The sequence below is a fragment of the Nonomuraea sp. NPDC050404 genome, assembly GCF_040655495.1.
GTDB lineage: Bacteria > Actinomycetota > Actinomycetes > Streptosporangiales > Streptosporangiaceae > Nonomuraea.
On the sequence record NZ_JBFAKB010000016.1, the window covers coordinates 1 to 55,522 of the forward strand.

The following is a 55,522-nucleotide window of genomic DNA, read 5'->3' on the forward strand; positions in this document are numbered from 1 at the left end:
CCGGTAGACGACCGGGTTGATAGGCCGGAGGTGGAAGCACGGTAACGTGTGGAGCTGACCGGTACTAATAGGCCGAGGACTTGACCACAAAGCATTGTGCTTGGTGTGTGCTGCGCTCTGTTACTCTTCGCCGGGTCCGGAGCTGCGCCACATCAAGGTACTTCTTGCTCGCGTCCACTACGCAATTCTGAGACAACAAGCATTGCTTGTATGTTTCCCAGAGTTACGGCGGTTATGGCGGGAAGGAAACACCCGGTTACATTCCGAACCCGGAAGTTAAGCTTCTCTGCGCCGATGGTACTGCACTCGGGAGGGTGTGGGAGAGTAGGTCACCGCCGGACAATCTTTATAGAAAGGGCCCCGACGCCAACGCGTCGGGGCCCTTTTCTCGTTGTGCGGGCTTTCCGGTGCCTGCCGGCCTCGACTGCGGGTCCGGCCGGATGGTCGGCTGGCAGGGCTGTGGGTAGGTTGCATTTCCAGCCGACTGTCAGGGCCTTGGAGCATGCCGGGAACCGGGCTTGTTCACGGAGGTAGTGGCAGTTGCTCGGGGCTGAGGCTTTCCTACTCATAAAAGCAGGGCTTCGGTGCTGGACACGCGCTGCTGGGCGACAGGGCTTCGATGCTGGGGGCGCCTCGGGGCGCCTTCTTTCTGCGCGAACGAGGGCCGCCCCCAGCAGCCGGGGCGGCCCTCTCTTGCGTTCGGGGACCGGATGCGGTCAGGCGCGTCGCCACAGGGCCGGCACGCCGGGTGGTTCCCAGCCTGCCTGTGACAGGTGTCCCTGCAGACACCGATAGGCCGCGCCGCCGTATGTCACCTGGTCACCCGCCTGGTAGGTCACCCCAACCCGCCAGGTGCCGCCGCCCGGAGGCGGACTTGTCGGTGGGTCCGTGGGCCGGTCGCCCGGGACGTTGAGCACGAAGTCGAACGTGGCCTCCCTGGCCGATCCCACGGTGCGGACGGTCATGAGGAGGCGGGGGTCGAAAATGGCGTCGGTGTTGTTGCGTGGTTCGCCGGGGAAGTAGAGCTGCGTCGTCAGGACCGGCCTGCCGGGAGCCTGGGCCTTGACGTGGATGTGCCTCGTGCGGCCCGGGTAGAGGCCGGGGACGATGGTGGTGAGTTTGAAGGCGCCCTGCGCGTTGGTGTACTGGTGGCCACGGAAGTTGTAGGTGATGTTGTCGTAGGCGCCGTTCCTGTCGGCCTGCCAGAAGTCCAGCAGCACGTTGGCCAGCGGCTGGCAGGCCAGGCCGAAGACGTACCCGCTGACCGTCAGGGCGGTGCCCGTGCCGGGCAGTACCGCGCGCTGGGGTGAGTTCGGCTTGAAGTACGGGCCTTCCGTCTGCGGGGGCGTGGGGTCGTCGCCGTCGTCGCAGTAAGGGGTGGGGGTGAGCGGGCCGCCACTCGCGGCCGTGTGCCGCGCGAGGGCCGGGACCTGGCCGATCAGCAACGGTACGGGTGTCGCTATGAGTGCCGCTTTGAACAGCGTCTTCCTGCTGATGCCGGCTGGCTTTTCGTCGCGAGTGTTCTCGCCTTTCACGATGGCCTCCTCTTGAGCGGCCCGCTGGGGGGTAGGGCGGGCTGTTTTCCAAGGTGGCACCGGGGCTGTCGCGGTGAGTACCCTCTATTTTTCTATATGGTCCGCAATATGTTCGCCCCACGTACGGACCGCTGCCGGCGGTCAGTAGGGTTGAAGGGTGGATTATCGTGCGGTTGAACGCGCGATCATGGATCGTGGCGTCGAGTGGGATTTCGAGCCGACGCTCGATCGGATCGCGGCCCTTCTTGACCTGCTCGGCTCGCCGCAGCGGGCGTACCCGGTCATACACATCGCCGGCACCAACGGCAAGACCAGTACGGCGCGGTTGACCGAGGCGTTGTTGCGGGAGCGCAACCTGCGGGTGGGGCGGTTCACCAGCCCTCATCTGGTGTCGATGCGCGAGCGCATCACCGTGGACGGGGAGCCCCTGAGCGAGGAGCGGTTCGCCGAGGTCTACGAGGAGGTCATCCCCTACGTCGACCTGACCGACACCCAGGGCCGGCGCATCCAGTTCTTCGAGCTGCTGACGGCGATGGCGTTCGCCGCGTTCGCCGACACCCCGGTCGACGTCGCGGTCGTCGAGGCCGGCATGGGCGGTTCGTGGGACGCGACGAACGTGGCGGACGGCACCGTGTCGGTCATCACGCCCATCTCGCTCGACCACACCGACCGGCTCGGGCCCGACATCCCCAGCATCGCCGCCGAGAAGGCGGGCATCATCAAGCCCGGCGCGACCGCGATCTTCGCGCAGCAGGAGCTGGCCGCCGCCGAGGTGCTGATGCGGCGCGCGGCCGAGTCCGACGTGGTCGTGGCGCGTGAGGGGCTGGAGTTCGGCGTGCTGAGCCGCGAGGTGGCGATCGGCGGGCAACTCCTCACGGTGCGCGGCCTCAAGGGCGTCTACGAGGAGGTCTACCTGCCTCTGTACGGCGCTCACCAGGCGAGCAACGCCGCCTGCGCGCTGGCCGCCGTGGAGGCGCTGACCGGGGGCGAGGAGCCACTCGACGTCGAGCTCGTACGCCAGGCGTTCGCGCAGGCATCCTCACCCGGCCGCATGGAGGTGGTGCGGCGCACCCCGACGGTGGTGATCGACGCCGCGCACAACCCGGGCGGCATGCGGGCGACCCTGGAAGGACTGCACGAGGCGTTCGACTTCGCCAAGGTGATCGGCGTGGTCGGGGTCATGCGGGACAAGGACGTCGTGGCGCTGCTGGAGCTGCTGGAGCCGATCCTTGAGGAGATCGTCGTGACGCAGAACTCCTCGCCCAGGTGCATGCCCGCCGGTGAGCTGGCGGCCCTGGCCGAGCCGCTCTTCGGTGAGGAGCGCGTGCACGTCGTCGAGCGGCTCGACGACGCCATCGACCGGGCGATCGGGATGGCCGATGCCGAGGGCGAGTTCAGCGGCACGGGCGTGCTGATCACCGGGTCCGTGGTCACGGCCGGGGACGCGCGGCTGCTGCTGAAGGCGGAAGATCCGCGATGAGGTTCGAGGTCACTCCGGGAATGCGCAGGCTCGGCTCCACCGTGCTCGGCATGGAGGCCATCGTGGCCGGGCTGGTTACGCCGGTGGCGATCGGCGTCGGCGGGGTCGATCCGCCGCTGGCCGTGACGGCGGGCATCGGCCTGGCGGTGTTGTGCGTCATCGTCGCGGGCCTGCTCAAGCGGCCCTTCGGGTACATCGCGGGCAGCATCGTGCAGGTGCTGGCGATCTGTACGGGCTTCCTCGTGCCGACCATGTTCTTCCTGGGCGCGATCTTCGCGGCGTTGTGGATTACTGCGATTATGGTCGCTCGCCGTATCGAGGGCGCTACTACCCGCTAAAGTCGGCCAACATGGCCGTCCCCCCGATCCAGCGGCCGCCACATCAGGCGCGCCTCAGACATTCATGGTTGCTCGACACGTTGCTCGGGCTGCTCGTCGTGGCCGCGCTGCCCCTGGCGGTCGTCGCGATCCCCAACACGCTCTCCGTCGTCTCCGGGCTGCTGCCCGAGGACCTCGACCAGGCCGGGCTCATGCGCACGCACGGGCTCGCCCTGCCCGCGCTGATGCTGGCGGTCCCGCTCGCGGCCGCGCTCTCCCGGCGGATCCCGGCCGCTCACCTGCTGGTCGGCGGGCTGGCGCTGGTGGCGCTGTCCGACGCGGCGGGCGGATATACGGCCTCCGAGCTGGTCGTCGGCGTGGTGCGCGTGTTGCGTGGCGTTGGCTCCGGATTCGTCCTGGTCCTCACGCTGGCGGCCGTCTGGGACCGTACGCCGGTTCTGCGTGCCCTGTGGGTGGGCATGTTCAGCCTCAGCCTGCTCGCGGCGCAGGCGCTGGCGCTGTGGCCGCTCGACGAGGTGAGCAGCTGGCGGGTCACGCTGCAGCCGTACCCGCTGATCTCGGGTGTGGCGCTCGGTCTGGCCGCGGTGCACCTGGTCGCGTGGATGCTGCTGGGGCGGCCCGCCGCACCCGTCCCCGACCTGCGGGAGCGCGGGCGGCTGCTGCTGGCCGCCGTGCCCGCCGCCGCCATCGCGGTCGCGGCGATCAGCACGGCGACCGAGGGCTGGCGGGCCGGGCCGGTGATCCTGCTGGCGGTGGTGGCGGTACTGGGGCTACTCATATTGGCCTCCATCGGGGCCGGGCGGAGCCGTACGCTCGCGTACTCGATGGTGGCGGTCGGTGTGGTGCTGCTGCCGAGCGCCGCGCAGGTCACGCTGGTGGAGATGGGCGGGCTCGGCGGGCCCGGGCTGCGGGGGCTGTGGGTGCCTTACGGGGTCGCCGGGCTCCTGGCGATCGCTGCCTCGGTGGTGGTGCGGCTGTTCGCGCGGGCGGCCGGGCGGTGGCTGGCGCCCCTGGGGTTGCTGGCCATGGTGGTCGGGCTCTGCTCGGTGCGGCTGGTGGTGCCGTCGGCCGACGGGATGGTGCTGGCGGTGCCGTTCAGCCTGCTGGCGATGGGCGCGGCGGTGGCGCTGACGGCGGCGCTGCAGGAGGTGGGGATCGGCGCGGCGGCGTTCGGGCTCTCACTGGGCTGTACGGGCGTGCTGACGGGCTTCCTGCTCGGCACGGGGGTGCAGATGGCGATGCTGGACGGGGTGCGGTCGGCTCAGGAGCTCGTGGACAGCTTCGTGGGGGCGCTGCACTGGTGGGCGTTGATCGGCGGGTTCCTCGTGGTGACGGTCATCGTGCTGGCGTCGGTGATGGCGCGGCGTTCCGGTGCGGGGCGCTCGGAGAGTGAGCCCGTACCGCCGCACGTTCCCTGTGCGGGCATGCCTGTTCACGCGGACGTGCTGCTCGTGCCGGCGTCCGGCACGGAGGCCGATGAGGAGCCGGAGACCGGGGTCGTTCCGCGGATCGTGCTCCCCGTTTCCGCCAAGGGCGCATTCGACCAGGCCGAGGGCGCTTGTGAGGGGGAGGACGGTGAGCGGGGGGCCGATGGTCCTGCGCGGGTGGTGCCGCTTCAGGGGCACTCACCGGAGGATGGCGCCGCCTCGTAGGCTCCGCTCGCGGGCCACGTTGGCTCCGCGACATGGCGGTCGACCTGGGCACCGCCAATCGCGGATGTTCTCGTGAGGACTCCTCGCGGAGGCTGCCGCGGACCCCGTTGCGGCGGGCGCTTTGTGAGGCTTTGTAGGGCTTTGTGGAGTCCCACGAGTGCTTCGTTCGACGGAAACGAGGGCGCGGGTGGGGGCGGTAAGCTGAGGGCCCTGCCATGGCGACGCGTGATGCGCGTCCCAGCGGCCAGGCTGGCGCCTGACGCCGCGACCCCATTCTGTTCGAAGGAGAACATCAAGTGTCCGAGCGCACTCTTGTCCTGATCAAGCCCGACGGGGTTAAGCGCGGCCTCATCGGTGACGTGATCGCCCGTGTGGAGCGCAAGGGCCTCAAGGTCGTGGCGATGGACCTGCGCACTCTCGACGCCGACACCGCCAAGACGCACTACGCCGAGCACTCCGAGCGCCCGTTCTTCGGTGAGCTCGTCGAGTTCATCACCTCGGGGCCGCTGGTCGCGATGGTGCTTGAGGGGCCGCGTGCCGTCGAGGCCTTCCGCGCGCTGGCCGGCCTCACCGACCCGGTCAAGTCCGCCCCCGGCACGATCCGCGGCGACCACGCCCTGGAGATCTCCGAGAACGTCGTGCACGGCTCCGACTCGCCCGAGTCCGCCGCCAGGGAGATCAAGATCTTCTTCCCGGACCGGTTCTAGCCGATCCCGTTCCTCCGTGTGCCCGCGCAGCCTCCAGGCCGCGCGGGCACACGTGTTTTCGTCCCGCTGGATCGTTGGGCGAGTGGGCGAGATTTTGTCGGAGCCTTACCGTAGGGTTCCTCGCAGTTGGTTGTTGGAGCGTTCCAGCGGCCGGTCGGATGTTGTGGTGCAATCCGGGCAAAATTGCGGTTGTTGTAGGGGCTGGAGATTTTTGACGGGCGCGATGGCTCATTGAGCCCATCGGTGGGTACGTCACGTTACGATTCGAATTCGATCCGTAGTCATTCGCGCACGACATTACGGAGGGCTCCGTTCCCCATGGGCAGCAAGCTCGCGTTCCTTGGCCGCGACATGGCGGTCGACCTGGGCACCGCCAACACGCTCGTTTACGTGCGTGGCCGGGGCATCGTGCTCAACGAGCCGTCAGTCGTAGCGATCAACACGGCGATCGGCAAGATCGTGGCGGTCGGCATAGAGGCCAAACGAATGATCGGCCGCACACCTGGCAACATCATCGCGATCCGTCCGCTCAAGGACGGTGTGATCGCGGACTTCGACGTCACCGAGCGGATGTTGCGATATTTCATCCAGCGCGTCCACAGACGCAGACACTTCGCCAAGCCGCGCATCATCATCGCGGTGCCGAGCGGCATCACCAGCGTCGAGCAGCGGGCGGTGAAAGAGGCCGGCTACCAGGCGGGGGCCAGGAAGGTCTACATCGTCGAGGAGCCCATGGCCGCCGCCATCGGCGCCGGGCTGCCGGTGCACGAGCCGACGGGCAACATGGTGGTCGACATCGGCGGCGGCACCACCGAGGTGGCGATCATCTCGATGGGCGGAGTGGTCACGAGCCAGTCGATCAGGATCGGCGGAGACGAGCTCGACCAGGCGGTGATCACCTTCGCCAAGAAGGAATACTCGCTGATGCTGGGCGAGCGCACCGCCGAGGAGATCAAGATAGCCATCGGCTCGGCCTGCCCCGACGGCGAGGAGTCGCACGCGGAGGTCCGCGGGCGCGACCTGGTCAGCGGGCTGCCCAAGACCATCATCGTGTCCAGCGAGGAGATCAGGAAGGCCACCGAGGAGCCGGTCAACGCGATCGTCGACGCGGTCAAGACCACGCTCGACAAGTGCCCGCCCGAGCTGGCCGGCGACATCATGGATCGCGGCATCGCGCTCACCGGCGGCGGCGCCCTGCTCAAAGGGCTCGACGAACGGGTCAAGGCCGAGACGGGCATGCCCGTGCACCTGGTCGACAACGCCCTCGACTCGGTGGCCATCGGTTCCGGCAAGTGCGCCGAGGAGTTCGAGGCCCTCCAGCAGGTCCTGGTGCCGGAGTCGCGGCACTGATGAGAGACTCGCGCCGTGCCCGGCTGATCCTGGGAGTGCTGCTGGCGGTGGCCCTGGTCATCCTGACCGTTGACCACCGCACCGGCGACAGCTCACCCTTGCGCCCGCTGCGAGCGGCCGGATCCTACGTGTTCGGCACGGCGGAGCAGCTGAGCGGCGGGGTGGTGCGTCCCGTGGGCGCGTTCGTGCACGCGATCCTGACCGCGCCGGGCGCCATGGACCGCATCGAGGCGCTCAAGGAGGAGAACGCCAAGCTGCGGTCGGGCCTGCTGACGGGCAAACTCAACGCGGAACGTTCCAAAGAGCTCGCCGGGCTGATCGGCTTGGCCGGGTCCGGCGGATACAAGGTGGTCCCCGGCAACGTGGTCGCCAGGCGCGGCCAGCCCGGCTTCGAGGACGCCGTACAGATCGACGTCGGCACCAGTGACGGAGTGCGGCCGGAGATGACCGTGCTCAACAGCGACGGGCTGGTGGGGCGGGTGCTGCGCGCCTCCTCAACTACTTCGACGGTGGTGCTGATCAGCGACCCCGCCTCGGCCGCGGGGGCGCGGCTGGAGGCCGGCAAGGAGATCGGCGTCGTGCACGGGGTGGGGGAGAACGGGCGGCTCGTGCAGTTCCGGCTGCTCGACTCCACCGCGCCGCTGAGCAGGGGCGGGCGGATCGTGAGCTTCGGCTCGCAGCACGCCACGCCGTACGTGCCGGGGGTGCCGATCGGGGTCATCGAGCGGGTGGAGTCCACGCCGGGGGAGCTGACGCGCATCGCCTACGCCAGGCCGTACGCGGATCTGACGGCGCTCGACGTGATCGGCGTGGTGGTGGGGGCGCCCAAGCGGGATCCACGTGACGCGGTGCTGCCTCCCAAGGAGGGTTCGCGGTGATCGGGGGTGTTTCCGTGGTCCTGGCGCTGCTGGCGCAGGTGATGCTCGTCAACCGGGTGCCGCTGCCCGCCGGCGGCACGCCCGACCTGGTGCTGCTCGCCGTCATCGGAGCCTCGCTGGCCCGGGGGCCCGCGGCCGGGGCCGTGCTCGGGTTCTTCGCCGGGCTGCTGGTCGACGTCATACCGCCGTCGGCGCACCTGGTGGGCCAGTACGCGTTCGTGCTGGCGCTGGTCGGCTACGTCGCGGGACGGGGCGCGGGCGGGCCGGCCACGACCATCGTGTTGTGCGTGCTGATGGCTCCGCTGCTGGCGGCGGCCGTGGGCGGGCTGATCTCCGATCCGCGGGTGACGATGACCACGCTGACCGAGCGGGTGCCCGTCACCATCGTCTACACGCTGCTGATCTCCCCCGTCGTGATCTGGCTGACCACGCGCGGCAGACAGGCGAGGTTCGTGACATGATCAGGATGCGGGGCCGGCTGCTGGTGTTGCACGTGCTGGTGCTGACGCTGCTCGTCGTGCTGGCCGTGCGGCTGTGGCAGGTGCAGGTCGTACGCGGGCAGGAGTTCGTCACCCGGGCCACCGAGACCAGGACGCGGGCCGTGATCGTGCCGGCCGTGCGCGGGCAGATCCTCGACTCCTCGGGGCGGCCACTGGTGCGCAACAAGACCGCGCTGGTCGTCTCCGTGGACAGGACCCGGCTGTCCAGGATGAAGGACGGCGGCGTCAAGGTGCTGCGCAAGTTGTCGGAGGTGCTCGGAAAGCCGGTCGCGGACCTGCAGCAGCGCATCACGCCCTGCGGGCCCGGCGTGGGCAAGCCGTGCTGGACGGGGTCGCCGTACCAGCCGGTTCCGCTGGACGAGAAGGTGGACACCCGCGAGGCGCTGCAGATCCTGGAGCGGCAGGAGGAGTTCCCCGGGATCAGCGCGGAGATCCACGCCGTCAGGCAGTATCCGGGGGGCAGGGCCGGGGCGCAGATGCTCGGCTACCTGCAGCCGGTCACCGAGGCCGAACTGGAGAAGCGGGAAGGGCTGAAGGCCAGCTTCTCCGGGGTGGACCTGGCGGGGCGCGACGGTCTCGAATACGTCTACGACGACGCGCTGCGGGGCAAGGCCGGGCTGCGCAGGGTGCAGGTCGACCGGATGGGTAAGGCGCTGGGCCTGGAGGAGCAGATCACGCCCGTGGCCGGCGACCACCTGGTGACCAGCATCGACTCGCGCGTGCAGGCCGTGACGGAGAAGGCGCTCGGGAAGGCGATGAAGTCCGCGCCGGGGGCCGACGGCGGGGCCGCCGTGGTGCTAGACGCGCGTACGGGACGGGTGGTGGCGCTGGCCAGCGCGCCCGGCTACGACCCGGAGATCTGGGCGGGCGGGATCTCGGCGCGCGGCTACCAATGGCTGCTGTCGGACAAGTCCGGCAAGCCGCTCGTGTCGCGGGCGATCAACGGGCAGTTCGCGCCGGGGTCCACGTTCAAGGTCTCCTCGGTGTCGGCGATGTTGCGCGCGGGATACCCGCTGAACGGCTCGTACTCCTGCCCCGGCTCGTACGGGGTGGGCGGGCGGTCCTTCAACAACTTCCGCGGCATTGCGCTGGGCACGCTCAGCCTGCACACGGCGCTGGTCAAGTCCTGCGACACGATCTTCTACCGGGCCGCCTACGAGCAGTACCTCAAGGACGGCGGGCGGCATCCGAAGCGCAAGCCGAAAGAGGTGTTCGCCAACATGGCCAGGTCCTTCGGGTTCGGCAGCCCGACCGGCCTCGACCTGCCCGGCGAGTCCGCGGGCCGCATCCCCGACCGGGCCTGGAAGAAGGACCTGTGGAACCACACCAGCGCGGTCAACTGCGAGCGTTCGCGCAAGGGGTATCCGGAGGTGAAGGACCAGGCGCGCGCCACGTTCCTCAAGCGGCTGGCGCTGGAGAACTGCACCGAGGGGTTCCTGCTGCGGCCGGGTGACTCGGCCAACTTCTCCATCGGGCAGGGTGACGTGCTGGTCACGCCGATACAGCTGGCCAGGGCTTACATGGCGCTGGTGAGCGACGGCAAGCTGCGCAGCCCGCGCATCGGGTGGGCGCAGGTGCGGCCCGACGGCAAGGTGGTCAGGACGATCCCGGTGCCGGTGGTGGGCAAGCTGCCGCTCAGCGAGAAGGAGCGCCTCTACATCAAGAACGCGCTGAGCCAGGTGGCCGCCGACGGCACCGCGGCCGGGGCGTTCGCCGGGTTCCCGATGAACAAGGTGCGGGTGGGCGGCAAGACCGGGACGGCCGAAGTTTGGGGCAAGAAGGACACCTCGTGGTTCGCGTCGTTCGCGCCGACGAAGAATCCGCAGTACGTGGTGGTCGCGATGGTCTCCCAGGGCGGGATGGGCGCGCAGACGGCCGCGCCGGCCGTGCGGGAGATCTACGAGGGGATCTACGGCATCAAGCGCAAGTCGGCCGCGGTGCCCGGGGGACGGCTGACGACCCGGCTCCCGCTGTTCTCCCCTGACGGAATGGTGGCCGGAGGATGAGCAACGGTCACGGCTGCCAGGGGACGCATCGGTCTTTGGGCGCACGGCGGCTTGCGGATCTTACGGTGGCCAGGGGATGTGGGTGCGCGGGTGGGTTCGCGGGCGGGGGTTGTGGGACGGGCGGGCGTTCGGGTGTTGGGGCGGGTGGGGTGAGGTGAGCGCGCGGACGGTGGTGGTGCGGCGGCCCTCGTTCTTGCGGCGGATGGCTCGCGAGGACTCGACGGTGCGGCGGCTCGACGGGGTGATGCTGGTCGCCGTGGCCGGGCTGTGCGTGATCGGCACGCTGCTCGTGTGGTCCTCCACCAGGACCTGGGCGCCGGGCGCGACGGGGCTGGTGAAGAAGCACCTGCTCAACGAGTGCATCGGTGTGGTGCTGTGCGGACTGGTGGCCATGGTGGACCATCGGGCGATGCGGGCGTACGCGCCCTTGGTGTTCCTGCTGTCCGTGGTCGGGCTGGTGCTGGTGATCACGCCGCTGGGCGCGACGATCAACGGGTCGCACTCGTGGATCCTGCTCGGCGGTGGGTTCGCGGTGCAGCCGTCCGAGTTCGCCAAGGTAGGGCTGCTGCTGATCACCGCGATGTTGCTGGCCCAGCCTGCCGAGGGCAGTGATCGGCCGCGCGGGCTGGACGTGACGCTGGCACTGATCGCCGCGGTGGTCACGCTGGGGCTGGTGATGCTCCAACCGGACCTGGGCACGGCGCTGGTGCTGGCGGTGATCACGGCCGCCGGGCTGATCATCGCGGGGGTGCGCAAGCGGTGGATCGGGGTGCTGACGCTGGTCGCGGGGGCCGGGATCTTCGCGGTGTTCTACTTCCAGATGCTGGAGCCGTACCAGGTGGCGCGGTTCACGGCGTTCGTCGACCCGAGCGTGGATCCGCGTGGGGTGGGCTACAACAGCACGCAGTCGATGATCGCGATCGGCTCGGGGCAGCTCGTCGGGAAGGGGCTGCTCGGCGGCGGGCAGACGACCGGGCGGTTCGTGCCGGAGCAGCACACCGACTTCATCTTCACCGTGGCGGGGGAGGAGTTCGGGTTCCTCGGGTCGGTCACGGTGGTGCTGCTGCTCGGGGTGGTGCTGCTGCGCGGGCTGAAGATCGCCAGGCAGTGCGAGGACCGGTTCGGGACGCTGGTGGCGGGCATGATCGTGTGCTGGTTCGCGTTCCAGACGTTCATCAATGTGGGGATGACGATCGGCATCATGCCGATCACCGGGCTGCCGCTGCCCTTCGTGTCGTATGGCGGTACCGCCACGTTCGCGAATCTGATTGCGATTGGGCTTCTCCAGGCCATCAAGGTGCGGAGACAGTCGTTTAATTGAGGGTATGTTCCTGGCCTACTGCGATGAGTGCGAAGGGCGCTTTCTGCTGCCCGCGAATCATGTCGTCGCCGTTCACAACCTCCGGAGCGGCGTCATCGGCGTCGAGCTGACCTGCTACGAGGGCCACCACCTCCTGGTGCTGAGCGGAAATGACATTGACATCCCCGGACCTGCCACCGTCTGACCCCCGCTACGCTTGGCGGTATGACTGTCGAGTCGATTTTCCCCCGCCTGGAAGCGCTGCTGCCCAAGGTGCAGAAGCCCATCCAGTATGTCGGGGGTGAGCTCAACTCGACCGTCAAGGACTGGGACGAGGCCGATGTGCGCTGGGCGCTGATGTACCCGGACGCGTACGAGGTCGGCCTGCCCAACCAGGGCGTGGCGATCCTCTACGAGATCCTCAACGAGCTTCCCCGCACACTGGCCGAGCGCACCTACGCGGTCTGGCCCGACCTTGAGAAGCTCATGCGGGCCGAGGGCGTCCCGCAGTTCACCGTTGACGCGCACCGGCCGGTGCGCGCCTTCGACGTGCTCGGACTGTCGTTCTCCACCGAGCTCGGCTACACCAACATGCTGACCGCGCTCGACCTGGCCGGCATTCCGCTGCTGGCCGTGGACCGCGGCGACGACGACCCGATCGTGCTCGCGGGCGGCCACGCGGCCTTCAACCCCGAGCCCGTCGCCGACTTCCTCGACGCCGCCGTGCTCGGCGACGGGGAGCAGATCTCCATCGCCATCTCCGAGGTCATCAGGGAGTGGAAGGGCGAGGGCAGCCCCGGCGGCCGTGACGAGCTGCTGATGCGGCTCGCCGAGTCCGGCGGGGTCTACGTGCCCAAGTTCTACGACGTCGACTACCACCCCGACGGCCGCATCAAGCGGGTGGCGCCCAACCGGACCGACGTGCCCTGGCGGGTGCACAAGCACACCGTGATGGACCTCGACGAGTGGCCCTATCCGAAGAAGCCGCTGGTGCCGCTGGCCGAGACGGTGCACGAGCGGTTCAGCGTGGAGATCTTCCGCGGCTGCACGCGCGGGTGCCGGTTCTGCCAGGCGGGCATGATCACGCGTCCGGTGCGCGAGCGTTCCATCACCACGATCGGCGCGATGGTGGAGAACGGCGTCAAGGAGTCCGGCTTCAACGAGGTCGGCCTGCTGTCGTTGTCATCCGCCGACCACTCCGAGATCGGCGAGGTCGCCAAGGGGCTGGCCGACCGCTACGAGGGCACCAACACCTCGCTGTCGCTGCCCTCGACCAGGGTCGACGCCTTCAACATCGACCTGGCCAACGAGTTCTCCAGAAACGGCAGGCGCTCGGGCCTGACGTTCGCCCCCGAGGGTGGCTCGGAGCGCATGCGCAAGGTCATCAACAAGATGGTCACCGAGGAAGACCTGATCCGCACGGTCACCACGGCCTACTCGCAGGGGTGGCGGCAGGTCAAGCTCTACTTCATGTGCGGGCTGCCCACCGAGGAAGACGAAGACGTGCTCGGCATCGCCGACCTGGCCAAGAAGGTCATCAAGGCGGGCCGCGAGGCGACCGGTAGCCGCGACATCCGCTGTACGGTCTCCATCGGCGGCTTCGTGCCCAAGCCGCACACGCCGTTCCAGTGGGCTGCCCAGGCCGACCACGAGACCGTCGACAGGCGGCTCAAGGAGCTGCGCGACTCGCTCAGAGGCGACAAGAACTACGGGCGGGCCATCGGTATCCGCTACCACGACGGCAAGCCGTCCATCGTGGAGGGCCTGCTGTCGCGGGGCGACCGCAGGGTCGGCGCCGTGATCAGGGCCGTCTGGGAGGATGGCGGCCGCTTCGACGGGTGGAGCGAGCACTTCTCCTACGAGCGCTGGATGTCCTGCGCCGAGAAGGCGGGCGTCGACGTCGACTGGTACACCACGCGGGAGCGGGAGGAGAACGAGGTCCTTCCGTGGGATCACCTCGACGCCGGCCTCGACCGCGAATGGTTGTGGCAGGACTGGCAGGAGGCCGTCTCCGGCGCCGAGGTCGAGGACTGCCGCTGGACTCCGTGTTACGACTGTGGCGTCTGCCCGACCATGGGCACCGAAATTCAGATAGGGCCTACGGGGCGAAAACTCCTTCCTCTTACGGTGGTCTAGCGCGCTCTGTGGGCGAGCCGTGTCACGGCGTACACGTACATGCGCCTCGGCGGCTTATCCTGAGACGAAAGAACTCTTACAAGGGAAGGACGACAAGCTCTGAAACCTGTTCCCGAAGGGCCTCCGCCCGCGCCCACGGTGCAACGCCTGCGTGTGCGTTACGCTAAGCGCGGCCGCCTGCGCTTCACAAGCCACCGCGACATCCAGCGGGCCGTTGAGAGAGCGGTCCGCCGTGCCGGCATTCCCGTGGCTTTCAGCGCGGGCTTCTCGCCCCACCCGAAGATCTCCTACGCGGGCGCGGCGCCGACCGGCGTCGCCAGCGAAGCCGAATACCTCGAGATCGGTGTTACCGCGCCGTGCGACCCCGCCCAGGTCAGACAGGACCTGGACGCGTCGTTGCCGTCTGGGCTCGATGTGCTCGACGTTGTGGAGGCGGGGCCGGGAGGGCTGGCCGACCGCTTGGAGGCCTCCGCTTGGGAGGCACGGCTTTCCGGTGCCGATCGCGAGCTCGCCGAGGTGGCGGTGGAGAAGTTCCTCGCGGCAGGCACGGTGGAGGTCGAGCGCCTGACCAAGAAGGGTCTGCGCCGCTTCGACGCGCGGCAGGCCGTCCTGGGGCTGATGGTGTCCGAGGGAACAGAAAGAACCGCAGCTCAGGTGCATGGAGGACCGTGTGTCATACTGCGCATGGTTGTTCGGCACCTTACGCCTGCCGTTCGACCCGACGATGTGCTCACAGGGCTGCGCCTTGTGGCCGACTTCGCGCCGCCGGTTCCCCCCGAGGTGACCAGGCTGGCGCAGGGGCCGCTTGACGCGAGTACCGGTGCGCTTGCCGACCCGCTCGACCTGGACCGCGACACCACGCGCGGCGGCGAGGCGGGACCGGCGGGTGAGCACGTCGCCGGTTGACGCGCCCAGCATGAGCCGGGCACGACCGCTGACAGGACTTGGCGTCGGAGCTCTCTTCCCGAGAGCGCCGGCGGACAACGAGACACGAGGGCTCCTGCGCGGCGCGGCGACGCGCCCGGGAGCTGACGGGAGAGCGCCCGCATGCTCGACAACGAGCCCAACGCCGGGGCCACTGGCCCTGACGGGGAGACAATTGAACAGCCCGAGGTGACCGCGCGTCGCCGCTCCGCAAGCCGCCCCGCGGGTCCTCCGCCGGAGCTGCCCGAGGAGCCGGCTTCCGGTCCGAAGACGGTCGCGGCGGCGCAGACGGCGCCGTCGGTGGCCGAGGTGCAGCCGGTGCAGAGCACCGCTGCCCAGCGTGCCGCGGGCTCGCCCGCGGCTGACCTGCTCGCGCCCTCCGAGCCTGGTGTGGCCGCTGGGGCGCCTGCTGCCGGAGTGGCTTCCGGTGGTACGGCCGCCGGTGCGGCTTCCGGGAATGGTACGGCCTTCGAGGGCGGTACGGGGGCAAATCTGCCTTCTCAGGGTGGCACAGGTGCCGCAGGGGAGGGCGTGAGCCCGGTTGAGGCCGCTGTGGCCGAGGCCGTCACCGAGGGCGTGGCCGAGAAGCCGAAGAGGGCCACGAGGACGCGGTCCACCGCCACGACGACGCGGCGGCGTACCACGAAGAAGGCCGCCGAGGTCTCCCCGGAAGGGGAGGGAGCGCCGCCGGAGGGCGAGATGCCCGCGGGGGCCGCCATGGAGCCTGCCGGAACCGCCACTGAGTCCGCTGCGGGGCTCGCTGGGACCGTTGCAGGGGCCGCAGAATCCACTACGGATGCCGCTGGGGCCGCCTCAGAGGCTGCCGGGATCGCTGAGGCCGCCGCTGAGCCCGTTGAGGCGCCCGTGAAGCGGCGCAGGACGCGGAAGAAGGCCGAGGAGGCCGTCGCGCCGCTCGGTGAGGAGGCCGCAGCCGCGGGAACCGGTGGGGAAGCCGCGGCCGAGGCCGCGCAGGCGACTTCCGCGACCTCTGCCACCGCCACCGCGAGCGCCGGTGAGGCCGCGGAGGCCGCCGCCGGTCCGACCGCCGGCGAGACCGCTGCCGGAGCCGGTGCGGGCGCTGGTGGTGAGGCGGCTGCCGCCGGCGGCCGTCGTACGACGCGTACCCGGAGCCGTGGCGCCGCGGCGGCTGGAGACGAGAGCGAGCCGGCGCGTGCCGAGAGCGGTGCGGCGCGAGGTGCCGGTGGTGCGGCAGAAGCCGGGGATGCCGATGAGGACATCCTGGACGTTCTGCCCGAGGATGAGCCGCTGGACGACGAGCCCGCCGGTGAGGACCTCGACGAGGACAACGTGCGGCCGAGCGTGCTGGCCGACCCGTTCGGGCTCTCCGCGCGCAGGCAGGACGAGCCGGGTGCCGCGTACCAGCGACCGGCCGCCATCTTCGCGCCGCTGTTCCAGGCGCCCGACCCCAGCCAGGCCAAGCCCGCCGCGAAGCGGAAGGCCGAGCCGCAGCCCGCTCCGGCGCCCGAGGCGGCTGAAGAGGCCGAAGAGGTCGAGGAGCCGGTCGACGAGAGCGTGACCGAGGACGACACCGAGGACGACGCCTCCGACGAGCAGGAGGAGGAAGGCGGCGGCCGTCGCCGTCGCCGCCGCAGGGGTGGTCGTGGCCGCGGCAAGGCTCGCGAGCGCGACGATGCCGACGACGGCGATGAGTCCGAGGAAGAGGGCGACGACGAGCAGGCGGAGGAGGCCCAGGAAGAAGAGGGCTCCAGCTCGCGCCGTCGCCGCCGCCGGCGTCGCCGGGGCAGCGATGACGGCGCCGAGCCGGCCAGCGATGACCCGCCGAATACGGTGGTGCGCATCCGCGCGCCGCGCTCGGGCCGTTCTGCGTCGCTCGAGACCGCCAACGACGGCGTGCAGAGCGTGCGCGGCTCCACCAGGCTGGAGGCCAAGAAGCAGCGCCGCCGCGAGGGGCGCGAGATGGGGCGCAGGCGTCCGCCGATCATCACCGAGTCGGAGTTCCTGGCCCGCCGCGAGTCCGTGGACCGGATGATGGTGGTGCGCAGGCAGGGCGACCGTACGCAGATCGCGGTGCTGGAGGACGGGGTGCTCGTCGAGCACTACGTCAACCGCGAGGCCAGCCAGTCCTACGTCGGCAACGTCTACCTCGGCAAGGTGCAGAACGTGCTGCCCTCGATGGAGGCGGCGTTCGTGGACATCGGCAAGGGCAGGAACGCGGTCCTTTACGCCGGAGAGGTGAACTTCGACACCGCCGGTCTGGAGGGCCAGCCGAAGCGGATCGAGGCCGCGCTGAAGTCGGGCCAGTCGGTGCTCGTGCAGGTCACGAAGGACCCGATCGGCCACAAGGGCGCCAGGCTCACCTCGCAGATCAGCCTTCCCGGGCGTTACCTCGTGTACGTGCCGGACGGGTCGATGACCGGCATCAGCCGCAAGCTGCCCGACAAGGAGCGCACGCGGCTCAAGAGCATCCTGAAGAAGGTCATGCCGGAGAACGCCGGCGTGATCGTGCGTACCGCGGCCGAGGGCGCCTCCGAGGAGGAGCTGGCCCGCGACGTGGCCAGGCTGTCGGCCCAGTGGGAGAACATCCAGAAGAAGGCCAAGTCGGCCAGCCCGCCCGAGCTGTTGTCAGCCGAGCCCGACCTGACCATCAGGGTCGTGCGCGACGTGTTCAACGAGGACTTCACGAACCTGGTCGTTCAGGGCGCCGACGCCTGGGAGACCGTGGACGAGTACGTCAAGTACGTCGCTCCGCACCTGGCCGAGCGCCTGTCGAAGTGGGACGGCGAGCAGGGCGACGTGTTCGAGTCGTACCGGATCGACGAGCAGCTCGGCAAGGCGCTGGAGCGCAAGGTGTGGCTGCCGAGCGGCGGCTCGCTGGTGATCGACCGTACCGAGGCGATGACCGTCGTCGACGTCAACACCGGCAAGTTCACCGGGCAGGGCGGCAACCTTGAGGAGACCGTCACCAGGAACAACCTGGAGGCGGCCGAGGAGATCGTCCGTCAGCTCAGGCTGCGGGACATCGGCGGCATCATCGTCATCGACTTCATCGACATGGTGCTGGAGTCGAACCGTGACCTGGTGCTGCGGCGGCTGCTGGAGTGCCTGGCGCGCGACAGGACCAAGCACCAGGTGGCCGAGGTCACCTCGCTGGGGCTGGTTCAGATGACGCGTAAGCGGGTCGGTCAGGGCCTGCTTGAGGCGTTCTCGACGCCGTGTGACTGCTGCAACGGCCGTGGCCTGCTGGTCTCGACGGAGCCGGTGGAGTCCAAGCCCGAGCAGCGCGGCACGCAGGGCAAGATGGCGGTGGAGAAGGCGGTCTCGGACAAGGTTTCCGCGGCCAAGGACTCCGCCGGCCGTGATACCGTGACCGGTGCGCTTGAAGACGTCCCGGCTGAGGACGACCAGGCAAACCAGACTTCCGGCAGAGGGCGGCGACGCTCGCGCCGAGCCAAGTCGGCCGAGTAGCCCTCGGCGGACTTCCGACGATCCGTCCGGTTCGCCTAGGGCACCGTTAATCCGGTACCCTGGTGAACCGGTGCGTCAGGTGACGTGCCCTGTTGGCGCGCTTACTCGGTTCGTCGGGTTGAGACAGGCCGAATGACAGGCGCAGCATTCGGCGGCCGCCTCTTCGTGAGGTGGCGATGGTCGAAATGAAAACAACAGTGAGTCAGTAGAAGGGTTCCGCGGTGTACGCGATCGTTCGTTGCGGCGGCAGGCAGCAGAAGGTCTCCGTCGGTGACGTCCTCGAGGTGGACAAGGTCGCCGGCGAGGTCGGCTCTTCGGTTTCGCTGCCGACGGTGCTCGTCGTCAACGACGGCGATGTGACCACGGAGGCGGGCAAGTTCACGGTCAACGCCGAGATCCTCGGTGAGACCAAGGGCCCGAAGATCCGCATCCTCAAGTACAAGAACAAGACCGGTTACAAGAAGCGCCAGGGTCACCGTCAGCGGTACACCCAGGTGAAGATCACCGGTATCGAGCAGGCCTGAACGGGAGTTTGAGAGATGGCACACAAGAAGGGCGCGTCGTCCACCCGGAACGGTCGTGACTCCAACGCCCAGCGTCTGGGCGTCAAGCGCTTTGGCGGCCAGCTGGTCAACGCGGGCGAGATCATCGTCCGTCAGCGTGGCACCCACTTCCACCCCGGCGACAACGTCGGCCGTGGTGGCGATGACACCCTGTTCGCGCTGGCCGCCGGTCACGTGCAGTTCGGTGTCAAGCGCGGCCGTAAGGCCGTGAGCATCGTCCCCGTCGCGGAGTAGGGTTTCCTCCTTCTCCGCCGACCGCGGATTTGTGCTTCAGGGGTGGATCGACTCGATCGGATGTCGATCCACCCCTTGGCGTTTCCCGGGGAGGGGCGGCTGCGGGCGCGTTCCGCAGGGGTAAGGCCCGGCCCGTGGCCGTGCGTTGTGAAATGAGATGCCCCGCGCGGGGTGATGGAGGAATGCGGGATGCCGGACTTTGTGGACCAGGTGGTCCTTCACATCGGAGCCGGTGACGGGGGGAACGGGTGCGCCTCCATCCACCGGGAGAAGTTCAAGCCCCTCGGCGGCCCCGACGGCGGTAACGGCGGGCGCGGCGGCGACGTCGTCCTTGAGGTCGATCCCAACACCGCCACGCTGCTCGACTACCACCGCCGGCCGCACCGCAAGGCGCCGAACGGCAAGCAGGGTCAGGGCTCCAACCGCGACGGCGCCAACGGCGAGGACGTGATCCTGGCCGTGCCCAACGGGACGGTGGTGAAGGACGCGGCCACGGGTGAGGTGCTGATCGACCTCGTGGGAGCCGGCACACGGTACGTGATCGCCGAGGGCGGCCACGGCGGGCTCGGCAACGCCGCGCTGGCCAGCACCAAGCGGAAGGCGCCCGGGTTCGCGCTGCTCGGCGAGCCGGGGGACGCGCTCGACGTCATGCTGGAGCTCAAGAGCGTCGCCGACGTGGCGCTGGTCGGGTTCCCGAGCGCCGGGAAGAGCTCGCTGATCGCGGCGCTGAGCGCGGCCAAGCCGAAGATCGCGGACTACCCGTTCACCACCTTGATCCCGAACCTGGGCGTGGTGACGGCGGGGGACAACGTGTTCACCGTCGCCGACGTGCCCGGGTTGATCCCCGGCGCGTCGGAGGGGAAAGGGCTCGGGCACGAGTTCCTGCGGCACGTCGAGCGGTGCGACATGCTGGTCCACGTCATCGACTGCGCCACCATGGAGCCGGGCCGCGACCCGATCACCGACTACGAGGTGATCGAGGCCGAGCTGCGGGCGTACGGGAAGCTGGAGGACCGGCCGCGGCTGGTCGTGCTGAACAAGGCCGACGTGCCCGACGCGCGGGAGCTGGCCGAGCTGGTCAGGCCCGAGTTCGAGGCGATGGGGCTGAAGGTGTTCACGATCTCGGCCGCGACGCATGACGGGTTGCGGGAGCTGACGTACGCGATGGGCGAATGGGTCGCGGCGGCCAGGGCGAACAAGCCGATCGAGGAGCCCACGCGGCTGGTGATCAGGCCCAAGCAGCTCGGGGAGGCCGGGTTCAAGGTGCGGCGGGTCAACGAGAACCTGTTCCAGGTCACCGGTGAGAAGCCGGAGCGGTGGATCAGGCAGACCGACTTCACCAACGACGAGGCCGTCGGATACCTGGCCGACCGGCTGGAGCGGCTGGGGGTGGAGGAGGAGCTGGCCAAGGCGGGTGCCAAGGCCGGCGCCGAGGTCGTCATCGGGCCCATGGAGGGCGGCTACGTCTTCGACTGGCAGCCGACGCTGGCCGCCGAGTCGATCCGGCAGGGGCCGCGCGGGACCGACAACCGCCTGGGGTGACACGGGCCTGTAAAAGGCCCCGGCCACTGCCCGGGAGCGAGTGGCGCAGTGACACGGGCCTGTAGAAGGTCCCGGCCACTGCCCGGGAGCGAGTGGCGGGCGCCTCCAAAGGGCGTGCCCCCGGGTGTTCAGGGGCGGAGGGTGGCCTCCGCGCCGCCGTCGGCGTACAGGATCTGGCCGGTCATGAACGCGTTGTCCGCGCCGGCCGTCCACGCCAGCAGCGAGGCGACCGCCGCGACCGGCCCCGGCAGCCCCAGGGGCTGCGGCATCGCGGCGGACACGAAGGCGCGCGTGGCCGGGTCGTCGAGGAACTGCGTCCTGGCCGTCTCCGTGTCCACCACGCCGGGCGCCACCGCGTTGAGCGGGATGCCGGAGCCTGCCCAGTCGAGAGCGGCGCGGCGCAGCCACCGGTTGAGCGCGAGCTTGCTGGAGGGGTAGACGATGCGCCCGCGACCGGCCGCCACGGTTTCGCGGGCGGCTGCGGCGGCGGCCTCCTCGTCCAGGGACAGGCAGGCTTCCACCAGGGGCTCGTCGGCCGCCACGATGGCGCTCAGCGACGAGACCGCGACCGCTCTGGGCTCGGGGGAGGCCGCCAGGAGCGGGCGCAGGCCCTCCAGGGTGGCGATCGTGCCGAAGAAGTTGAGCCGGACGGTGGCCTCGGAGGGCAGCGCGAGGCCGGCGACGGCGATCAGGCCGTCGATTCTGCCGCCCGAGGCGGAGGTGACCTCCGACACCAGCCTGTCGCGGCCTTCCCGGGTGGTCAGGTCGGCGAGCACGTCGGCGTCGCGCACGTCGCAGCGGATCACCTCGGCTCCCGCCTTGGCGAGGTTGTCGGCGGTGGCCGCGCCGATGCCCGAGGCGGCGCCGGTGACGACATAGGTACGAGCTTCCATGGGCGAAAAATTACATTCGTTGAAGTATTGCAGTCAATGTAGTTAGCCGGTTAATTCGGTAGCGTCGGTGTCACACCGAGCCGATAGGCTGCCGTACGTGCGGGAACAGATCGGTTCAGCCTCGAAAATCGTCATCAAGGTCGGCTCCTCCTCGCTCACCACCCCCCAGGGCATGATCGACGTCGATCGTGTGGACGCCCTGGTGGACGTGCTGGCGGCGCGGCGCCGTACCGGGACGCAGATCGTCCTGGTCTCCTCGGGGGCGATCGCGGCGGGCCTGGGCCCGCTCGGGCTGAGCGCGCGACCGCGCGACCTGGCCACCCAGCAGGCCGCGGCCTCCGTCGGGCAGGGCGTGCTGGTGGCCCGCTACACCTCCTCCTTCGCCCGCTACTCGCTGCGCGTGGGGCAGGTGCTGCTGACCGCCGACGACATGATGCGGCGCGCGCACCACGCCAACGCCCAGCGCACGCTCGCGCGGCTGCTGGAGCTGGGCATCGTGCCCATCGTCAACGAGAACGACACCGTGGCCACCGACGAGATCCGCTTCGGCGACAACGACCGGCTGGCGGCGCTGGTGGCGCATCTGATCCGCGCCGACGCGCTGGTGCTGCTGTCGGACGTGGACGCGCTCTACGACGGCCCGCCCAGCCGCAGCGGCTCGCGGCGGCTGGCCGAGATCCGCGGCCCCGAGGACCTGGTCGGGGTCGAGCTGGGCAAGAACGGCGCGGCGGTCGGCACCGGCGGCATGGTGACCAAGGTGCAGGCGGCCAGGATCGCCACGGGGGCGGGCGTGCCCGTGGTGCTCACCGCGGCCGCTCACGCCGCCCAGGCGCTCGCCGGAGCCGACGTCGGCACCTACTTCCATCCCGGCGGCCGGCATCCCGGTACGCGCCTGCTGTGGCTCGCGCACGCCACCACCGGGCGCGGGCGCCTCCACCTCGACCAGGGCGCCGTGGAGGCCATCGTGGGGCGGCGCAAGTCGCTGCTGCCGGCCGGGGTGACCTCGGTGGAGGGGGAGTTCGCCGCGGGCGATCCGGTGGACCTGTGCGGCCCCGCCGGGGGCGTGGTGGCCCGCGGGCTGGTCAACTTCGACGCCGTCGAGATTCCCGGGCTGCTGGGGCGCTCCACCAGGGAACTCGCCAGCACGCTCGGTCCTGAATACGAACGTGAGCTCATCCACCGCGACGACATCGTCATACTGGAAGCCCACAGCTGAAGACTTCCGACGAGGAGCAGGCGATGTCCGATGAGTTCCTGAAGGTGGCCCGTGCGGCACGAGAGGCCGCCGCGGAGCTGGCCCCGCTGCCGCGGGCGCCGAAGGATCGGGCGTTGCGCGCGATCGCCGACGCCCTGGTCGCGCACGCGGCCGAGATCGTCGAGGCCAACGGCCAGGACGTGGAACGGGCCAGGGCCCAGGGCACGTCCGAGGCGATGATCGACCGGCTGCGGCTGGACGAGGCCAGGATCACCGCCATCGCCGAGGCCGTGCGCCAGGTGGCCGACCTGCCCGACCCGGTCGGCGAGGTCGTACGCGGCTCGACGCTGCCCAACGGCCTCGAACTGCGCCAGCTCAGGGTGCCGCTGGGCGTGATCGGCATCATCTACGAGGGCCGCCCCAACGTCACCGCCGACGCCGCCGCGCTCTGCCTCAAGAGCGGCAACGCGGTGCTGCTGCGCGGCTCCTCCAGCGCCTACTCCTCCAACACCGCCCTGGTGAAGGTCATGCAGGCGGCGCTGGCGGAGACCGAGGTGCCCTCGGAGGCCGTCCAGCTCGTTCCGGGGCAGACGCGCGACTCGGTCAAGGCGCTCATGCGCGCCCGCGGGCTGGTCGACGTGCTGATCCCGCGCGGCGGCGCGTCCCTGATCAACTCGGTGGTCGAGGAGTCCACGGTGCCGGTGATCGAGACCGGCGTGGGCAACTGCCACGTCTACGTGGACGCCGAAGCCGACGTGGACCTGGCCGTGCAGATCCTGGTCAACGCCAAGGCGCAGCGGCCGTCGGTGTGCAACGCGGCCGAGACGTTCCTCGTGCACGCCGACGTGGCCGACGTGTTCGTGCCCAAGGCGCTGGCGGCGCTGGGGGAAGCTGGCGTGACCGTGCACGGCGACGAGCGCGTCGCGGCCCTCGGCACGGGCGTCGTGCCCGTCACCGAGGACGACTTCTACGCCGAATACCTCTCGCTCGACATCGCCGCCGCCGTCGTCGGCTCGCTGGAGGAGGCGGTGGCGCACATCAGGCGCTACGGCTCCGGCCACACCGACGCCATCGTCACCCGGTCGCAGCCGGCCGCCCGCAGGTTCGTCGCGCTGGTCGACTCCGCGGCCGTGGCGGTCAACGCCTCGACCCGGTTCACCGACGGCGGGGAGTTCGGGTTCGGGGCGGAGATCGGCATCTCCACCCAGAAGCTGCACGCGCGCGGCCCGATGGGGCTGCCCGAGTTGACCTCGACCAAGTGGGTCTATACCGGTGAAGGGCATTTGCGCACGTCAGAAGGTACGGTGGTGCCCGGGTAACCGGCGTGTCGGCCTGGCCCCGCGGCCGGTGTCGTGGATTGACTGGGGGACATGGAAATCGTCGTCGCCCTGCTCTTCTCGGCCGCGGTGCTGCTCGGCGCCGACCGGCTGCTGCTGTGGCTGGAGAGCCGCGGCCACGTCAACTGGCGCAGAAAAGGACGCAGGAAGCTGTCGGAGGAACCCACGGCGGGGCTCGACAGCATGCTCTCCGATCACACGCGCCGATAAACCTTCGGCGTGCCTCATGCGGTGACTCGCGTACCGGCGCTAGGGTTGTGTCCCTTATGGGCGCGCCGGGCGGGGAGGGACGGTGAGCAAGCTCGGCAAGGTCGGGCCTTACACCCTGGTCGAACGGCTCGGCCGGGGCGGCATGGGTGAGGTCTACCTCGCGACCACCCGCCGTGGCGAGCGCGTCGCACTGAAGGTGCTGCACGACCTCGCCGAGGACAAGATGCTGCGGGTCAGGCTGGAGCGCGAGGTGCGCGCGCTGCGCAGGGTCGAGAGCCCGTACGTCGCCAAGGTGCTCGACGCCGATCTCGACGGCCCCCGGCCCTACCTGGTCATGGAGAACATCGAGGGCGCCACGCTGCTCGACCGGGTACGCCAGGACGGCGCCCTGGAGGTCTCCCAGCTCGTCGACATGGCACAGGGCATCGCCGCGGCGCTGGCGATCATCCACGCGGCCGGGGTCGTGCACCGCGATCTCAAGCCGGGCAACATCATCATGGGCGCCCAGGGTCCCGTGCTGATCGACTTCGGCATCGCGCAGGTGCTCGACGCCACCCGGCTGACCATGACCGGCACGTTCCTCGGCACCCCCGGCTACACGGCGCCGGAGATCTTCGCCGACGAGCACGTGGACTCGCCCGCCGACGTGCACGCCTGGGCCGCCACGGTGGCGTTCGCGGCCACGGGGCGGCCGACGTTCGGGCGGGGCACGGCGGAGGCGCAGATGTACGCGGTGCTCAACGGGCAGGCCGACCTCAAGGGCGTGCCGGTCGAACTGCTGCCGCTGGTGCGCGCGGCGCTCAACAGGGAGCCCGGCAAGCGGCCCACGGCGGCGCTGCTGGCCGATCGGCTGTCCAGGCTGGCCAAGGCCACCAGCGCGGCCGAACCCGAGCCTGCCGCGCCTTCGGGCCGCGGGAGCGACGTGGTGGAGGAGGCTCCCAAGGGGCCGGCCGTGCGCGGCCGTACCGGTGAGGAGCCCGCCGGCCGGGGCGAGGCCAAGGCGCGCAGCAGGCCCAACGCGGTGCCCGCGGAGGGAAAGGTGCCGGCGCCGCGCGGGCGTACCGGAAGCAGGCCCGTCCCCGAGGGGAAGGGCGCGGCGGCCGTGGCGCGCAACCGCGCGGAGGGCAAGGGCGCGGCGGCGGTGGCGCGCGGCAGGACCGAGGGCAAGGTGCCCGCGCCGCGCGGCAGGGCGGCGGGCGCGGAGGCCAAGACCACCGGGCCGCGGGCCAAGGTGGGCGCGTCGCGGCAGCGTGCGGCGGCGGCCGTCAGGAGCAGGACGCCTGCCCCGCCGCAGGACAGGCGGCGGACCGGGCTCAAGGCCGAGTCGGCCACCACCCTGCCGGCGGGCAACGGCGCGCTGCTGCTGCTCGCGGTGCTGGCCGTGCCGTGCGTGGTGGCCTCGGTGATCCAGCCGATCGCCTCGATCGCGATCACGACCGTGTTCGTGGTGCTGACCAGGACTTTGTGGATGAGTCACTGGATGGTCAGGAAGCGCAGCTCGCGGCGTACGCGGGTGACGCTGCGCGTGTTGTTGTCCCCGGTCGCGCTGGCCGGGGCGGCGATCACCGCCGTCGTGTGGCCTGGCGTGCCCGTCGCGGTGGCGTCGGGTGGGGCGCTGTGGGCCACCGGGGGCGGAGAGATCGCCTCCGACTGGTGGCAGCAGGCCGGGCCCGTGACGGTGGCGGGCGTGGTGTTCGGGATGTTGTGCGGTGGTATCACCGGGCGCGAGATCGAGCGGATCGGGCATCGGCTGCCCGATCTGCGCAGGGAAGGGCTGCGCGCGCTGGCCGTGCTGGGCGGGTTCGTCGCCTTGTGCGCTGCCGCGGTACGCGCCATCGCCCTACTGCTCTAAGGCGAGCCTGCCCCTCATGAGGCTGACTGAGTGCTTCATGAAGGGCAGGCCCGGCGCGGCGAATCAAGCGGATCGGCCGCGTGAAGGCTGATCCGCTTGCTAGCCCTGGCCGCCGTCACGGCGGGAGAAGCGGTTGAAGATGCGCTCGCCCGCGTTGACCGCGCCCTCGGCGACGTCGCGCAGAACACCGATGAACGGGTCCTGCGACTGCTGCCAGGACGCGCGGTAGGACTCGGCCGCCGCTTTGATCTCGTCGGTCACTCTGGCGTTGGGGTCGTCCTCCCTGCGGGGGTAGTCCCCGCCGAGGATGCGCTCGTACTCGCCGGTGCGCTGCCACTTGTCCAGCTCCGCCACGCGCACCACCGCGAACGGGTGGGTGGTGCCGAGCAGGTTGAGCACCTTGAGGAAGCCGTCGCGCAGGTCGCCCGCGGTGTCGTACTCCTGGTACTGCTCCAGGAACGCCTCGATGTTCATCTCGTGCGTGTAGTCGCCGCCGGCGAGCTTCATCAGCGCGCGCTTGGCCGCGTCGGGGTTCTGCCCGACGAGCAGGCCGCCGCGGTCGGAGGACAGCTCGGACTTGCGGTACCACTCCTCCAGGCCCGCGACGATCGCGCGCAGGCCGATGTAGCCGAGCGGGATCCAGGCGACGCGGGTGGCGAGGCGGGTGAGGATGTCGAGCATCGTCCGGTAGACCGCGTGCCCCGACAGGATGTGCGAGGTCTCGTGGCCGATGACGAAGCGCTGCTCCTCCTCGTTCATGAGGTTGAGCAGGCCGGTGGTCACGACGATGAACGGGTCGTCGAAGCCGATGGCCTTGGCCTGGACCTGCGGGTCCTGCTGGACGTAGATCTCGGGGATCCGGTGCAGGTCGAGGGTGTAGGCGGCGTCGCGGCCCATGTCGTAGAGGGAGCGGAACTGCGTCTCGCTCACGCGCACGGCCGACGCGAGGTACATCAGGCGCAGCCGGCGCTCGCTGATGAGGCCGGACATCTGCTTGAGAACTGTGTCGAACCCACTCAACTTACGCAGAGCGACCAGGGCGGACCGGTCTGCGGGGTGTTCGTAGGCTCGGGACGAGATGCCGGGCAGTTGGACGCGGTTGCGGTCCGGGGTGGTCGTCATGCCCGGCATGCTACGTCCGCAACTGAAGCGATGCGCGGACATCACGAAGGGGGGTCGCCATCATGTTGTGGTCAGGCGTCCGCGTAAGGTCCGATTCATGATGAACGCGCCTGGTGTGCAGGGGATGCGGCGAGTTGGTGTGATGGGCGGGACATTTGATCCGATCCACCACGGGCACCTTGTGGCGGCCAGCGAGGTGGCCCACCACTTCCAGCTCGACGAGGTGGTGTTCGTGCCGACCGGACGGCCGTACCAGAAGTCCGAGCGTGAGGTTTCGGCCCCGGAGGACCGCTACCTGATGACGGTCATCGCGACCGCGTCGAATCCCCGGTTCTCCGTGAGCAGGGTTGACGTGGACCGCCCCGGATCGACGTTCACGATCGACACTTTGCGCGATATATCCAACATTTACGGGCCGCAGACGGAGCTGTACTTCATCACCGGGGCCGACGCGCTCGGCGCCATACTCGACTGGCAGCAGGCCGACGAGCTGTTCGAGCTGGCGCATTTCGTCGGCTGTACGCGTCCCGGCCACACGCTGCACGACCCTGGCCTGCCCGAAGGACGCGTGACGTTGCTGGAAATACCCGCACTGGCCATTTCCTCGTCGGAGTGCCGTCAGCGGGTGGCAAAGGGCGAGCCGATTTGGTATCTGGTGCCCGATGGAATCGTCCAGTACATCAACAAGAGAGGGCTCTATCACTCGGCCGGCTGAACACGGCCGGTGAAGCCGCCCGAAAACATAGGTGAGGGGTTTCGGGCTGGAAGGGTACCCTCAACATATGGGCATGCTGCCGACACAGGAGGACAGACCCGCATCGTGACCGCATCTGACAGATCCGTACAGCTCGTGCGCATCGCCGCGGAAGCCGCGGCCGACAAGCTGGCCGATGACATCCTCGCCTACGACGTGAGCGAACAGCTCGTCATCACCGACGCCTTCCTGCTCTGCTCCGCCACCAACGACCGTCAGGTACGCGCCATCGTCGACGAGATCGAGGACCGGCTGCGCACCGAGGCCGACGCCAAGCCCGTGCGCCGCGAAGGTGAGCGCGAGGGGCGCTGGGTGCTGCTCGACTACCTCGACATCGTCGTGCACGTCCAGCATGAGGAAGACCGTACGTTCTACGCCCTTGAGCGCCTGTGGAAGGACTGCCCGGCCATCTCGCTGCCGGAGAGCGTGATGCAGGCCAACCTCCAGCGGGCCCGCGCGTGATCCGTACACCCTATGCCGGTGAGGAATCGGTATGAGCAGGCGGATCGTGTGTCTGCGTCACGGGCAGACACTCTGGAACGTTGAGCAGCGCTTCCAGGGACACTCCGACATCCCTCTCGACGAGACCGGCGTCGCGCAGGCCGCGCGGGCGGCCTCACTCCTGGCCTCGTTGCGGCCCACCCTGATCGTCTCCTCCGACCTGCAGCGGGCCAACGACACCGCGCTGGCGCTGGGGCGCGTGGCCGGGCTCGACGTGGCGGTGGACAAGGACTTCCGCGAGCGCGGCGGCGGGCAGTGGGAAGGTCTCACGCGCGAGGAGATCGCCGCCCAGTGGCCCGAGGAGTACGCGGCCTGGGAAGCGCCGGACGGCGAACCCGTCACCGACGTCGCCGCCAGGGTGGCGACCGCGATGCGCCGGTGGGCGGGACGGCTCGACGATGACGGACTGCTCGTCGTGGCCTCCCATGGAGCGGCGCTGCGGCTGGGCATCTGCGAGATGCTCGGGTTGCCTGAGCAGTTGTGGCCGGCGATCGGTGGGCTTGGCAACTGTTCCTGGTCGGTGCTGCAGGAAGGGCGTAGGGGGTGGCGGCTGCTTGAACACAACGCCGGCACTCTGCCCGAGCCCGTACACAGCGACGACAAGCCCGAGGCCGAAGCCTAGGGGTCCGGTTTTCGGGTCGTACGGCTCGGGGGGCCGTACGGCTGACTCGGATGCCGTACGACCGGTTCGGATGCTGTACGGCTGACTCGGATGCCGTATGACCGGCTTGGGGGCGTACGGCACGGGTTGGCTTGGGGGCGTACGGCCGGTCTGTGGGCGCACGGTCGGTTTGGGGGCGCACGGTCGGTTTGGGGGGCGCACGGTCGGTTTGGGGGGCGCACGGTCGGTTTGGGGGGCGCACGGTCGGCTTTCCCGGGGACGAGTTCCACCTCGGCGGCGGCCAGCACCCGGGCCAGGAGCGTACGACTGACATACACGACATACGGCGGGCGATCTCGGACGAATAAACCCCGACAGACACCGCAGCGGCCTGGGGCGGCAGGCCGGCTGACGTCGGGGGAGGGTTCGTCGAATGGAGATTCGCTCATTGCGCTATGCGGTCACGCTGGCCGAGGAGTTGCACTTCGGGCGGGCCGCGCAGCGGCATTTCATCGCGGCTCAGCCGTTCGGGAGACACATCCAGCGGCTGGAGCGGGAGGTCGGGCGGCGGTTGTTCGAGCGTACGAGCCGTAAGGTCGTACTCACGCCGGCGGGGGAACGGCTGGTGGCCGAGGCACGGCGAGTGCTGGCGGCGGTGGACGGGCTGGCAGAGGTGGCGCGGTCGTCCGACACGGCCGGCTTGTGTCGCGTACCGGCGGACGGGCCAGCGGAGGGCACGGCCGGTTTGTGACGCGCGGCGGTCGACGATGGGTCGACGGAGCTTGCGCGGCCTGGCTCGTGATGCGCGGCGGTCGACGGATCGGCGGGTCGGCGGAGGTTGCGCGGCCTGGCTCGTGATGCGCGGCGGTCGACGGATTGGCGGGTCGGCGGAGGTTGCGCGGCCTGGCTCGTGACGCGCGGCGGAGGGCGGGGCGGTGGGGTGGCGCGGGTGGTCTGTGACGCGGGTTCATAACCTTTCCCGCTGATGATGCCCAGGCCAGCGGCGTGGTGAAGTCGTTCACATGGGACAACAACGCTACGTCAACACCAGGCTGGAGGCATCGGCCCTGTACGAGGTCGTGCCGGAGGTGTACGCGTGGGTGCAGCCCGACGGCACCTGGTGGGTCAACAACGCCGGCGCGGTGACGGGGGCCGACGGCACGATCGTCATCGACACCTGCGCCACTGAGGAACGTACCCGCAGGTTTTTACGGGCGCTGGCCGCGGCCACCGGGGACGCCCCCATCAGGGCCGCGCTGAACACGCATCAGCACGGCGACCACACCTACGGCAACAGCCTGCTGCCCGAGCAGACGGTGATCGTCGGGCATGAGAGCGTGCGCGCCGCGGTGCTGGCCGACTTCGTCATCGACGGGTGCCCGCCGTTCTGGTCGCCGGTGCCCGATTGGGGCGCGGTCACGCGGCGGCCACCGTCGCTCGTGTTCCGCACGCAACTGGCGCTCTACAGCGGCGGGCGGCGGATCGACCTCATGCATCCGGGCCATCCCGCGCACACGAGGGGTGACGTGGTCGCCTGGCTGCCGGAGGAGCGCGTGCTGTTCACCGGGGACCTGCTCTTTCACGGGCTCACGCCACTGGTGCTGATGGGGTCGCTCGACGGCGCGCTGCGGTCGCTGGACTGGCTGGCCGGCTTCGGCGCCGACCACGTCGTACCCGGGCACGGGCCACTGGCCGACGCGGGCGCGCTGCCGGGCATCCTGGCCGACCACGAGCGCTACTACCGGTTCGTGGCCGACACCGCCCGCGCGGGGCTGCAGCGGGAACTGAGCCCACTGGACGCGGCCCGGCGCGCCGACCTGCGGGACTTCGAGGGCTGGCGGGACGCTGAGCGGATCGTGCTCAACCTCCACCGGGCCTACGCCGACGCGGCCGGCACCGACGTGGACCTGCTGGCCGCCTTCTCAGACGCAGTGGAGTGGAACCGCGGCCCGTTCCCAACGGCTGTCTGAGGAGGTTGCGATGAGATTCGTCACCTATGCGGCGAGCGAGGGGGATCGGGCCGGGCTGCTGGTCTCGCAGGAGGTGTACGCCCTGCCGCCGGGGGTGCGGCTGGTCGATCTGCTTGACGACCTGCGGGGTGCTGGTGAGGCCGCGCTGCGCGACCCCGCCGAGGTCGTGCCGCTCGAAGCCGTACGGCTGCGCGCGCCCATCCCTGACCCGCCAACCGTCCGGGACTTCATGACCTTCGAGCAGCACGTCGAAGGCGTGGCCAAGTTGATGGGCGCGCAGGTGCCCGCGCAGTGGTACGAGGCGCCAGCCTTCTACTTCACCAACCCCTACGCCGTGCGCGGGCCGTACGATGACGTGCCCGTGCCGCCAGGGTGCGAGGTGTTCGACTTCGAGCTGGAGGTCGCGGCCGTGGTCGGGCGGTCCGGGCGGGACCTGAGCGTCGAGGAGGCGGCAGGGCACATCGCGGGATACGTGCTCATGAACGACTGGTCGGCCCGTGATCTCCAGCTCGCCGAGATGGAGGTGCGGCTCGGGCCGGTGAAGGGCAAGGACACCGCCACGACGCTCGGGCCCGTGCTGGTCACGCCGGACGAGTTGGAGCCCTACCGCGCGGGTAATGCCTTCGACCTGCCGATGACCGCCGCCGTCAACGGGCTCACCGTGGGTGGGGATCGGTGGAGCAACATGTCTTTCTCCTATCCGCAGATGCTCGCCTACGCGTCCCGGGGGACCGAGGTGCGGGCCGGGGATGTGCTCGGGTCGGGGACGTGTGGGGGTGGGTGCCTGGCTGAGTTGTGGGGTCGGCTGGGATTGGAGGCACACGCGCCGCTCTCGGCCGGCGACACGGTCACGCTCACGGTGGAACGGCTCGGGGTGCAACGCTGCCGGGTCGTGGAGGGGGTCGAACCGGTCGGGGATCTGCGGGCTGCGCGTCATTGATGGCTGAGTTGGCTGCGGGTCTGCGGGTTGCGTGTGGTTGAGGGCTGTTCTGGTCGGGGGTCTACGGGAGGCTGCTCGTAGGTTGAGGGCCTGTTTGGGTTGGGGTCTGTGGGCTGCGCGTGGTTAAGGGCTGGACGGTTGGGGGTTGCGGGGTGGGTGCGATTAGGTGAATGGGCGCGGATGGCTATATGCTCTCGGAGCGCCGTAACGGGTGGACTCGGAGCGGTGACCAGGGGCTATGGCGCAGTTGGTAGCGCGCCTCCATGGCATGGAGGAGGTCTGGGGTTCGAATCCCCATAGCTCCACCCTTGTGTGTTTGTTGTTTGTGGCGGTGGCCGGGATTCCGGCCACCGTTTCTTTTTTGCGGCGGCTCGACGTGGTCAGCGGCCCTTTTCGTAGGTGACCAGGCCCCGGGACAGGCGTAGGGGAACCAGGATGAGTTCGACCAGCAGGGCTTTCCAGGCGTAATAGAGGTTGACGGCCTTGTTCAGGTAGACGAATGGAAGGTTGAACAGGACCTGGATGATGGGGATGTGGCGGCGTCTGGCTGCGTAGAGGAGGGCGGGGACGGTCAGGAGCAGTTCGCCGCCCACCCACCAGGCCATCGTGAGGGGGATCGGCGCGTTCACGGCCAGGAGCAGTGGGGTCGCCCACCACAGTGGGGCCAGGAGGATCTCCAGGAGGGCCAGGAGGATCCAGGTGGCCAGCATGGGCTTGCGGGTGAGCAGGCGGGGGAGGTGGAGGCGGACGTTCTGCATGAAGCCCGCCATCCAGCGCCATACCTGTTTGCGTAGGTAGGTGAGGGTTTCCGGGTCGGCGGCCCAGGCCACGGCGTCGGAGACGTAGACCGCCCGGTGGCCTTCGAGTTGCTGGCTCCAGGTGAAGTCCATGTCCTCGACGATGGTGCGTTCCGGGAAGCCGCCGAACTTGGTCAGGGGCTCGCGCCTGAACATCGAGCAGCAGCCGGAGCAGACCATCGGGCTGTTGGCCAGTTGCTGGATCGGGCGGTGCCAGTGGAAGCCGAAGAGGTACTCGGTGGACCTGCCTCGTTCCCATGGGGTGCGGGTGAAGCGGGTCTGTACGTTGCCGGCGGCCACGTTGACGGACGGGTCGGCGAAGGCCGGCTTGAGGCGTTCGATGTAGTCGGGGGCCAGGACTGTGTCGGCGTCCACGGCCAGGATCAGGTCGGTGTCGCAGTGGGGGAGTGCGTGGTTCTGGGCCTTGGCCTTGCTGCCGAGGTTGCTTGGTGGGCGCAGGACGGTGACGCCGTATGAGGCGGCCACCTCGCCGGTGCGGTCCGTTGAGCCGTCGTCCACCACGATGATCTTTTCCGGGGGGACTGATTGGGCCTTGATGGAGCGGAGGGTGGCGGGCAGGCCGAATTCCTCGTTGTGGGCGGGGATGATGACGGTGACCGTTGAAGGTGTCGGTGATGCTGGTGTGGGTGGGGGCTGGGTCACTTGGGTCGCCTCTTCAGCTTGTGGGCGATCAGGGTGACCAGGCCGACTGTGGCGTAGACGATCAGGCTGAAACCGAGGGTGGGCGGGCCTCCGGGCATCCTCTGTGGCTCCTTGGTCGGGTGCGGGTGTGGCTATGAGGATGCTCCGCGAGGGTGCAGCGGCGGGGGCCCGAATCGGGTTCTGGGGATGGGGGAGAAGGTGTCTGGGTTGTTCTGTGGATAGGGAGGTCCGAGGGAGTGTGAGCTGTCCGCCGCGCAACTCGGCGAGCGCCGCGTCCAGCCGTCGCCGGTAGGTCGCGACAGGGGTCATCGCCTCATCGGTACGGGTGCAGGCGTCCAGTGCGCCTCGCCCGTCAGCTTGGGCGGTTGGGGAGATAGGAGCCTCAGCGGCTCATGTGCCACCTTGGGCGGCCGGAGGGACTTCAGGCTCAGCGGCTCATGTGCCACCTTGGCCGGAGGGGGACTACAGGCTCACGGCTTGCATGTCGGCGTAGATGGTGGAGGGCTACGGCTGGGCGGCCTGCGTGCCGGCGTAGATGGCCGAGATCTACGGTCGTAGCGGCTTGCATGCTGGCGATGGTGGCGGAGGGCTACGGCCTCGGTGGCTTGCGTGCCGACGTGGATGGTGGAGGTCGAGGGGGTACAGCGTTGGCGGCTCGCCTGCTGGCGTAGGTAGTGGGGGAGTGGGGTTTCAGTGGCTCGCCTGCCGATGCAGGGGATCGACGGAGTGGAGGCTTGGTGGCTTGCTTGGCGGTGTGGGTGGCCGAGGTGGGGAGGGCCTCGGCCACCCGCCGGCTAGCTCAGGGCGTACGCACGGTCGATGGTTTGCGTTACTGAGCCGCCTGTTCGGTCGGTGGCGGTGAGTCGCAATGACACGTAGCCGCTGGTTTCGGCCAAGGGCGGGTGTGTCAGTTTGACTCGGAAGTGGCCGTTGTTGCGGTTGGTGATCCGTGTTGCCGGGTGCCAGGTTGTGCCGTCGTTTACTGAGTACTCCACCTTGACTCGATTCGCCTCAGGTGCCCGGTGTGCGGCGGAATGTGAGGTGGCCTGGAGGTCGAAAGTGAATGGTTTGCCGGCCGGTGCGCGGTTCAGGAGGTCGAGGGGTAAGTCGTAGGCGAACTGGAGGGCCGGCTGGAACGTGCAGGAAGGGGCGAATGTGCAGCTGTAGCCCTTGGGGGTGGTTGAGGGGGGTGGGGTGGAGGTGAAGGAGGTGGTTGTGGTGATCTTTCGGGAAAGGTCGCGGCCGGTTGTGTCCAGGGCTTCCAGGCGGTAGGGGCCGGTTGTGGGCGGCACTGTGAAGGATCGGGGGCGTCGGCCCTGGGGTGGGAGCTCCTGGTCACCGACGAACAATTTCGGCGCCGATGTCAGTGGGCTCAGGTTGCTGTAGTGGCGGGGGTTGGAGTCGCGCCACTGCTCGGCCGGTACGAACCGATCCCCGTCCCGGCACAACGCGCACGGCAGCGCGACCGGATACCCGGCCGGCACGTCGGCGGCCCCCGGCACCAGCGGCGCCTTGAACCACTGCTCCGACAGCCGCCGGTCGTGTCGCGTGAACCGGTCGTCGGAACGCAGGTCCAGGCCCGCGTTCGTGATCGTCCGGGACCACACCACGTCGTCGGAGGTCGGGCCGAAGTACTCGGTGCGGGACGCGGGCATCGGCATCGATCTGCCGTAGGTCATCCGGCCCGGCTCCTCGCCGGTCGTTGACTCGCCGTACTCCCAGCCGCTGGTGTCCGGTTTGTCGGCGTGGTAGGCGGCGTTGACGCGTACGAGCCGGTCCATGTCCACCTTCGCCGGCCGGGCGGGCACCCGTCCGCGCGAGTCGAGGCGCAGGCGGTAGACCACGTCAGGGCCCGAGTACGGCTCCAGTCGCAGCGACAACGCCCCTCGCTCAAGTGCGGAGCGCAGCGCCCGGCCCTCGGCGGCGGTCAGGCCAAGTCGCTGGAAGGCCGATGAGCCGCCCGCGGGCACCCGCGCCCGGCCGCCGTCCGTGTCGAGGTAGGCGAGGATGCCGGCGGCGCCGGCGCGGGCCGCGTTCCGGCCGGCGTCGTCCATGTTCGCGGCCGCGACCACGTACGGCCGGTCGGTTCCCTCGACGGGGATTCCGGCCAGTGCGATCTTGCCGGTGACGTCCACGGCCTCGAAGTCCTCGGGCCGTCCCCGGCCCACGTACACGATGGGCAGCGTCGTGGTGGAGGCCAGGTTGCGCATGGAGTCCATGCCGTAGGCGGGACGCAGCTTCAGCCTGCCCGCCGTGGCGGAGGACAGGACCGGGGGCTCCAGATCCCATTGGTGGGAGAGCCGCACCTTGCCGGTCTTCACCGAGGACACGGGTGTGACGTAGAGCTCGTGGCCGCCGCCCACCGCGCCGCCGAAGATCGAGACGGGGAGCGTGCGGTCGGTGAACGTGCGCACGTAGAACGCGTCGCCCTCGCCGTCGGCCGCCTTCGGCAGGTCCGGTCTGATCTTGACGGTCTTGCGGGCGTCCAGAGTGACTGTTTCGTCCCCGTCGAGGGTGACGGTTTCGATCACCCAGCTGTTGCGGTTCGTGAGCGGGGTCTCGGGGACGATGGCGATCACCTCGTAGTCCCCGGCCGGCAGGTAGAACTCGCCGACGCCCGCGTAGTCGGTGCGCAGGTAGTAGTAGCCGTAGGGGTTGAACGGGTCCTCGGGGCTGTTCGGCCGCTTCAGCGGGATCGCGTACACGATGGGCTCGGCCTGGTAGCCAGGGAAGAATTCCTTGGTCCCGTACGAGTTGACCAGCGAGACGCCGAGGCGATGCGTGGCCGGGCCGGTGTAGTAGCTGAACGGTGTCACGACGCGCGATCCGCCGGCCTCGGCCGTCACCCAGCCGCCGTACGCGCCGATCTCCCCGGCCGACGGGTTCACGGCCAGGTCCACGGTGGCGGTGCCATGAGCGGGGACCGTCACGCTGCGCGCGCCGAGCTTGATCGCGTCGGCGGGGGCCGGTCGGCCGCTCCAGCCACGGGTCAGGAGGGAGAGGGAGAGGGTGACCGGTTCCGCGCCGGTGTTGCGGTAGGTGACCTGCCGCGTCGCCGGCTCCTTCAGCAGGCGGAAGTCCACGGCCGAGGTGGCGAACACGCTTTGTGTGACGGCGCGGGCCACGTCCACGCGGCCGCTGCCCTGCTCGTACCAGTTGTGCCCGTCATTGCGTACGGCGGTCGAGGTCAGCGCGTCACGCAGTTCGCCCGCCCGCCACTCGGGGTGCTGCTGGGCCAGGATCGCCGCGGCGCCGGCCACGTGGGGGGTCGCCATGGAGGTGCCGTCGAAGGCCGTGTACTTGTCGTTGCCGGGAATGCCGGACAGGGACGATTCAGCCGAGCGGGCGGCGACGATGTTCACGCCGGGGGCGACGATGTTCGGCTTGACCGCGGCGTCGTCCAGCCGCGGTCCTCTGCTGGAGAAGTCCGCCAGCTCCGTGCCCGTGATCTTGTCCACCGCGCCCACGGCCAGGGCCTCGTCGGCCGCCGCGGGCACGCCCACGCCGAGCGTCTGCCCCTCGTTGCCCGCCGCCGCCACGAAGAGCGTCCCGTGTTTCCTGCTCAGCTCGTTCAGTGCCAGGCTCATCGGGTCGGTGCCGTTGCCGCAGCAACTGCCCAGGCTCAGGTTCACCACATCGGCGCCCTGCGCGGCGGCCCACTCCATACCGGCGATGGCCCACGACCACTCGCCGTCGCCGCGGTCGTTGAGCACCTTGCCGACCAGCAGCGACGCTGCCGGAGCCACGCCCCTGTACGTCTCGCCCGCGCCGGCGATCGTCGAGGCGACATGGGTGCCGTGCCCCCGCCTGTCGGCGATGCCGGCCGCGTCGGAGAAGTTCTCGGTGGCCAGGATGCGGCCGGCGAAGTCCGGATGGGCGGCGTCGATGCCGGTGTCGAGGACGGCGACCTTGACGCCCCTGCCGTCGTACCCCTTCTCCCAGCCCGCCGGCGCGCCGATGAGCGGCACGCTCTTGTCGAGCGAGGCGCGCGTCTTGCGGTCCAGCCAGATCTTCGCGATGCCGCTGGCCGAGCGCCCGGTGGCGGCGCGGTCGGTACGCAGCCCCGCCCAGAACGTCTTCGCCTGCCCGGCGCGCACGGTCATCGCGGCACCGTTGACGCTGTCGAGCACGCGGACGCCCTCGCCGGCGGGCAGCGCCCCGGCCGACCTGGACAGCGTGGCGGGGGCCGGGTCGCCCGCGTAGGTGATCAGCAGCGGGATCGCCTCGGCGCGCTGGTCGTCGGCCAGGGTCACGACGTCGAACAGTTCCTCGTCGAGCGTGCCGTCCGCGACCATGGCGGCGGCGTCCGAGGGCAGGACGAGGTAGCCGCCGTCCTTGCCGGGCAGCGTGGCGAAGGTGACGTCCGCGCCGTCGGGCCTGGGGGCCTTCCTGATGGCGATGGAGGGGACACCGGCGCCGTCCTTGCCTGGGGCGTAGTCGACCACGTCACCGGTGATGAGGGTGAGGGAGGTGGTTGCGGCCCCACTTGGCGGCTGGGCGTCGGGAGTGGGGGTGGTGGTGCTGGGTGGAGGGCTCTGCGCCGGTTCGGTGGCCGCGGATGCCGCCTGAGCGGGCGGCGCTTGAGCGGATGTCGCCTGAGCGGGTGCCCCCTGAGCGGGCGCCCCGGGAGCGGGTGCCCCCTGAGCGGGTGCCCCGGGAGCGGGTGCCCCCTGGGTGGGTGCCGCCTGGGTTGGGGGCGCGGTGATGCCGGCGGCGGCGATCACGAGGATGAAGCCGGATAAGGCCGTGGTCAGCCTGGAGCGTAACGGGAACACAAGTTGCCTTTCGGTCGGGATGAAACGCGCTTCGGGAGCGCTCCCAATTTTCCGATAAGGGTTATGTCCCGCCGGTGATCAAGCTAATCGCCGTCTTCAGCTACCGGCGTTCGCGGCTTCGGTCAGGTCCCGCCACCAGCGTTCGCGGTGCGTGGCGCGCAGCAGGCGGTTGTGCAGGCGGTGCAGGACCTTGACGTTGTGCGTGTTCACCGCCACCTCCTCCGCCCCCGCCAGATGGCGCAGCGGCCGGCCGTGGCAGGCCGAGCAGCCGCACGTACCCTCCCCGAGCCGCTCGACCGGCACGAACTCCAGCCGTTCCGGCACGAACGCGCTGCGCGCCCCGCCTCTGCGCCACCCGCCCCGCACCTCGTGCGGCTCCGGGTAGAGGTGCCGCAGCACTTCGCGGACGCCGATCGCGGCCCACTCCGCCCCGTGCGCCAGCGCCGCCAGCGCGGCGACCCCCGCCGAGAGCAGGGGCAATGCGACCGGCCGGTACGGTGGCCCGTCCTCAACCACCAGAGCCACCGGCCCCCCGTAGTCGGTCACCGTACGCAGCAGCGAACCCCGGTCCTCGCCGACCCATCGCGCGTGCACGGGCAGCACCGCGATCGCGTCGGCCCAGCGGATGGCCTGTTCGAGAATGGTGTGCAGGGATTCGTGGTCCCCTTCACCGACATATCCGGAATCGGTGAGGGGGGCCGTCGCGCCCGCCTCCACCTGGTCCGCGATCCAGTCGGCCGACAGCCGCGCCGTCCCCCGTACGCGGGCCGATCCGGCGTACCGGCGACGATCGGCCAGCAGCGGACCGTCATAGCCGCCCCTGCGCAGCATGCGGATCGCGTCGTGCCCGGCGGGGCCGGTGAAGACCAGGCCGGAGCCGGGATGCCCGGCCAGCGCCACCGCGTCGTAGACGTCCCTGACGCTGACCTGGACCAGCAGGCGCTCGTGGAGGTCCATTGCCCCGAAATATCCCCATAAACGACGCGGGGGAGTCCTCAGGCGGGGAGCGGCGCTGGAACCCGGCGTCGTCAGGCGCGGTAGCGCTCGGCCAGTTCGTACGCCGTCACGGCCATCCGTTCCCGTAACCCGGCGGGCGACAACACCTCCACATCCGTGCCCAGCCGCAGAAACTCCCCCACCGCGTGCTCGATCGACTCGATCGGCACCGTTACCCGCGTCCAGCCCTCCTCATCCGGCCCCTGCGCGCTCTGCCTCGCCGCCGTCACCACCCCGGGCGTCATGAGGTCGGCCAGCCGCTCCACCCCGCGCGGCGACAGCCGCACCACCGCCTCGCCCCACCGCAGCCTCGCCTCGAACTCGGCCAGGTACGCGGCCCAGTAACCGGCCAGATCGAACCCCTCCGGCCGGGCGAACCCCTCCTCCACCGGCCGCAGGTCGAGGATCTGCGAGACCCGGTAGGTCCGTACGTCCTGGCCGGCCCGCGCGACCAGATACCACCGCCCGGCCTTCACGACCAGCCCGTACGGCTCCAGCAGCCGCTCCACCTCCTGCGGCGCCTTCCACCGCCGGTACCTGACCCGCACCCGCCGCTCGTTCCAGACGGCGTCGGCCACGGCGGGCAGGTGGGCGAGGGGCTCCTGGTCGCGGTACCAGGTGGGCGCGTCGAGCAGGAACCGTTCCTGGATGCGGCCCGCCCGGTCCCGCAGCTCGACCGGGAGCGCGGCCTTCAGCTTGAGCTGCGCGGCCGCCACCACCGCGCCCAGCCCCAGCTCGGCCGCCGGTCCCGGCAGCCCGGCCAGGAACAGGGACTCGGCCTCGTCGGCCGTCAGACCGGTGAGCCGGGTGCGGTAGCCGTCGAGCAGCCGGTAGCCGCCGCGCGGTCCCGCGTCGCCGTACAGGGGGATGCCGGCGGCGTGCAGGGACTCGACGTCGCGGTAGATGGTGCGTACCGAGACCTCCAGACGCCCGGCCAACTCGTGCGCGGTCATCCGGCCGCGCGTCTGCAACAACAACAGAATCGAGACCAGGCGGGAGGCACGCACAATCACTGACACTACCTGTCAGTGACCCGGGCATACCTTCGCCTGCATGAACGACTTCGACTTTTTCGCGGGCCGCTGGGACGTCACCAACCGCCGGCTCGTCAAGCCCCTGTCGGGAAGCTCCGAATGGGAGGAGTTCCCCGGCCGTACCGTCGCCACCCGGCACTTCGACGGCGCGGCCAGCTTCGACGAGATCGAGTTCCCGACGAAGGGCTTCAACGGGCTGACGCTGCGCGTGTACAACCAGGAGACCCGGCAGTGGTCCATCTACTGGGCCAGCAGCGCCAGGGGCACGCTCGACGCCTCGCCCATGGTGGGCGCGTTCGAGGGGGACAGGGGCGAGTTCCACGGCGAGGAGGACCACGAGGGCGGGCGGGTGCGCTGCCGGTTCCTCTGGACGGTCATCGACCCCGGCACCGCCCGCTGGGAGCAGGCGTTCTCCGACGACGACGGGCGGACCTGGGAGACGAACTGGACGATGGACTTCAGGCGAGCGTGACCGTCACGGGCGGCAGCGCCCGGACGTCGGCGTCGGCGTTGGCCGCCCAGAGGATCGCGACCACGGCCACGGCGCCGATGAGCAGCACCAGCCCGCCCGCCACGATCACCCACCACCAGCCGGAGCGCGCCGGCTTGGCCTCGTAGACCGGTACGTCGGGGAGCATGTCGGGGGTGTAGGGCAGGCGCTGGGTGCCCGGCGCGTCCGGTGGGCCCTGGTTGGGCAGGTCGGTGGGGTGGGGGAAGCGGTGCCTGATCGTCTGGTTCTGATCCGGCTCCTGCGGGCCGGGCTGTTCTCGCGTCATGAGTCCCTCAGGCGCGCTGCGGAATGTCGGTTATGACGACATTGTCACACGTGTCGTAGCGGGGCAGGAGGGCTCAGCCCTGGGGCCCGCCGAAGGGGGGCTGCGGCGGCTGCTGCCAGCCGGGGGGCTGCTGCTGGTACGGCGGCTGCTGCGGGCCCTGCTGCCACTGCTGGCCGGGGCCGGGTTGCGGCTGCCAGCCGCCCCCGACCGGCTGCTGCGGGTTCCTGCGGGCGATCACCGCGAAGATCAGCAGTCCCGTGCCGGTCGCCTGGATCAGCATGGTCACGATGTTGATGACCGCGAGCACCGTCTGGATCCTCATCGGACCCAGGGTTCCCACGAGTGCGGGAAAGCCGAACACCAGGAAGGCGGAGACCCCCACCCCGAGCAGGAGCACCACGCAGCCCACGATGCCCATCACCGCCGCCCGGCCGTGTTCCTGCCGGCGCGACACCATCAGGGCGGCGCCGCCCACCAGCAGGACGGTCATGACGATCAGGTTGAGGATGCCGATGATGGAGCCGAACGTGAATGACGATGACATCAGGTGCATCTCCAGGGGTCAGAGGCGATTCGACGACGTTACGCGGACTGACGTAGTTCTTCCACCGCACGGGTGATCGAGTCCAGATCATGGCCGCCTTCGTACCGCACGCCGTTCAGGAACAGGGCGGGCGTGCCGCGTACGCCGCTGTCGTGGCCGGACTCCTCGTCCACCGCGATTCTCGCGACGTGCCCGGCCACATCCGACCAGGGTTCGACGTCCAGTTCGGCGGCGTAGTGCTCCAGGTCGGCGTCGGTGAGGAAGCGCTGGTTGTCGTAGAGGATGTCGTGCATCTCCCAGAACCTGCCCCGGTCGGCGGCGGCCTCGGCGACGATCGCGGACGCGGCCGCCCGGGGGTGCAGCGAGCGCAGCGGGTAGTGCCGGAACACCAGGCGCACGTCGGGGTTCTTGCGGCGGATCTCCTCCAGGATCGGGTGCAGCCGGCCGCAGTACGGGCACTCGAAGTCGCCGTACTCGACGATCGTGATGGGGGCGTCGGCGGGGCCGCGCACGTGGTCGGCAGGGCCGACCGGGACGGCCAGCGTGCTGGGCAGGTTCTCGGCGGGTTCGGCGTCGGGCGGCGCGCACACCCCGCCCCGGTCCCAGGCCAGCTTGAAGATCACCCATCCCAGCACGGCGGACAACAACGAGCCCGCCAGGATCCCGATCTTGGCCTGGTCGTGCAGGGCGTGGTCCTCGAAGGCCAGTTCCACGATGAACAGCGACACTGTGAACCCGATCCCCGACACCGCCGCCCCGCCCAGCAACTGCCCCCACACCAGGTTCCCCGGCAGGATCCCCCAGCCGAACCGCAGCGGCAGCCAGGTGCCCACCGCGATCCCCACGAACTTGCCGGCCACCAGCCCCAGCGCCACGCCGATGGCGATGGGCGAGGTGGCGGCGGCCCGCAGGGTCTCGGCGTCGAGGCGCACCCCCGCGTTGGCCAGCGCGAAGATGGGCACGATCACGTAGCTGCTCCACGGGTGCAGCCGCAGTTGCAGCCGCTCGTTGACCGAGACGGCCCGCTGCACCCGCCGGGTGGCCTCCCTGGCGGCCTGCGCGCTGGGCTCGCTGGTGAACTCCTGTACGGCCTCGCCGGCCAGCAGCAGTTTGTGGTCGGTGGGCGCGTACACGAAGACGAGCACCCCGAGCGCGATACCCACGAGCGTCGGGTGGATGCCGCTCTCCAGCGTGGCCACCCACAGCGCGAACCCCAGCACGATGTACGCCGGCGCCCGCCAGATCTTCAGCCACCGCAGCGTCATGATGGCCGCCAGCAGCAGCGCGGCGGTGAGCAGGGCGGGATAGGACAGCGCGGCGGTGTAGAAGAGCGCGATGATCATGATCGCGAGCACGTCGTCCACGATGGCCAGCGTCAGCAGGAACGCCCGCAGCGGATCGGGACAGCGCGCCCCCACGACGGCGAGCACGCCCAGCACGAAGGCGGTGTCGGTGGCGATCGGCACGCCCCACCCGACCGCTCCCGGGCCGCCCCAGTTGAGCAGCAGATACAGGCCGGCCGGCACGAGCATCCCGCCGAGCGCCGCCACGGCGGGCACGGCGATCAGCCGCCGGTCGCGCAGTTGCCCGAGCCGCACCTCGTAGGAGACCTCTAGCCCGATGAGGAAGAAGAAGACGGCCATGAGGCCGTCGTTGACCCAGTGACGCAGGTCCAGCGAGAAGTGGGCGTCCCCGAAGGAGATCCCGGTCTGGATGTGCCAGAACGACTCGTAGGTGTCGGCCCAGGGCGAGTTCGCCCACAACAACGCCGTGATGGTGGCGACGAGCAGCACGCTCGTGCTGCCCGCCTCCGTCCTCAGAAAAGCCCGCAACATCTAGATCTCCCCCCGGAGATCTGATATTAGGGCCCTTCGCCGTGCCGGGGGTCAGGTGGTGTCGATCACGATGTTCAGCAGGCCCAGGCGCGTCGCCGCGTCCCTGGCCAGCAGGAAGCCGACGATCGCGATGCCCCAGCTCACCATCGACGCCGAGTTCTTGGTCATCCAGGCCCGCAGCCGCTCCAGCTTCGACTCCAGCCGCTCCCCGGCCAGCGCGCGCACCCCGATGAGCACCAGCACCGGCAGGATCATGACCAGCACGTACGCCGCCAGCAGCGGCAGCCACTGCGCCATCGGCAGTCCGCTGGTCGTCATGATGCCGATCGCGGCCAGGTAGGGCACCATCGTGGCCACTTCCAGCCCGGCCGCGGTCAGCCCCAGCAGCACCATCGTGCGCGGCCCGCCCACCTTCGGCTCGAACGTGCGCTGCGGCAGCCCCCGCTTGGCCCGCCACTTGGGGTCGAACCGCCAGCTCAGCGCGAACAGCCCCACGCCCAGGGCGAGCTGCACGAACAGCGCGGGCCGGCTCTCCAGGGCCTCGCCGAACGCGTTCATCACCGCGCTCAGTCCCAGCATGAGCGCGACCCCGACCAGGAAGTAGAAGCCGGTCACGGTGGCCAGGTAGATCGCCAGGCGGGTGCCCCGTGACCGGTCCAGAGCCAGCATCAGATACACGGGGATACCCAGGGTGCCGAAGTTGGTGCTGTCGACCAGGGCCAACCCCGCGAGGGTCAGCAGCAGCGCGATCGTCATACGGAAAATGATGTCGGAGGCGGGCAGTTGCCCGCCTCCTCCGCCGGATCGAACCCGGCGTACATCCTTATGCGCACGCTCCTACAGGTTGCGCAGGTAGGCCAGGGACGGGGCGAAGAAGTACTCCCCGCCCATCATCGTGACCGTCTGCGCCACCTGGGCCTGGGGTTCGGACTTCGCCGGCTCGCCCCACACCTTCGGGAAGGTGACCTTGATGTCGCGCTCACCCTGCCCGATGACCGGATCGTGGCCGGTCCCCGGAACCTGGAAGTCCGGGTTGTTGGACCAGCTCTGCTGCGTGAACTCGAACTGGTCGAGCAGGCTGCTGTTGAACGCCATGAACAGCAGCCCGACCTCGCCGCTCGGCCGGTCCTCAGGCGGGGAGTCGTCCCACGGCTCGTCGGTGCGCTCGCCGTAGGTCTGCCCCCGCCTGGCCATGAGCACCTCGCGGCCGAACGAGCGCGGATTGGTCTTCCTGACGTGCCCGGCGAAGGGGCACTTGGAGCCGTCGTCCGCGTCGAAGTTGAAATCGTTGCTCACCGGCCCGCCGCCGGCCCTGCGCTTGAGCGTCAGAGGCGTGCCGTCCTTGAACCGGCCGACGAGCATGGCGCCCGCCCGCGCGCGGTCGGCGCCCTCCAGGCCCAGACCGTCGGCCAGGTCGCGTTCGATCTCCTTGAAGGCCCGCACGTTCTGCTCCAGCTTTCTGAAGACCAGGTAGCTGCCGTGGTGGCGGACCGGGTTCGGCGCGAACGGGTCGGGAACCAGCACGTTGCCCAGCGGGAAGGCCGGGTCCCAGTGCTCCTTCGGCTCCCTGTCCACCTCGTCCTTCAGGAACAGCGGCTGGCTGCGGCCGTCCACATAGCCGAAGTGCTCGATGCCGTCGCCGGCCGGGTTGTGCATGCCCTGACCGCGCTCCTCGCCGAGCAGCCTGGCGCTCTCCGGCAGGTCACCGAGGATCTCATCACGCAACTCGGCCACCGGCGCGGGATCAGCGTCGCCGATCAGGATGACGGCGTGGATCTCCCGCTGGTAGGCGCGGTCCCACGCGTCCACCGCCGGGTCGCCCACGATCGCGACCCGCCGCTTCATGCCGTCGCGGAAGGCCGGGTCGCCGAACTTGCGCACGTCCTCGACCGAGTGGCCGAGGTCGCGGTAGCCGGCCTTGCTGATGCCGATGCCCACGTACGGCGTCCCGCGGCGGCGGCCGGCGGCGAAGTCGCGCACCTCCTGCAGATGCTTGCGCGCCGACTTCATCTTCGTGGTCGCGATGCGCCGCAGGAACGCCTTGCCCTCGGCCACATCGTTGAACCGGACGAACAGCACGGACAGATGGTCACGGACGTGCGCCCGCAGGATGTTCGGCTGGAGATTGTCGAGCATCGCCTTGGTGTCCGCGTCGAGCGTGGCCGAATCCCAGGCCAGGGGTTGTTCGTTTTGCAGGTTGACAGGCATTGCCGTGTCCCTTTCCCCGTTTCCCGATGAAAATCGGGCCCCCTGGCGCGCCGCGGGAGTTATCACGGATCCCCCATATTGCAACGCGCCCCATCTGTACGACTCTTGGGCGGGCCGAATAGTTTCCAGGAAAGGGACAGGACAGATTTCCCGATCAGTTCACGGTGACCGTGGTGCGCGCGATGCCGCCATTCTTGCAGCGTACGGTCACCGCGTGCGTTCCGGCCTTTGCCGCCTTCATGTTCGGCGACCACGTGGCGACGGCGGCGGCGGGCACGTTGCGGGCCTTGGCGAAGGCGGCGGAGGTCACGTCACGGACCTGGGAGCCGCCGCAGGCGACCGTCACCTTCACCGGCTCGCCCACGGCGGCCTTCGCGGGGGAGACGCCGACGCCCGCGTTGATGGCGGCCAGGGCGCCACCGGCCGGGGGCGGGGTGGAGGTGGGCTTCGGCGTGGCAGTGCCGGGGGCCGAGCCGGTGCCGGTCGGGGTGGGCTTCGGGGTCGCGGTCGGGGTGCCGGTCGGCGTGGTCGCGGGGGAGGGGTTGCTCTGCCCGAAGACCACGTCCGAGCAGGAGTAGAACGCCTCGGGGCTGTCGCTGCGCTGCCAGACCGCGTAAATCAGGTGGCGGCCCTGCCGCGACGGGAGCTTGGCCGCCATCGTGTAGTAGCCGTCGGCCACGGTCGGGTTCGTGACGGTGTGGAAGGGCTTGGTCTCCAGGTCCGACCACTTCAGCGGCTTGGCCGGGTCGTAGCCGTCCTTGGTGATGTACAACTCGAACGAGCCCTTGTGCGGCGCGGTCGCGCGGTACTTGAAGGTGTGCGCGGCCCCACTGCTCATCGTGGTCGCCGGCCAGTCGGCGCGGGCCTGGTCGAAGCCGCGGTACTTGTCGCGGCCTGCGCTGCACAACTTCCCGTCGGGGATGATCTCGCGGTGCCGGCCGGCGGCGTCGGCGATGTTGACCTCGTTCCAGTCGTACAGGGGCTGGGTGCCGCCGATCGCCACGGCCTGCTTGCACGCGGCCGTCTTCGGGCTCTCCGGACCCTCGCTGTAGCAGACCATCAAGCGGCTGGGCGGGTTGCTCATCGTGCCGTGCGCGTAGGCCGCGCCGGGGGCCACGGCGAGCACGAGCAGGGTGGGGGCGGCCAGGGTGGTGGCGACAAGCGCCTTGCGGTTGATCTGCATGCAGAACACATTGGGCCACCCGAAAAGCCGAAATATCGCGCTTAAGTGTCCTTTAAGGCTGACTTAGAGAGGTTTTCAGTATTAATCGGGTCGGTAGGGACCCGCAGCCAGACCTGCACCTGAGCCCCGCCCAGCGACGAACGGTCCAGCCGCAGCGCCCCGCCCGTCGACTCGGCCAGCCGCCGCGCGATGTCCAGCCCCAGCCCGGTGGACCCGCTCCCGCTGGCCCCCCGCTCCAGCGCCGCCTCCGGATCACCGATGCCCGGCCCCGCGTCCGCGACCAGGATGCCCACCACGTCCCTGCCCTCGTGCAGGGTGACGCTGAACGCCGTCCCCTCCTCCGTGTGCCGGAACACGTTGCCGAGCAGCGCGTCCAGCACCGCCGTCAGCTCCCCCGCCGGTACGGGCGCCCGCACCGGCAGCCCCGCCCCGACGAGCTGCCACGGCCGCCCCTGGTCCTCCGCCAGCGCCGACCAGAACGCCAGCCGCTCGCGCAGCACCCCGGCCGCGTCGCACGACGCGCGGGCCGCACGGGAAGGCCGCCGGGCCGCCGAGATGATCGAGGTTACCTCGCCCTCCAGCCGCGCCAGCGCCTGCCTGCTGGGCTCCGCCTGCGGGCCGAGCTGGTCCAGGCTGAGCTTGAGCGCGGTCAGCGGCGTGCGCAGCCGGTGCGACAGGTCGGCCGCCAGCTCCCGTTCGGCCGCCAGGAGCTGGGTGACCCGGTTGGCCATGGAGTTGAACGCGGTCGCCGCCGCCTGGAGCTCGGGCGGGCCTTCGGGGTAGATGCGCTCGCGCAGGTCGCCTGAGCCGAGTGCGGTGGCGGCCGTGCCGAGGCGGCGCGCGGCGCGTACGACCCGGGCCCCGAGCCGGTCGCCGACCAGCACCGAGCCGATCACCAGCACCACGGCGACCCCGGTCAGCACCGCCCAGGAGGAGAACACGCCCCGGTTGAGGTCGCCGGCGGGCACGAACACCTCGATCACCGCGCCCCGGTCGCCGTCCAGCGCCACGGGGCGCAGCAGCACGTACCCGCCGTCCAGCTCGACCGTGCTCGCCCTGGTCTGCTCGGCGGCCCCGGACACCTCGGCGGCCGGGGCGCGCGAGGTGCCCACCGTCGCGCCGCCGCCGACGTGCACGGCCAGCAGGCCCCGCCGCCCCGCCTCGGTACGCGCCATCGCGTGCCCCAGGTCCTCGCTCCCGGTCGTCACCGCCAGCACCGGCACCAGCGCCGACGCCTGCCGCTCCGCGCCGGCCACGGCCCTGCTCTGCGCGGTCTCCTTGACGATCAGCGCGAGCGGCACGAGGAAGGCCAGCGCGACCATCGAGGTGACGGCGACCATCAGCACCGCCAGGGTCCTCCTCATCGCGGCGCTGACAACATGAACCCGACGCCGCGCACGGTGTGCAGGTAGCGGGGCCGCGAAGCGCTCTCGCCGAGCTTGCGGCGCAACCACGACAGGTGCACGTCGATGGTCTGGTCGTCGCCGTAGGCCAGCCGCCAGACCTCCGCCAGCAGCTCCTTGCGGGGCACGACCCGGTCGGCGCGGGCGGCGAGGTAGGCCAGCAGGTCGAACTCGCGCCTGGTCAGCGAGAGCGGCCCGCCGTCCAGGGCGGCCTCGCGCCGGTCCACGTCCACGACCAGGCCGCCCACCCGCAGCGTACGGGGCTCCGGCGCGGACCTGGCCCGGCGCAGCACGGCGTCCAGCCGGGCGCTGAGATGCTCGCCGGAGAACGGTTTGACCAGGTAGTCGTCGGCGCCGGCGCGCAGCAGCCTGACGATCTCGGCCTCGTCGTCGCGGGCGGTGGCCACGATGACCGGCACGTCGGAGATGCCGCGCACCATGCGCAGCGCCTCGGAGCCGTCCAGGTCCGGCAGGCCGAGGTCGAGGATGACGGCGTCGGGAGGTGACTGGGAGATCTCCCTGAGCGCGTCGAGGGCGCAGCCGGCGCTGCGGACCGCGTGCTCCCGCCGGCCGAGCTCGTGAATGATCGCCGATCTGACGAATTCATCGTCTTCGACTACGAGGACCGTCGCCATGGGGCACCACCGTACATAATGCCTCTCATGCGTCGAGCCCTGAGATATGCCGCGATCTGGTGCGGAGCCACTGCGATCGCCGTGTCCGTCTCGTGGTTCGGCGTGCGTGGCGTGCTGCGTAACGAGTTCGTGGACGATGTGAACGTACAGCCGTTTCTCGCCCAGACGATCTCGGAGCACAAATCCGAGACTCCCGCCCCGCGCCGCACTCCACCACAAACGCCGAAAAATACGAAATCTCCGACTCCACGCCCGACCCCTTCGCGGACCCCGACGGCGGTTTCAGGGGGCTCGCACAAGGTGATCACGGTGAAGGGCGGCGAGGTGGTGTTCTCGCTCGGCTCCGACGGCTGCCGCCTGATCTCGGCCACCCCGGTCAGCGGCTACACGGCCAAGGTGGCCCGCGCCGACGGCTGGATCCGGGTCGATCTGGCCAGGGGCGGACACGGCACGGGCGTGTTCTGCATCGGCCACGAGCGGCGCACCGACACGTGGGAGTACTGATGAGGAACAGGCGCTGGAGCAGGTCGAGCGGCACCCGCGACACCCTGCTGCGCGCCGCCCGCGACGTCTTCCTGGCCAAGGGGTACGCCGAGGCCACCGTCGCCGACATCGTGGAGGCGTCGGGCATCAGCGTCGGCAGCCTGTACCACCACTTCGGCGGCAAGCCCGGCCTGTTCCTGGCGCTGTGGGAGCAGTTCATGCGCGGCCAGGAGGAGCGCACCCACCGGGCGGCCAAGGCCACCGCCGGCACCTCGGAACGTTTCCTGGCCGGCGCCCGCGCCTACCTGGAGGGCTCGTGGGAGCAGCGCGAGGTGGCCAGGCTGTTCCTGGAGAACGACGGGCCCGCCGAGTTCACGATCCTGCGCAGGCAGCGCGGCTGGAACTGGATCGGCGGCAACAAACGCCTGCTCGGACTGGACGACTCGCGCGAGAGTCAGGTGCTCGTCGTGCTGCTGACCACGATGATGGGGGAGGCGGGCCGCGAGGTGGCGGCGTGCGAGTCGGGCAAGGAGGCCGAGGTGACGATCGCGGAGGTGATCCGCCTGGTGCGCAAGCTGCTGCCTACGCCGCAGAGCGTAGCGGGGCCGACACCCTGAGGACGATTCCGTGGTCGGGACGTGGTGGCAGCGTGGAGGCATGGACGCGATCCGCAGGACCCTGGGCTGGCTGCTGCTGCTCTACGCCCTGGTCTTCCTCCTGTTCGGGCTGCTGCACGCGGGGATCGCGATCGGGCCACTGAGCGAACCGGTGATCGTGCCCGCCGCGATCGTCGAACCGCTGTGCGCCGTGGCCGCGCTCGCCGGCTCGTACGGCGCGCTGCGCGACCGGACGTGGGCCTGGGACGGGCTCGTCTACTCCCACGCGGCGGCACTCGGCGGGGTGCTCCTGGGCATCCTGGCGCTGGCCTTCGGCGACGACTCCGACGCCACCGCGCTGCTCACCTGGTACCACAACGCGATGGCGGTCGCGCTGACCGCCGGCCTGAGCGGCGCCTTCTACGTCTCCAGGGTGCGGGAGTGAGCTTCGACCGTCCGCAGGTGTTCGGCCGCCTCCGGCAGCCGCGCCTCGTCGAACACGCGGATCCCGTTCAGCTCCAGCAGCGACGTGGTGACGCCCTGCCCGGCGACGCGGCGCCCCTCGAAGCTGCCGTCGTAGATGGACAGCGCGCCGCACGAGGGACTGCCCTCCTTCAGCACCGCCATCCTGATCCCGTGCGCCCGCGCCACCGCGAGCGCCCCCTGCGCGCCCGCGACGAACTCGGCCGTCACGTCGGACCCGTCCGTCGCCAGCACCCGGGCGGCGCCGGACAACACGGCGGCCCCGCCCGCGCCGCCCTCGATCTCGGCGGCGAGCCGGGGGACCGGCAGCCCGCCCGACACCTCGGGGCAGAACGGCACCAGCCGCCCCTCCTCCCGCCACCGGGCCAGCCAGGCGTCGGAGCTGGTCTTCGCGCCGCCGTCGTAGCGCACCCTGCGGCCCATCAGGCAGGCGCTGACGAGGATCTTCTCCACGACTTCGATCCTATGAGCGCGATCGGCACCAGCGAGACCGCGGCCAGCCCGATCACCACCCAGAAGGCGTAGGTGAAGGCCCGCTCCACGCCCGCCGCGGTGAACAACTGCAGCAGCACGGCCAGTACCGCCACCCCGAACGGGGCGGCGAGCCGTACCGCGATCGTGCTCAGCGTGGTCGCCGCCGGAATGGCGGTGTGCTCCAGCGTCTTGTACGCGGCCGCCGCCACCGACGTGGCCACCAGACCATGCCCGAGCCCCAGCAAGAACATCGGCCCGGGACCCCCGCCGAGCAACACGAACGCCCCGATGCCCGCCACCGCCAGCAGCACGCCCGCCGCCCCGGCGCCGCGCGGCCCCCGGCTGTCGGTGAGCTTGCCGGCCAGCGGCATCGTGATCGCCGCGCCGATCCCCATCGGCGCCAGCAGCAGCCCCGCCTCCAGCGCGTCGCCGCCCCGGGCGAGCTGGCTGTAGAGCGGCACCAGCACGGTGAAGCCGAACGCCGCGGCCGAGTAGCACACGAGCGCCAGCACCGCGGAGGCGAACGTGCGGTCACCGAACAGCCGCAGGTCCAGCAGCGTCCCGCCGGGTTGTCCGCGCAGCGCCCGCACCGTGAACGCGGCCACCAGCGCCAGGCCGATCCACACCGCGGGATGCAGCACCGAACCCCCGTTGCCCACCTCGGACAACCCGTAGACCAGCGCGGCCAGGCCAGGCGAGAGCAGGGCCAGGCCGAGCACGTCCAGGGGCCGTGTGCCCGCGCCCGGCTCGCGGGGCAGCAGGACCAGCGCGGCCAGCAGCGCCACCGCGCAGACCGGCACGTTGACCAGGAACAACCAACGCCAGCCGAGGCCCTGCACGATCAGCCCGCCGAGGGGCGGCCCGAGCACCGGCACCAGCATCGCGGGCAGCGAGATCAGGCCCATCGCCCGGCCCATCCGCTCCTTGCCCGCCGCCTGGGCCAGCATCATCTGACCGGCCGGCAGGAGCAGGCCCCCGCCCAGTCCCTGTACGGCGCGGAAGACGACCAGGCTCCACAACGACCAGGCGGCGGCGCTGAGCGCGGAGCCCGCGACGAACAGCGTGAGCGAGACGAGCCAGACGTTCCTGACGCCGAACCTGCCCACCGCCCAGCCGGTGATCGGCACCGTCATGGACATGGCCAGCAGGTAGCCGGTGGCCGCCCACTGGATGGAGGCGAGCGTGGTGTGGAAGTCGCGGGCCAGGGTGCCGAGCGCGACGTTGACGATCGTGGTGTCGAGCATCGTCATGACGACGCCGAGCAGGACGACCAGGCCCGTGGCCCGGAAGGAGTTTCGTACGGCGTATCGCATGTCGTACACCGTAGCACTTTCGTACGCTGTATAAACTCGCGGGCGTGACTTCCATCTGGTCGAGACCCTCGCCGCCGCGCCGCCCGGTGCTGACCCGGGAGGCGATCGTGGCCGCGGCCATCGCCATCGCCGACGCCGAAGGGCTGGACGCGGTCTCGATCAGGCGCGTGGCCGCCGACCTGGAGGCGCGGGCGATGACGCTGTACTCCTACATCGAGCGCAAGGAGGACCTGCTGGCCCTGATGCTCGACGAGATCGCCGCCGAGACCCTGGTCGAAGGGCCGCTGCCGACGGGCTGGCGCGAGGCGCTGCTGCTGCTCGCCCGGCGCGAGCGCGAGGTGGTGCGGCGCCATCCGTGGCGGGCCGGGCTGATCGGCCACGGGGCGGCCGTGGGGCCCAACGGGCTGCGGCACGTCGAGCAGAAGCTGGCGGCGTTCGACGGGCTCGGGGTCGATCGGCTGACGGCTTGGCGGTTCCTGGCGGTCTTCAACGACTACATGACCGGGTTCGTGGTCAGGGAGGCGCTGGAGCGCGGGGCGCCCAGGGAGCAGGGGGTCAACGAGTCGGAGCGGGCCGCGGTGGCGGAGCCGTACATCAGGGAGCTGATCGACGGGGGTGAGTTCCCGCGGCTCGCGCCGATGATCGAGCGGGGTGTGCCGGGGGCGGACGACAACTTCGAGCGCGGGCTCAACTGGGTGCTGGACGGGATCGAGGGGCACCTGCGCGCGTGACGAACCGTGAAATCGGGGGCGAGCCACCCGGGCGATAGCCTTGGCCCCGATGAACACCATCGTCTCCACGATCGTCATCTCCGGCGCGCTGCTGCTGATGCTGATGAGTCTGATCAACGCCTTCCGTGACCGGCCGATGGGCATGGTTCTGCTGGTCGGGTTCGCCCTGCTGGAAGTGGCGGTGCTGGTCCAGGCCGGTTTCGTGATCGCGGCGGTGGCGGGCGGCGGGGGGCCGGCGGACAAGGTCACGCTGTTCGGGTACGTCGGTGGCGAGGCGCTGATCCCGCCCGCCGGGGTGTTCCTGGCGCTGGCCGAGCGCAGCAGGTGGGGGTCGGGGATCCTGGCGCTGGCCGGGTTCGCGATCGCGGTGATGACGGCCAGGCTGCTGCAGATCTGGCAGGGCGTGGCGTGAACGAGTCCATCGCCTCCGGTCCCGGGCGTGCGCTGATCGCGCTCTACGGGTTGTTCTCGCTGGCGGCGGGGGCGCGGGCGGGGGTGCAGATCGCGACCAGGTTCGGCGAGGCGCCGCTGGCGTACTCGTTGTCGGCGTTCGCGGCGCTGGTCTACATCCTGCTCACCGTCGCGCTCTGGCGCGGCGCGCGCCGCCTGGCGCTGGTGGCGCTCGGCATCGAGCTGGCCGGCGTGCTGGTCATCGGCACGCTCAGCCTCCTCGACCCGGCCGCCTTCCCCCACGCGACCGTGTGGTCGGGGTACGGCAGGGGCTACCTGTTCATCCCGCTCGTGCTGCCGCTGGTGGGGTTCTACTGGCTCTGGCGCAAACGTTAACGTCCTGTGCGGCGGGGCAGTGGCACTCCCCATGAGCACGATCGAACACTCTGAAGATGTCAGGGTCCCCGTCAGGGTGGCCTACAACCAGTGGACACAGTTCGAGAGCTTCCCCGAGTTCATGGAGGGCGTGGAGTCGGTCAAACAGCTCGGCGACACGCGTACGGCGTGGGTGGCCGAGATCGCCGGCATCAGGCGCGAGTTCGAGGCCGAGATCACCGAGCAGCACCCCGACGAGCGCATCGCCTGGCGCAGCACCGACAAGCCGCACCAGGCCGGTGTGGTGACCTTCCACCGGCTCAACGACGACACGACCCGGGTCACGCTCCAGATGGAGTACGACCCCGAGGGCTTCATCGAGACGGCCGGGGACTGGCTGCAGCTTGTGCGCATGCGGGTGGTCGGCGACGTCAAGCGCTTCAAGACGTTCGTCGAGTCGCGCGGTGGCGAGACCGGCGGCTGGCGCGGTGACGTGCCGGGGCCGCACCAGAGCGGCTCCACCTACGGCGACAGCGCGCAGCACGTCCCGCCCGGCACGGTGGGCGGCGGCGACCCCCGGCCGGGCGGCACGCTACCGCCTCCGGGCACGGTGCCCCCGGCGCCTCCCGGCTCCCCGGCACCTCCGGGGTCCCCGACGCCTCCCGGGTCTCCGGCTCCTCCCGGATCGCCGACGCCTCCGGGGGGTCATGAGCCTCCCGCGGGCCCACGGCCCGTGCTCTGAGCCGCGAGAGAGGGTTCAGACTCTGTGATCTGAGCTACCGGAGGAGGTTCAGGCTCTGTGATCTGAGCCACCGGAGAGGGTTCAGGCTCTGTGATCTGAGCCACCGGAGAGGGCTCAGGCTTTGTGACCTGAATCTCCGCGAGGGCTCAGGCCATCTGCTCTGAGCCTCCCAAGGACACCGTGCCCGTGCTCTGAGCTGCCACAAGACCCCCCGGCGTCGCACGCCGGGGGTTTTGTCATGGTTAGGAATAAAAGCCCGTTTCGGTCCTGTTAAGGTGATGATTCGTCCCATGATTTGATGAATGGAGGACCTCCCCCAACATGAGCGTGCTCGCCCAGGAGTCCCGCGGCAGAACCACCCCACTGGCCTGGCTCCTCGTGCTGGGAATCGTCCTCGCCGCCCTCAACCTGCGCACCGGCGTGACCAGCGTCGGCCCGCTGCTGGACCAGCTCTCCGCCGGCCTCGGCATGTCGAGCGTCGGCACCGGCCTGCTGACCACCCTGCCCGTGCTGGCCTTCGCCAGCGTCGGCGCGATCACCCCGACGTTGTCCAGGCGCGTCGGCGAGCACCGGCTGCTGCTGCTCGCCCTCATCACGCTCAGCGTGGGCCTGCTGGTCAGGTCGATGGTCGACTCGGCCCCGGTGTTCCTGCTGAGCAGCGCGGTCGCGCTGTCCGGCGGCGCCGTCGGCAACGTGCTCATCCCGACGCTGATCAAGCGCCACTTCCCGGCTCGTACCGGGCTGATGACCACTGTCTACACTACGGCCCTCGCGGCGGGCACCATGCTGGCCGCCGCCGCGACCGTGCCGATCGAGCGCGCGTCGGGCGACTGGCACATCGCGCTCGGCGTGTGGGCTGCCTTCGCCGTCGTCGCCGCCATCCCGTGGCTCGCGCTGCTGCGCAGCGAGCCCGCGCGGGCGGCCGGCGGTCAGGAGGTGGGTTTCCGCGCGCTGTTGAAGAGCAGGCTCGCGTGGATGATCGCGGTGTACTTCGGCACCCAGTCGATGATCGCCTACATCATGTTCGGCTGGCTCGCCACGATCCTCACCGACGGCGGCTACACAACCTCGCAGGCCGGGCTCATCCTCGGCGTCTTCACGGCGCTGAACATCCCCGTC

At 70.2% G+C, this 55,522-nt stretch carries 53 protein-coding genes, 1 tRNA gene and 2 rRNA genes (1 of these 56 cut by a window edge); 38 read left to right on the top strand and 18 right to left on the bottom strand.

Annotated features, from left to right (window positions below; translation table 11 throughout):
* Together AB0I81_RS37205 and rrf are read left to right on the top strand one after the other, a co-directional pair.
* Window positions 1-88: ribosomal RNA gene (locus AB0I81_RS37205) — 23S ribosomal RNA — on the top strand; the annotation flags it as partial.
* A 136-nt stretch (window positions 89-224) separates the two neighbouring features.
* A 5S ribosomal RNA gene (rrf, locus tag AB0I81_RS37210) occupies window positions 225-341 on the top strand.
* A gap of 375 nt (window positions 342-716) precedes the next feature.
* On the opposite strand, the gene AB0I81_RS37215 is transcribed toward rrf, so the two are convergent.
* Complete coding sequence (locus AB0I81_RS37215) at window positions 717-1,535, bottom strand: carbohydrate-binding protein (RefSeq protein ID WP_360666876.1); 819 nt, start codon at window positions 1,533-1,535, stop codon at window positions 717-719.
* A gap of 187 nt (window positions 1,536-1,722) precedes the next feature.
* Between AB0I81_RS37215 and AB0I81_RS37220 the strand changes: the two genes are divergently transcribed.
* The 12 genes from AB0I81_RS37220 to AB0I81_RS37275 all read left to right on the top strand — a co-directional run bounded on the left by AB0I81_RS37220 (window position 1,723) and on the right by AB0I81_RS37275 (window position 14,788).
* A complete protein-coding gene (locus tag AB0I81_RS37220) occupies window positions 1,723-3,015 on the top strand; it encodes a folylpolyglutamate synthase/dihydrofolate synthase family protein (RefSeq protein WP_360667571.1) in 1,293 nt (430 codons plus the stop codon).
* On the top strand, window positions 3,012-3,353 hold the full coding sequence (locus AB0I81_RS37225) for a DUF4233 domain-containing protein (protein WP_360666879.1): 342 nt from the start codon (window positions 3,012-3,014) through the stop codon (window positions 3,351-3,353). The genes AB0I81_RS37220 and AB0I81_RS37225 overlap by 4 nt, the downstream gene beginning before the upstream one ends.
* Before the next feature lie 68 nt (window positions 3,354-3,421).
* Window positions 3,422-5,005, top strand: a complete 1,584-nt coding sequence (locus tag AB0I81_RS37230; protein WP_360666882.1) for a hypothetical protein — start codon at window positions 3,422-3,424, stop codon at window positions 5,003-5,005.
* A 296-nt stretch (window positions 5,006-5,301) separates the two neighbouring features.
* Window positions 5,302-5,712, top strand: coding sequence for a nucleoside-diphosphate kinase (gene ndk, locus AB0I81_RS37235; protein WP_360666885.1), 411 nt, complete (start codon window positions 5,302-5,304; stop codon window positions 5,710-5,712).
* A gap of 318 nt (window positions 5,713-6,030) precedes the next feature.
* Window positions 6,031-7,062: a rod shape-determining protein gene (locus AB0I81_RS37240; protein WP_360666888.1), complete on the top strand. Its 1,032-nt coding sequence runs from the start codon at window positions 6,031-6,033 to the stop codon at window positions 7,060-7,062.
* Window positions 7,062-7,940 carry a rod shape-determining protein MreC gene (gene mreC, locus AB0I81_RS37245; RefSeq protein ID WP_360666890.1) on the top strand — a complete coding sequence of 293 codons (879 nt, stop codon included), beginning with the start codon at window positions 7,062-7,064 and terminating at the stop codon, window positions 7,938-7,940. The genes AB0I81_RS37240 and mreC overlap by 1 nt, the downstream gene beginning before the upstream one ends.
* Window positions 7,937-8,401 (top strand): rod shape-determining protein MreD, encoded by a 465-nt coding sequence (mreD, locus tag AB0I81_RS37250; protein WP_360666893.1) that lies wholly within the window; start codon window positions 7,937-7,939, stop codon window positions 8,399-8,401. Before mreC ends, mreD begins: the two co-directional genes overlap by 4 nt.
* Window positions 8,398-10,446: a penicillin-binding protein 2 gene (gene mrdA, locus AB0I81_RS37255; protein WP_360666896.1), complete on the top strand. Its 2,049-nt coding sequence runs from the start codon at window positions 8,398-8,400 to the stop codon at window positions 10,444-10,446. Before mreD ends, mrdA begins: the two co-directional genes overlap by 4 nt.
* Before the next feature lie 154 nt (window positions 10,447-10,600).
* A complete protein-coding gene (gene rodA / locus AB0I81_RS37260; protein WP_360666899.1) occupies window positions 10,601-11,767 on the top strand; it encodes a rod shape-determining protein RodA in 1,167 nt (388 codons plus the stop codon).
* Window positions 11,768-11,771: 4 nt separating this feature from the next.
* Window positions 11,772-11,951 (top strand): hypothetical protein, encoded by a 180-nt coding sequence (locus AB0I81_RS37265; RefSeq protein ID WP_360666902.1) that lies wholly within the window; start codon window positions 11,772-11,774, stop codon window positions 11,949-11,951.
* 20 nt (window positions 11,952-11,971) lie between these two features.
* The gene (locus AB0I81_RS37270; RefSeq protein ID WP_360666905.1) at window positions 11,972-13,882 is read left to right on the top strand and encodes a TIGR03960 family B12-binding radical SAM protein; all 1,911 of its coding nucleotides are present in this window, start codon (window positions 11,972-11,974) and stop codon (window positions 13,880-13,882) included.
* Between the two features lie 153 nt (window positions 13,883-14,035).
* On the top strand, window positions 14,036-14,788 hold the full coding sequence (locus AB0I81_RS37275) for a TIGR03936 family radical SAM-associated protein (protein WP_360666908.1): 753 nt from the start codon (window positions 14,036-14,038) through the stop codon (window positions 14,786-14,788).
* Window positions 14,789-15,306: 518 nt separating this feature from the next.
* On the opposite strand, the gene AB0I81_RS37280 is transcribed toward AB0I81_RS37275, so the two are convergent.
* Window positions 15,307-15,525: a hypothetical protein gene (locus AB0I81_RS37280; protein ID WP_360667603.1), complete on the bottom strand. Its 219-nt coding sequence runs from the start codon at window positions 15,523-15,525 to the stop codon at window positions 15,307-15,309.
* Here AB0I81_RS37280 and AB0I81_RS37285 point away from each other — a divergent pair.
* The 4 genes from AB0I81_RS37285 (at window position 15,506) to obgE (ending at window position 20,592) form a co-directional block, all read left to right on the top strand.
* The gene (locus AB0I81_RS37285; protein WP_360667573.1) at window positions 15,506-18,253 is read left to right on the top strand and encodes an Rne/Rng family ribonuclease; all 2,748 of its coding nucleotides are present in this window, start codon (window positions 15,506-15,508) and stop codon (window positions 18,251-18,253) included. The genes AB0I81_RS37280 and AB0I81_RS37285 overlap by 20 nt on opposite strands.
* Window positions 18,254-18,474: 221 nt before the next feature.
* On the top strand, window positions 18,475-18,777 hold the full coding sequence (gene rplU, locus AB0I81_RS37290; protein WP_080046162.1) for a 50S ribosomal protein L21: 303 nt from the start codon (window positions 18,475-18,477) through the stop codon (window positions 18,775-18,777).
* 15 nt (window positions 18,778-18,792) lie between these two features.
* A complete protein-coding gene (gene rpmA, locus AB0I81_RS37295; RefSeq protein ID WP_138694023.1) occupies window positions 18,793-19,050 on the top strand; it encodes a 50S ribosomal protein L27 in 258 nt (85 codons plus the stop codon).
* A gap of 189 nt (window positions 19,051-19,239) precedes the next feature.
* Window positions 19,240-20,592, top strand: coding sequence for a GTPase ObgE (gene obgE, locus AB0I81_RS37300; RefSeq protein WP_360666913.1), 1,353 nt, complete (start codon window positions 19,240-19,242; stop codon window positions 20,590-20,592).
* A gap of 128 nt (window positions 20,593-20,720) precedes the next feature.
* Here the strand turns inward: obgE and AB0I81_RS37305 are convergent, their stop codons facing one another.
* Window positions 20,721-21,485, bottom strand: coding sequence for an SDR family NAD(P)-dependent oxidoreductase (locus AB0I81_RS37305; RefSeq protein ID WP_360666916.1), 765 nt, complete (start codon window positions 21,483-21,485; stop codon window positions 20,721-20,723).
* Between the two features lie 88 nt (window positions 21,486-21,573).
* Here AB0I81_RS37305 and proB point away from each other — a divergent pair, with 88 nt between their 5' ends.
* The 4 genes from proB (at window position 21,574) to AB0I81_RS37325 (ending at window position 26,079) form a co-directional block, all read left to right on the top strand.
* A complete protein-coding gene (proB, locus tag AB0I81_RS37310; protein ID WP_360667575.1) occupies window positions 21,574-22,701 on the top strand; it encodes a glutamate 5-kinase in 1,128 nt (375 codons plus the stop codon).
* A 23-nt stretch (window positions 22,702-22,724) separates the two neighbouring features.
* Window positions 22,725-23,999, top strand: a complete 1,275-nt coding sequence (locus tag AB0I81_RS37315) for a glutamate-5-semialdehyde dehydrogenase (RefSeq protein WP_360666919.1) — start codon at window positions 22,725-22,727, stop codon at window positions 23,997-23,999.
* A gap of 51 nt (window positions 24,000-24,050) precedes the next feature.
* Window positions 24,051-24,227 carry a hypothetical protein gene (locus AB0I81_RS37320; RefSeq protein ID WP_360666922.1) on the top strand — a complete coding sequence of 59 codons (177 nt, stop codon included), beginning with the start codon at window positions 24,051-24,053 and terminating at the stop codon, window positions 24,225-24,227.
* A gap of 82 nt (window positions 24,228-24,309) precedes the next feature.
* Window positions 24,310-26,079 (top strand): protein kinase, encoded by a 1,770-nt coding sequence (locus AB0I81_RS37325; protein ID WP_360666925.1) that lies wholly within the window; start codon window positions 24,310-24,312, stop codon window positions 26,077-26,079.
* A gap of 99 nt (window positions 26,080-26,178) precedes the next feature.
* On the opposite strand, the gene AB0I81_RS37330 is transcribed toward AB0I81_RS37325, so the two are convergent.
* Window positions 26,179-27,201, bottom strand: coding sequence for a M48 family metallopeptidase (locus tag AB0I81_RS37330; protein ID WP_360666928.1), 1,023 nt, complete (start codon window positions 27,199-27,201; stop codon window positions 26,179-26,181).
* A 97-nt stretch (window positions 27,202-27,298) separates the two neighbouring features.
* Here AB0I81_RS37330 and nadD point away from each other — a divergent pair, with 97 nt between their 5' ends.
* The 7 genes from nadD to AB0I81_RS37365 all read left to right on the top strand — a co-directional run bounded on the left by nadD (window position 27,299) and on the right by AB0I81_RS37365 (window position 32,272).
* Complete coding sequence (nadD, locus tag AB0I81_RS37335; protein WP_360666931.1) at window positions 27,299-27,916, top strand: nicotinate-nucleotide adenylyltransferase; 618 nt, start codon at window positions 27,299-27,301, stop codon at window positions 27,914-27,916.
* A gap of 105 nt (window positions 27,917-28,021) precedes the next feature.
* Window positions 28,022-28,417, top strand: coding sequence for a ribosome silencing factor (rsfS, locus tag AB0I81_RS37340; protein WP_360666934.1), 396 nt, complete (start codon window positions 28,022-28,024; stop codon window positions 28,415-28,417).
* Between the two features lie 31 nt (window positions 28,418-28,448).
* The gene (locus tag AB0I81_RS37345) at window positions 28,449-29,078 is read left to right on the top strand and encodes a histidine phosphatase family protein (protein WP_360666938.1); all 630 of its coding nucleotides are present in this window, start codon (window positions 28,449-28,451) and stop codon (window positions 29,076-29,078) included.
* 412 nt (window positions 29,079-29,490) lie between these two features.
* On the top strand, window positions 29,491-29,808 hold the full coding sequence (locus tag AB0I81_RS37350) for a LysR family transcriptional regulator (protein ID WP_360666941.1): 318 nt from the start codon (window positions 29,491-29,493) through the stop codon (window positions 29,806-29,808).
* Window positions 29,809-30,079: 271 nt separating this feature from the next.
* A complete protein-coding gene (locus AB0I81_RS37355) occupies window positions 30,080-31,027 on the top strand; it encodes an MBL fold metallo-hydrolase (protein WP_360666944.1) in 948 nt (315 codons plus the stop codon).
* Between the two features lie 10 nt (window positions 31,028-31,037).
* On the top strand, window positions 31,038-31,967 hold the full coding sequence (locus tag AB0I81_RS37360) for a fumarylacetoacetate hydrolase family protein (protein WP_360666947.1): 930 nt from the start codon (window positions 31,038-31,040) through the stop codon (window positions 31,965-31,967).
* A 232-nt stretch (window positions 31,968-32,199) separates the two neighbouring features.
* Window positions 32,200-32,272: transfer RNA gene (locus tag AB0I81_RS37365), tRNA-Ala, on the top strand.
* A gap of 75 nt (window positions 32,273-32,347) precedes the next feature.
* On the opposite strand, the gene AB0I81_RS37370 is transcribed toward AB0I81_RS37365, so the two are convergent.
* The 4 genes from AB0I81_RS37370 to AB0I81_RS37385 form a co-directional block, all read right to left on the bottom strand.
* The gene (locus AB0I81_RS37370) at window positions 32,348-33,427 is read right to left on the bottom strand and encodes a glycosyltransferase family 2 protein (protein WP_360666950.1); all 1,080 of its coding nucleotides are present in this window, start codon (window positions 33,425-33,427) and stop codon (window positions 32,348-32,350) included.
* Between the two features lie 794 nt (window positions 33,428-34,221).
* A complete protein-coding gene (locus AB0I81_RS37375; protein WP_360666953.1) occupies window positions 34,222-37,872 on the bottom strand; it encodes a S8 family serine peptidase in 3,651 nt (1,216 codons plus the stop codon).
* Between the two features lie 426 nt (window positions 37,873-38,298).
* Window positions 38,299-39,159: a hypothetical protein gene (locus AB0I81_RS37380; protein ID WP_360666956.1), complete on the bottom strand. Its 861-nt coding sequence runs from the start codon at window positions 39,157-39,159 to the stop codon at window positions 38,299-38,301.
* Window positions 39,160-39,230: 71 nt separating this feature from the next.
* Entirely contained in the window at window positions 39,231-40,205 is a 975-nt protein-coding gene (locus AB0I81_RS37385; protein ID WP_360666959.1) for a YafY family protein, read from the bottom strand.
* Between the two features lie 46 nt (window positions 40,206-40,251).
* Between AB0I81_RS37385 and AB0I81_RS37390 the strand changes: the two genes are divergently transcribed.
* Window positions 40,252-40,704: a hypothetical protein gene (locus AB0I81_RS37390; protein WP_360666961.1), complete on the top strand. Its 453-nt coding sequence runs from the start codon at window positions 40,252-40,254 to the stop codon at window positions 40,702-40,704.
* Here AB0I81_RS37390 and AB0I81_RS37395 read toward each other — a convergent pair.
* From AB0I81_RS37395 to AB0I81_RS37430, 8 genes are all read right to left on the bottom strand, one after another.
* The gene (locus AB0I81_RS37395; protein ID WP_360666963.1) at window positions 40,691-41,008 is read right to left on the bottom strand and encodes a hypothetical protein; all 318 of its coding nucleotides are present in this window, start codon (window positions 41,006-41,008) and stop codon (window positions 40,691-40,693) included. The genes AB0I81_RS37390 and AB0I81_RS37395 overlap by 14 nt on opposite strands.
* A 73-nt stretch (window positions 41,009-41,081) precedes the next feature.
* Window positions 41,082-41,552 carry a hypothetical protein gene (locus AB0I81_RS37400; protein ID WP_360666966.1) on the bottom strand — a complete coding sequence of 157 codons (471 nt, stop codon included), beginning with the start codon at window positions 41,550-41,552 and terminating at the stop codon, window positions 41,082-41,084.
* 38 nt (window positions 41,553-41,590) lie between these two features.
* Window positions 41,591-43,387, bottom strand: a complete 1,797-nt coding sequence (nhaA, locus tag AB0I81_RS37405) for a Na+/H+ antiporter NhaA (RefSeq protein WP_360666968.1) — start codon at window positions 43,385-43,387, stop codon at window positions 41,591-41,593.
* A gap of 51 nt (window positions 43,388-43,438) precedes the next feature.
* Window positions 43,439-44,143: a GAP family protein gene (locus AB0I81_RS37410; RefSeq protein WP_360666971.1), complete on the bottom strand. Its 705-nt coding sequence runs from the start codon at window positions 44,141-44,143 to the stop codon at window positions 43,439-43,441.
* A gap of 81 nt (window positions 44,144-44,224) precedes the next feature.
* Window positions 44,225-45,595, bottom strand: coding sequence for a Dyp-type peroxidase (locus AB0I81_RS37415; protein ID WP_360666974.1), 1,371 nt, complete (start codon window positions 45,593-45,595; stop codon window positions 44,225-44,227).
* Window positions 45,596-45,749: 154 nt separating this feature from the next.
* Window positions 45,750-46,778 carry a lytic polysaccharide monooxygenase gene (locus tag AB0I81_RS37420; protein WP_360666977.1) on the bottom strand — a complete coding sequence of 343 codons (1,029 nt, stop codon included), beginning with the start codon at window positions 46,776-46,778 and terminating at the stop codon, window positions 45,750-45,752.
* Window positions 46,779-46,819: 41 nt separating this feature from the next.
* On the bottom strand, window positions 46,820-48,142 hold the full coding sequence (locus AB0I81_RS37425; protein WP_360666980.1) for a HAMP domain-containing sensor histidine kinase: 1,323 nt from the start codon (window positions 48,140-48,142) through the stop codon (window positions 46,820-46,822).
* A complete protein-coding gene (locus AB0I81_RS37430; protein ID WP_360666983.1) occupies window positions 48,139-48,816 on the bottom strand; it encodes a response regulator transcription factor in 678 nt (225 codons plus the stop codon). Before AB0I81_RS37430 ends, AB0I81_RS37425 begins: the two co-directional genes overlap by 4 nt.
* A 309-nt stretch (window positions 48,817-49,125) precedes the next feature.
* Here AB0I81_RS37430 and AB0I81_RS37435 point away from each other — a divergent pair, with 309 nt between their 5' ends.
* From AB0I81_RS37435 to AB0I81_RS37445, 3 genes are read left to right on the top strand one after another with little or no spacing between them, the layout of a single operon-like run.
* Window positions 49,126-49,320 carry a hypothetical protein gene (locus tag AB0I81_RS37435; RefSeq protein WP_360666986.1) on the top strand — a complete coding sequence of 65 codons (195 nt, stop codon included), beginning with the start codon at window positions 49,126-49,128 and terminating at the stop codon, window positions 49,318-49,320.
* Window positions 49,320-49,916 carry a TetR/AcrR family transcriptional regulator gene (locus AB0I81_RS37440; protein WP_360666989.1) on the top strand — a complete coding sequence of 199 codons (597 nt, stop codon included), beginning with the start codon at window positions 49,320-49,322 and terminating at the stop codon, window positions 49,914-49,916. Before AB0I81_RS37435 ends, AB0I81_RS37440 begins: the two co-directional genes overlap by 1 nt.
* Window positions 49,917-49,956: 40 nt before the next feature.
* Complete coding sequence (locus AB0I81_RS37445; protein ID WP_360666992.1) at window positions 49,957-50,340, top strand: hypothetical protein; 384 nt, start codon at window positions 49,957-49,959, stop codon at window positions 50,338-50,340.
* Here AB0I81_RS37445 and AB0I81_RS37450 read toward each other — a convergent pair.
* Both AB0I81_RS37450 and AB0I81_RS37455 read right to left on the bottom strand, forming a co-directional pair.
* Window positions 50,316-50,831 (bottom strand): DUF523 domain-containing protein, encoded by a 516-nt coding sequence (locus AB0I81_RS37450; RefSeq protein ID WP_360666995.1) that lies wholly within the window; start codon window positions 50,829-50,831, stop codon window positions 50,316-50,318. The two genes, AB0I81_RS37445 and AB0I81_RS37450, sit on opposite strands and share 25 nt — an antisense overlap.
* Complete coding sequence (locus AB0I81_RS37455; RefSeq protein ID WP_360666998.1) at window positions 50,801-52,165, bottom strand: DHA2 family efflux MFS transporter permease subunit; 1,365 nt, start codon at window positions 52,163-52,165, stop codon at window positions 50,801-50,803. The genes AB0I81_RS37450 and AB0I81_RS37455 overlap by 31 nt, the downstream gene beginning before the upstream one ends.
* Before the next feature lie 44 nt (window positions 52,166-52,209).
* Between AB0I81_RS37455 and AB0I81_RS37460 the strand changes: the two genes are divergently transcribed.
* The 5 genes from AB0I81_RS37460 to AB0I81_RS37480 all read left to right on the top strand — a co-directional run.
* Window positions 52,210-52,896, top strand: coding sequence for a TetR/AcrR family transcriptional regulator C-terminal domain-containing protein (locus AB0I81_RS37460; RefSeq protein ID WP_360667000.1), 687 nt, complete (start codon window positions 52,210-52,212; stop codon window positions 52,894-52,896).
* 49 nt (window positions 52,897-52,945) lie between these two features.
* Entirely contained in the window at window positions 52,946-53,308 is a 363-nt protein-coding gene (locus AB0I81_RS37465; RefSeq protein ID WP_360667003.1) for a hypothetical protein, read from the top strand.
* Window positions 53,305-53,682 carry a hypothetical protein gene (locus AB0I81_RS37470; protein WP_360667005.1) on the top strand — a complete coding sequence of 126 codons (378 nt, stop codon included), beginning with the start codon at window positions 53,305-53,307 and terminating at the stop codon, window positions 53,680-53,682. The genes AB0I81_RS37465 and AB0I81_RS37470 overlap by 4 nt, the downstream gene beginning before the upstream one ends.
* Before the next feature lie 31 nt (window positions 53,683-53,713).
* Window positions 53,714-54,403 carry an SRPBCC family protein gene (locus AB0I81_RS37475; protein WP_360667008.1) on the top strand — a complete coding sequence of 230 codons (690 nt, stop codon included), beginning with the start codon at window positions 53,714-53,716 and terminating at the stop codon, window positions 54,401-54,403.
* Between the two features lie 321 nt (window positions 54,404-54,724).
* A protein-coding gene (locus AB0I81_RS37480) for an MFS transporter (RefSeq protein WP_360667011.1) crosses the window boundary here: on the top strand, window positions 54,725-55,522 show its 5' portion. The gene runs 429 nt beyond the window's last position; the window shows 798 of its 1,227 coding nt (coding positions 1-798); the start codon lies at window positions 54,725-54,727; the stop codon falls past the right edge of the window.

Excerpts from the sequence above, each read along its gene's own strand:
- AB0I81_RS37220 (WP_360667571.1), top strand. The coding sequence starts at position 1,723 with ATGGATCGTGGCGTCGAGTGGGATTTCGAGCCGACGCTCGATCGGATC.
- AB0I81_RS37225 (WP_360666879.1), top strand. The coding sequence starts at position 3,012 with ATGAGGTTCGAGGTCACTCCGGGAATGCGCAGGCTCGGCTCCACCGTG.
- AB0I81_RS37240 (WP_360666888.1), top strand. The coding sequence starts at position 6,031 with ATGGGCAGCAAGCTCGCGTTCCTTGGCCGCGACATGGCGGTCGACCTG.
- mreC (WP_360666890.1), top strand. The coding sequence starts at position 7,062 with ATGAGAGACTCGCGCCGTGCCCGGCTGATCCTGGGAGTGCTGCTGGCG.
- mrdA (WP_360666896.1), top strand. The coding sequence starts at position 8,398 with ATGATCAGGATGCGGGGCCGGCTGCTGGTGTTGCACGTGCTGGTGCTG.
- AB0I81_RS37265 (WP_360666902.1), top strand. The coding sequence starts at position 11,772 with ATGTTCCTGGCCTACTGCGATGAGTGCGAAGGGCGCTTTCTGCTGCCC.
- AB0I81_RS37270 (WP_360666905.1), top strand. The coding sequence starts at position 11,972 with ATGACTGTCGAGTCGATTTTCCCCCGCCTGGAAGCGCTGCTGCCCAAG.
- AB0I81_RS37285 (WP_360667573.1), top strand. The coding sequence starts at position 15,506 with ATGCCCGCGGGGGCCGCCATGGAGCCTGCCGGAACCGCCACTGAGTCC.
- AB0I81_RS37280 (WP_360667603.1), bottom strand. The coding sequence starts at position 15,525 with ATGGCGGCCCCCGCGGGCATCTCGCCCTCCGGCGGCGCTCCCTCCCCT.
- rpmA (WP_138694023.1), top strand. The coding sequence starts at position 18,793 with ATGGCACACAAGAAGGGCGCGTCGTCCACCCGGAACGGTCGTGACTCC.
- obgE (WP_360666913.1), top strand. The coding sequence starts at position 19,240 with ATGCCGGACTTTGTGGACCAGGTGGTCCTTCACATCGGAGCCGGTGAC.
- AB0I81_RS37305 (WP_360666916.1), bottom strand. The coding sequence starts at position 21,485 with ATGGAAGCTCGTACCTATGTCGTCACCGGCGCCGCCTCGGGCATCGGC.
- AB0I81_RS37315 (WP_360666919.1), top strand. The coding sequence starts at position 22,725 with ATGTCCGATGAGTTCCTGAAGGTGGCCCGTGCGGCACGAGAGGCCGCC.
- AB0I81_RS37320 (WP_360666922.1), top strand. The coding sequence starts at position 24,051 with ATGGAAATCGTCGTCGCCCTGCTCTTCTCGGCCGCGGTGCTGCTCGGC.
- AB0I81_RS37330 (WP_360666928.1), bottom strand. The coding sequence starts at position 27,201 with ATGACGACCACCCCGGACCGCAACCGCGTCCAACTGCCCGGCATCTCG.
- nadD (WP_360666931.1), top strand. The coding sequence starts at position 27,299 with ATGATGAACGCGCCTGGTGTGCAGGGGATGCGGCGAGTTGGTGTGATG.
- AB0I81_RS37345 (WP_360666938.1), top strand. The coding sequence starts at position 28,449 with ATGAGCAGGCGGATCGTGTGTCTGCGTCACGGGCAGACACTCTGGAAC.
- AB0I81_RS37350 (WP_360666941.1), top strand. The coding sequence starts at position 29,491 with ATGGAGATTCGCTCATTGCGCTATGCGGTCACGCTGGCCGAGGAGTTG.
- AB0I81_RS37355 (WP_360666944.1), top strand. The coding sequence starts at position 30,080 with ATGGGACAACAACGCTACGTCAACACCAGGCTGGAGGCATCGGCCCTG.
- AB0I81_RS37360 (WP_360666947.1), top strand. The coding sequence starts at position 31,038 with ATGAGATTCGTCACCTATGCGGCGAGCGAGGGGGATCGGGCCGGGCTG.
- AB0I81_RS37380 (WP_360666956.1), bottom strand. The coding sequence starts at position 39,159 with ATGGACCTCCACGAGCGCCTGCTGGTCCAGGTCAGCGTCAGGGACGTC.
- AB0I81_RS37390 (WP_360666961.1), top strand. The coding sequence starts at position 40,252 with ATGAACGACTTCGACTTTTTCGCGGGCCGCTGGGACGTCACCAACCGC.
- AB0I81_RS37395 (WP_360666963.1), bottom strand. The coding sequence starts at position 41,008 with ATGACGCGAGAACAGCCCGGCCCGCAGGAGCCGGATCAGAACCAGACG.
- AB0I81_RS37400 (WP_360666966.1), bottom strand. The coding sequence starts at position 41,552 with ATGTCATCGTCATTCACGTTCGGCTCCATCATCGGCATCCTCAACCTG.
- nhaA (WP_360666968.1), bottom strand. The coding sequence starts at position 43,387 with ATGTTGCGGGCTTTTCTGAGGACGGAGGCGGGCAGCACGAGCGTGCTG.
- AB0I81_RS37410 (WP_360666971.1), bottom strand. The coding sequence starts at position 44,143 with ATGACGATCGCGCTGCTGCTGACCCTCGCGGGGTTGGCCCTGGTCGAC.
- AB0I81_RS37415 (WP_360666974.1), bottom strand. The coding sequence starts at position 45,595 with ATGCCTGTCAACCTGCAAAACGAACAACCCCTGGCCTGGGATTCGGCC.
- AB0I81_RS37420 (WP_360666977.1), bottom strand. The coding sequence starts at position 46,778 with ATGCAGATCAACCGCAAGGCGCTTGTCGCCACCACCCTGGCCGCCCCC.
- AB0I81_RS37425 (WP_360666980.1), bottom strand. The coding sequence starts at position 48,142 with ATGAGGAGGACCCTGGCGGTGCTGATGGTCGCCGTCACCTCGATGGTC.
- AB0I81_RS37430 (WP_360666983.1), bottom strand. The coding sequence starts at position 48,816 with ATGGCGACGGTCCTCGTAGTCGAAGACGATGAATTCGTCAGATCGGCG.
- AB0I81_RS37440 (WP_360666989.1), top strand. The coding sequence starts at position 49,320 with ATGAGGAACAGGCGCTGGAGCAGGTCGAGCGGCACCCGCGACACCCTG.
- AB0I81_RS37445 (WP_360666992.1), top strand. The coding sequence starts at position 49,957 with ATGGACGCGATCCGCAGGACCCTGGGCTGGCTGCTGCTGCTCTACGCC.
- AB0I81_RS37455 (WP_360666998.1), bottom strand. The coding sequence starts at position 52,165 with ATGCGATACGCCGTACGAAACTCCTTCCGGGCCACGGGCCTGGTCGTC.
- AB0I81_RS37465 (WP_360667003.1), top strand. The coding sequence starts at position 52,946 with ATGAACACCATCGTCTCCACGATCGTCATCTCCGGCGCGCTGCTGCTG.
- AB0I81_RS37475 (WP_360667008.1), top strand. The coding sequence starts at position 53,714 with ATGAGCACGATCGAACACTCTGAAGATGTCAGGGTCCCCGTCAGGGTG.